At 45.7% G+C, this 53,681-nt stretch carries 69 protein-coding genes and 1 pseudogene (1 of these 70 running past the window's edge); 39 read left to right on the top strand and 31 right to left on the bottom strand.

The window, feature by feature from the left end; genetic code table 11:
• On the top strand, positions 1-339 hold the final stretch of the coding sequence (locus KNQ15_RS05705; protein ID WP_214728259.1) for a phenylacetate--CoA ligase family protein. 1,011 nt of this gene lie to the left of the window's left edge; 339 of the gene's 1,350 nt are visible here — the last part of the coding sequence; the start codon falls outside the window, past its left edge; its stop codon occupies positions 337-339.
• A 59-nt stretch (positions 340-398) separates the two neighbouring features.
• Here KNQ15_RS05705 and KNQ15_RS05700 read toward each other — a convergent pair whose 3' ends face one another.
• Entirely contained in the window at positions 399-1,253 is an 855-nt protein-coding gene (locus tag KNQ15_RS05700) for an AraC family transcriptional regulator (protein ID WP_214728257.1), read from the bottom strand.
• 172 nt (positions 1,254-1,425) lie between these two features.
• On the opposite strand from KNQ15_RS05700, the gene KNQ15_RS05695 reads away from it, so the two are divergent.
• Positions 1,426-2,778 carry a phenylacetate--CoA ligase family protein gene (locus tag KNQ15_RS05695; RefSeq protein ID WP_214728255.1) on the top strand — a complete coding sequence of 451 codons (1,353 nt, stop codon included), beginning with the start codon at positions 1,426-1,428 and terminating at the stop codon, positions 2,776-2,778.
• A gap of 346 nt (positions 2,779-3,124) precedes the next feature.
• Here the strand turns inward: KNQ15_RS05695 and KNQ15_RS05690 are convergent, their stop codons facing one another.
• Positions 3,125-3,394: a hypothetical protein gene (locus KNQ15_RS05690; protein WP_214728253.1), complete on the bottom strand. Its 270-nt coding sequence runs from the start codon at positions 3,392-3,394 to the stop codon at positions 3,125-3,127.
• Positions 3,395-3,597: 203 nt separating this feature from the next.
• Between KNQ15_RS05690 and KNQ15_RS05685 the strand changes: the two genes are divergently transcribed.
• Positions 3,598-4,314 carry a DUF5694 domain-containing protein gene (locus KNQ15_RS05685; RefSeq protein ID WP_214728251.1) on the top strand — a complete coding sequence of 239 codons (717 nt, stop codon included), beginning with the start codon at positions 3,598-3,600 and terminating at the stop codon, positions 4,312-4,314.
• Between the two features lie 15 nt (positions 4,315-4,329).
• Positions 4,330-4,926, top strand: coding sequence for a VOC family protein (locus tag KNQ15_RS05680; RefSeq protein WP_214728249.1), 597 nt, complete (start codon positions 4,330-4,332; stop codon positions 4,924-4,926).
• Here KNQ15_RS05680 and KNQ15_RS05675 read toward each other — a convergent pair.
• Positions 4,908-5,834, bottom strand: coding sequence for a zinc-dependent alcohol dehydrogenase (locus tag KNQ15_RS05675; RefSeq protein WP_214728247.1), 927 nt, complete (start codon positions 5,832-5,834; stop codon positions 4,908-4,910). The two genes, KNQ15_RS05680 and KNQ15_RS05675, sit on opposite strands and share 19 nt — an antisense overlap.
• 122 nt (positions 5,835-5,956) lie before the next feature.
• Here KNQ15_RS05675 and KNQ15_RS05670 point away from each other — a divergent pair, with 122 nt between their 5' ends.
• From KNQ15_RS05670 to KNQ15_RS05655, 4 genes are read left to right on the top strand one after another with little or no spacing between them, the layout of a single operon-like run.
• Entirely contained in the window at positions 5,957-6,124 is a 168-nt protein-coding gene (locus KNQ15_RS05670; protein ID WP_023468507.1) for a hypothetical protein, read from the top strand.
• Positions 6,125-6,136: 12 nt separating this feature from the next.
• Positions 6,137-6,550: an RDD family protein gene (locus tag KNQ15_RS05665; protein WP_214728245.1), complete on the top strand. Its 414-nt coding sequence runs from the start codon at positions 6,137-6,139 to the stop codon at positions 6,548-6,550.
• Positions 6,540-7,265, top strand: a complete 726-nt coding sequence (locus tag KNQ15_RS05660) for a dienelactone hydrolase family protein (protein WP_214728243.1) — start codon at positions 6,540-6,542, stop codon at positions 7,263-7,265. Before KNQ15_RS05665 ends, KNQ15_RS05660 begins: the two co-directional genes overlap by 11 nt.
• Positions 7,237-7,695 carry an NUDIX hydrolase gene (locus KNQ15_RS05655; protein ID WP_214728241.1) on the top strand — a complete coding sequence of 153 codons (459 nt, stop codon included), beginning with the start codon at positions 7,237-7,239 and terminating at the stop codon, positions 7,693-7,695. The genes KNQ15_RS05660 and KNQ15_RS05655 overlap by 29 nt, the downstream gene beginning before the upstream one ends.
• A 55-nt stretch (positions 7,696-7,750) precedes the next feature.
• Here the strand turns inward: KNQ15_RS05655 and KNQ15_RS05650 are convergent, their stop codons facing one another.
• Positions 7,751-8,494, bottom strand: a complete 744-nt coding sequence (locus KNQ15_RS05650) for an SDR family oxidoreductase (RefSeq protein WP_214728239.1) — start codon at positions 8,492-8,494, stop codon at positions 7,751-7,753.
• A 202-nt stretch (positions 8,495-8,696) separates the two neighbouring features.
• Here KNQ15_RS05650 and KNQ15_RS05645 point away from each other — a divergent pair, with 202 nt between their 5' ends.
• Positions 8,697-9,086, top strand: a complete 390-nt coding sequence (locus KNQ15_RS05645; protein ID WP_029341890.1) for a thiol-disulfide oxidoreductase DCC family protein — start codon at positions 8,697-8,699, stop codon at positions 9,084-9,086.
• Positions 9,087-9,128: 42 nt separating this feature from the next.
• On the opposite strand, the gene KNQ15_RS05640 is transcribed toward KNQ15_RS05645, so the two are convergent.
• The 9 genes from KNQ15_RS05640 to KNQ15_RS05600 all read right to left on the bottom strand — a co-directional run bounded on the left by KNQ15_RS05640 (position 9,129) and on the right by KNQ15_RS05600 (position 16,095).
• The gene (locus tag KNQ15_RS05640; RefSeq protein ID WP_214728237.1) at positions 9,129-10,244 is read right to left on the bottom strand and encodes a DUF3238 domain-containing protein; all 1,116 of its coding nucleotides are present in this window, start codon (positions 10,242-10,244) and stop codon (positions 9,129-9,131) included.
• Positions 10,245-10,318: 74 nt separating this feature from the next.
• Complete coding sequence (locus tag KNQ15_RS05635) at positions 10,319-10,612, bottom strand: spore coat protein (RefSeq protein WP_029341888.1); 294 nt, start codon at positions 10,610-10,612, stop codon at positions 10,319-10,321.
• Positions 10,605-10,823 (bottom strand): hypothetical protein, encoded by a 219-nt coding sequence (locus KNQ15_RS05630; protein WP_029341887.1) that lies wholly within the window; start codon positions 10,821-10,823, stop codon positions 10,605-10,607. Before KNQ15_RS05630 ends, KNQ15_RS05635 begins: the two co-directional genes overlap by 8 nt.
• 5 nt (positions 10,824-10,828) lie before the next feature.
• On the bottom strand, positions 10,829-11,710 hold the full coding sequence (locus KNQ15_RS05625) for a manganese catalase (RefSeq protein WP_029341886.1): 882 nt from the start codon (positions 11,708-11,710) through the stop codon (positions 10,829-10,831).
• A 39-nt stretch (positions 11,711-11,749) separates the two neighbouring features.
• A complete protein-coding gene (locus tag KNQ15_RS05620; protein WP_214728235.1) occupies positions 11,750-12,919 on the bottom strand; it encodes a M14 family metallopeptidase in 1,170 nt (389 codons plus the stop codon).
• Between the two features lie 2 nt (positions 12,920-12,921).
• A complete protein-coding gene (locus KNQ15_RS05615) occupies positions 12,922-13,473 on the bottom strand; it encodes a cysteine hydrolase family protein (protein WP_029341884.1) in 552 nt (183 codons plus the stop codon).
• 12 nt (positions 13,474-13,485) lie between these two features.
• Positions 13,486-13,791 (bottom strand): hypothetical protein, encoded by a 306-nt coding sequence (locus KNQ15_RS05610; protein WP_214728233.1) that lies wholly within the window; start codon positions 13,789-13,791, stop codon positions 13,486-13,488.
• Positions 13,781-14,146 carry a sensor histidine kinase gene (locus KNQ15_RS17020; protein WP_353048890.1) on the bottom strand — a complete coding sequence of 122 codons (366 nt, stop codon included), beginning with the start codon at positions 14,144-14,146 and terminating at the stop codon, positions 13,781-13,783. The genes KNQ15_RS05610 and KNQ15_RS17020 overlap by 11 nt, the downstream gene beginning before the upstream one ends.
• Positions 14,147-14,163: 17 nt before the next feature.
• A complete protein-coding gene (locus tag KNQ15_RS05600; RefSeq protein ID WP_214728231.1) occupies positions 14,164-16,095 on the bottom strand; it encodes a histidine kinase dimerization/phospho-acceptor domain-containing protein in 1,932 nt (643 codons plus the stop codon).
• Between the two features lie 291 nt (positions 16,096-16,386).
• Here KNQ15_RS05600 and KNQ15_RS05595 point away from each other — a divergent pair, with 291 nt between their 5' ends.
• Positions 16,387-16,788 carry an RrF2 family transcriptional regulator gene (locus tag KNQ15_RS05595; protein WP_214728229.1) on the top strand — a complete coding sequence of 134 codons (402 nt, stop codon included), beginning with the start codon at positions 16,387-16,389 and terminating at the stop codon, positions 16,786-16,788.
• A gap of 328 nt (positions 16,789-17,116) precedes the next feature.
• Positions 17,117-17,545 carry a hypothetical protein gene (locus KNQ15_RS05590; RefSeq protein ID WP_214728227.1) on the top strand — a complete coding sequence of 143 codons (429 nt, stop codon included), beginning with the start codon at positions 17,117-17,119 and terminating at the stop codon, positions 17,543-17,545.
• A 62-nt stretch (positions 17,546-17,607) separates the two neighbouring features.
• On the opposite strand, the gene KNQ15_RS05585 is transcribed toward KNQ15_RS05590, so the two are convergent.
• Positions 17,608-17,973 carry a VOC family protein gene (locus tag KNQ15_RS05585; RefSeq protein ID WP_251137605.1) on the bottom strand — a complete coding sequence of 122 codons (366 nt, stop codon included), beginning with the start codon at positions 17,971-17,973 and terminating at the stop codon, positions 17,608-17,610.
• Between the two features lie 129 nt (positions 17,974-18,102).
• On the opposite strand from KNQ15_RS05585, the gene KNQ15_RS05580 reads away from it, so the two are divergent.
• From KNQ15_RS05580 to KNQ15_RS05570, 3 genes are read left to right on the top strand one after another with little or no spacing between them, the layout of a single operon-like run.
• The gene (locus KNQ15_RS05580; protein WP_214728225.1) at positions 18,103-18,915 is read left to right on the top strand and encodes an MBL fold metallo-hydrolase; all 813 of its coding nucleotides are present in this window, start codon (positions 18,103-18,105) and stop codon (positions 18,913-18,915) included.
• On the top strand, positions 18,912-19,406 hold the full coding sequence (locus KNQ15_RS05575) for an AAA family ATPase (protein ID WP_214728223.1): 495 nt from the start codon (positions 18,912-18,914) through the stop codon (positions 19,404-19,406). The genes KNQ15_RS05580 and KNQ15_RS05575 overlap by 4 nt, the downstream gene beginning before the upstream one ends.
• Positions 19,403-20,035, top strand: a complete 633-nt coding sequence (locus KNQ15_RS05570; protein ID WP_214728221.1) for an HAD hydrolase-like protein — start codon at positions 19,403-19,405, stop codon at positions 20,033-20,035. Before KNQ15_RS05575 ends, KNQ15_RS05570 begins: the two co-directional genes overlap by 4 nt.
• A 42-nt stretch (positions 20,036-20,077) precedes the next feature.
• Here KNQ15_RS05570 and KNQ15_RS05565 read toward each other — a convergent pair whose 3' ends face one another.
• On the bottom strand, positions 20,078-21,463 hold the full coding sequence (locus tag KNQ15_RS05565) for an MFS transporter (RefSeq protein WP_214728219.1): 1,386 nt from the start codon (positions 21,461-21,463) through the stop codon (positions 20,078-20,080).
• Positions 21,464-21,785: 322 nt separating this feature from the next.
• Here KNQ15_RS05565 and KNQ15_RS05560 point away from each other — a divergent pair, with 322 nt between their 5' ends.
• Complete coding sequence (locus tag KNQ15_RS05560) at positions 21,786-22,127, top strand: hypothetical protein (protein WP_214728217.1); 342 nt, start codon at positions 21,786-21,788, stop codon at positions 22,125-22,127.
• A gap of 477 nt (positions 22,128-22,604) precedes the next feature.
• Here KNQ15_RS05560 and KNQ15_RS05555 read toward each other — a convergent pair whose 3' ends face one another.
• Entirely contained in the window at positions 22,605-23,315 is a 711-nt protein-coding gene (locus KNQ15_RS05555; RefSeq protein WP_214728215.1) for a GntR family transcriptional regulator, read from the bottom strand.
• A 164-nt stretch (positions 23,316-23,479) separates the two neighbouring features.
• Between KNQ15_RS05555 and KNQ15_RS05550 the strand changes: the two are divergent.
• The 3 genes and pseudogenes from KNQ15_RS05550 (at position 23,480) to KNQ15_RS05540 (ending at position 27,516) form a co-directional block, all read left to right on the top strand.
• Positions 23,480-25,371: pseudogene (locus tag KNQ15_RS05550) on the top strand (beta-glucoside-specific PTS transporter subunit IIABC).
• A gap of 24 nt (positions 25,372-25,395) precedes the next feature.
• Positions 25,396-26,853, top strand: a complete 1,458-nt coding sequence (gene bglA, locus KNQ15_RS05545) for a 6-phospho-beta-glucosidase BglA (RefSeq protein ID WP_214728213.1) — start codon at positions 25,396-25,398, stop codon at positions 26,851-26,853.
• A 105-nt stretch (positions 26,854-26,958) separates the two neighbouring features.
• Positions 26,959-27,516 (top strand): ribonuclease FAU-1 family protein, encoded by a 558-nt coding sequence (locus KNQ15_RS05540; RefSeq protein WP_214728212.1) that lies wholly within the window; start codon positions 26,959-26,961, stop codon positions 27,514-27,516.
• 16 nt (positions 27,517-27,532) lie between these two features.
• Here the strand turns inward: KNQ15_RS05540 and KNQ15_RS05535 are convergent, their stop codons facing one another.
• A complete protein-coding gene (locus tag KNQ15_RS05535; RefSeq protein WP_214728210.1) occupies positions 27,533-28,744 on the bottom strand; it encodes an MFS transporter in 1,212 nt (403 codons plus the stop codon).
• 130 nt (positions 28,745-28,874) lie between these two features.
• Between KNQ15_RS05535 and KNQ15_RS05530 the strand changes: the two genes are divergently transcribed.
• From KNQ15_RS05530 to KNQ15_RS05515, 4 genes are all read left to right on the top strand, one after another.
• Positions 28,875-29,444 carry a GNAT family N-acetyltransferase gene (locus KNQ15_RS05530; RefSeq protein ID WP_214728208.1) on the top strand — a complete coding sequence of 190 codons (570 nt, stop codon included), beginning with the start codon at positions 28,875-28,877 and terminating at the stop codon, positions 29,442-29,444.
• Between the two features lie 269 nt (positions 29,445-29,713).
• Entirely contained in the window at positions 29,714-29,932 is a 219-nt protein-coding gene (locus KNQ15_RS05525; protein WP_035407592.1) for an AbrB/MazE/SpoVT family DNA-binding domain-containing protein, read from the top strand.
• Positions 29,933-29,958: 26 nt separating this feature from the next.
• Positions 29,959-30,459 (top strand): cation:proton antiporter regulatory subunit, encoded by a 501-nt coding sequence (locus KNQ15_RS05520; protein ID WP_214728206.1) that lies wholly within the window; start codon positions 29,959-29,961, stop codon positions 30,457-30,459.
• A 3-nt stretch (positions 30,460-30,462) separates the two neighbouring features.
• Complete coding sequence (locus tag KNQ15_RS05515) at positions 30,463-31,683, top strand: cation:proton antiporter (protein WP_214728204.1); 1,221 nt, start codon at positions 30,463-30,465, stop codon at positions 31,681-31,683.
• A 53-nt stretch (positions 31,684-31,736) separates the two neighbouring features.
• On the opposite strand, the gene KNQ15_RS05510 is transcribed toward KNQ15_RS05515, so the two are convergent.
• Entirely contained in the window at positions 31,737-32,261 is a 525-nt protein-coding gene (locus KNQ15_RS05510; RefSeq protein ID WP_214728202.1) for a dihydrofolate reductase family protein, read from the bottom strand.
• An 82-nt stretch (positions 32,262-32,343) separates the two neighbouring features.
• Between KNQ15_RS05510 and KNQ15_RS05505 the strand changes: the two genes are divergently transcribed.
• Positions 32,344-33,252: a helix-turn-helix transcriptional regulator gene (locus KNQ15_RS05505; RefSeq protein WP_214728200.1), complete on the top strand. Its 909-nt coding sequence runs from the start codon at positions 32,344-32,346 to the stop codon at positions 33,250-33,252.
• Positions 33,253-33,308: 56 nt separating this feature from the next.
• Positions 33,309-35,324 carry a Na+/H+ antiporter gene (locus KNQ15_RS05500; RefSeq protein WP_214728198.1) on the top strand — a complete coding sequence of 672 codons (2,016 nt, stop codon included), beginning with the start codon at positions 33,309-33,311 and terminating at the stop codon, positions 35,322-35,324.
• A 51-nt stretch (positions 35,325-35,375) separates the two neighbouring features.
• On the opposite strand, the gene KNQ15_RS05495 is transcribed toward KNQ15_RS05500, so the two are convergent.
• Positions 35,376-35,807 (bottom strand): Lrp/AsnC family transcriptional regulator, encoded by a 432-nt coding sequence (locus KNQ15_RS05495; protein WP_035407606.1) that lies wholly within the window; start codon positions 35,805-35,807, stop codon positions 35,376-35,378.
• A gap of 119 nt (positions 35,808-35,926) precedes the next feature.
• On the opposite strand from KNQ15_RS05495, the gene KNQ15_RS05490 reads away from it, so the two are divergent.
• Positions 35,927-36,346 (top strand): carboxymuconolactone decarboxylase family protein, encoded by a 420-nt coding sequence (locus KNQ15_RS05490; RefSeq protein WP_214728196.1) that lies wholly within the window; start codon positions 35,927-35,929, stop codon positions 36,344-36,346.
• A 2-nt stretch (positions 36,347-36,348) separates the two neighbouring features.
• On the opposite strand, the gene KNQ15_RS05485 is transcribed toward KNQ15_RS05490, so the two are convergent.
• Positions 36,349-36,813, bottom strand: coding sequence for an NUDIX hydrolase (locus tag KNQ15_RS05485; protein WP_214728194.1), 465 nt, complete (start codon positions 36,811-36,813; stop codon positions 36,349-36,351).
• A gap of 156 nt (positions 36,814-36,969) precedes the next feature.
• Positions 36,970-38,385, bottom strand: a complete 1,416-nt coding sequence (locus KNQ15_RS05480; RefSeq protein ID WP_214728192.1) for an NAD-dependent succinate-semialdehyde dehydrogenase — start codon at positions 38,383-38,385, stop codon at positions 36,970-36,972.
• A 192-nt stretch (positions 38,386-38,577) separates the two neighbouring features.
• On the opposite strand from KNQ15_RS05480, the gene KNQ15_RS05475 reads away from it, so the two are divergent.
• Positions 38,578-39,825, top strand: coding sequence for a polysaccharide deacetylase family protein (locus tag KNQ15_RS05475; protein ID WP_251137604.1), 1,248 nt, complete (start codon positions 38,578-38,580; stop codon positions 39,823-39,825).
• Between the two features lie 37 nt (positions 39,826-39,862).
• Here the strand turns inward: KNQ15_RS05475 and KNQ15_RS05470 are convergent, their stop codons facing one another.
• Positions 39,863-40,660: an SDR family NAD(P)-dependent oxidoreductase gene (locus KNQ15_RS05470; RefSeq protein WP_214728190.1), complete on the bottom strand. Its 798-nt coding sequence runs from the start codon at positions 40,658-40,660 to the stop codon at positions 39,863-39,865.
• 62 nt (positions 40,661-40,722) lie between these two features.
• Positions 40,723-41,490 carry an SDR family NAD(P)-dependent oxidoreductase gene (locus tag KNQ15_RS05465; RefSeq protein WP_214728188.1) on the bottom strand — a complete coding sequence of 256 codons (768 nt, stop codon included), beginning with the start codon at positions 41,488-41,490 and terminating at the stop codon, positions 40,723-40,725.
• A gap of 118 nt (positions 41,491-41,608) precedes the next feature.
• Between KNQ15_RS05465 and KNQ15_RS05460 the strand changes: the two genes are divergently transcribed.
• Positions 41,609-42,232, top strand: coding sequence for a hypothetical protein (locus KNQ15_RS05460; RefSeq protein ID WP_214728186.1), 624 nt, complete (start codon positions 41,609-41,611; stop codon positions 42,230-42,232).
• On the opposite strand, the gene KNQ15_RS05455 is transcribed toward KNQ15_RS05460, so the two are convergent.
• The gene (locus tag KNQ15_RS05455) at positions 42,220-43,074 is read right to left on the bottom strand and encodes a LysR family transcriptional regulator (protein WP_214728184.1); all 855 of its coding nucleotides are present in this window, start codon (positions 43,072-43,074) and stop codon (positions 42,220-42,222) included. The genes KNQ15_RS05460 and KNQ15_RS05455 overlap by 13 nt on opposite strands.
• 136 nt (positions 43,075-43,210) lie before the next feature.
• Between KNQ15_RS05455 and KNQ15_RS05450 the strand changes: the two genes are divergently transcribed.
• The 3 genes from KNQ15_RS05450 to KNQ15_RS05440 are packed head-to-tail and all read left to right on the top strand — an operon-like array spanning position 43,211 to position 44,483.
• Complete coding sequence (locus tag KNQ15_RS05450; RefSeq protein WP_214728182.1) at positions 43,211-43,576, top strand: ArsR/SmtB family transcription factor; 366 nt, start codon at positions 43,211-43,213, stop codon at positions 43,574-43,576.
• Complete coding sequence (locus KNQ15_RS05445) at positions 43,548-44,054, top strand: SRPBCC family protein (RefSeq protein ID WP_214728180.1); 507 nt, start codon at positions 43,548-43,550, stop codon at positions 44,052-44,054. Before KNQ15_RS05450 ends, KNQ15_RS05445 begins: the two co-directional genes overlap by 29 nt.
• An 18-nt stretch (positions 44,055-44,072) precedes the next feature.
• The gene (locus tag KNQ15_RS05440) at positions 44,073-44,483 is read left to right on the top strand and encodes a DUF4362 domain-containing protein (protein WP_056061751.1); all 411 of its coding nucleotides are present in this window, start codon (positions 44,073-44,075) and stop codon (positions 44,481-44,483) included.
• Between the two features lie 48 nt (positions 44,484-44,531).
• On the opposite strand, the gene KNQ15_RS05435 is transcribed toward KNQ15_RS05440, so the two are convergent.
• Complete coding sequence (locus KNQ15_RS05435; protein ID WP_214728178.1) at positions 44,532-45,167, bottom strand: homing endonuclease associated repeat-containing protein; 636 nt, start codon at positions 45,165-45,167, stop codon at positions 44,532-44,534.
• A gap of 228 nt (positions 45,168-45,395) precedes the next feature.
• On the opposite strand from KNQ15_RS05435, the gene KNQ15_RS05430 reads away from it, so the two are divergent.
• On the top strand, positions 45,396-46,061 hold the full coding sequence (locus tag KNQ15_RS05430; RefSeq protein WP_483299351.1) for a class I SAM-dependent methyltransferase: 666 nt from the start codon (positions 45,396-45,398) through the stop codon (positions 46,059-46,061).
• Here KNQ15_RS05430 and KNQ15_RS05425 read toward each other — a convergent pair.
• Positions 46,050-46,817, bottom strand: coding sequence for a nucleotidyltransferase domain-containing protein (locus KNQ15_RS05425; protein WP_214728175.1), 768 nt, complete (start codon positions 46,815-46,817; stop codon positions 46,050-46,052). The genes KNQ15_RS05430 and KNQ15_RS05425 overlap by 12 nt on opposite strands.
• A 15-nt stretch (positions 46,818-46,832) precedes the next feature.
• Entirely contained in the window at positions 46,833-47,189 is a 357-nt protein-coding gene (locus KNQ15_RS05420; protein ID WP_214728173.1) for a hypothetical protein, read from the bottom strand.
• Between the two features lie 74 nt (positions 47,190-47,263).
• Here KNQ15_RS05420 and KNQ15_RS05415 point away from each other — a divergent pair, with 74 nt between their 5' ends.
• The 6 genes from KNQ15_RS05415 to KNQ15_RS05390 are packed head-to-tail and all read left to right on the top strand — an operon-like array spanning position 47,264 to position 49,087.
• Positions 47,264-47,668, top strand: coding sequence for a MarR family winged helix-turn-helix transcriptional regulator (locus tag KNQ15_RS05415; protein WP_214728171.1), 405 nt, complete (start codon positions 47,264-47,266; stop codon positions 47,666-47,668).
• The gene (locus KNQ15_RS05410; protein WP_251137603.1) at positions 47,649-47,993 is read left to right on the top strand and encodes a DUF3147 family protein; all 345 of its coding nucleotides are present in this window, start codon (positions 47,649-47,651) and stop codon (positions 47,991-47,993) included. Before KNQ15_RS05415 ends, KNQ15_RS05410 begins: the two co-directional genes overlap by 20 nt.
• A gap of 16 nt (positions 47,994-48,009) precedes the next feature.
• Entirely contained in the window at positions 48,010-48,189 is a 180-nt protein-coding gene (locus tag KNQ15_RS05405; protein ID WP_214728169.1) for a hypothetical protein, read from the top strand.
• A gap of 3 nt (positions 48,190-48,192) precedes the next feature.
• Positions 48,193-48,465, top strand: coding sequence for a GNAT family N-acetyltransferase (locus tag KNQ15_RS05400; RefSeq protein WP_214728335.1), 273 nt, complete (start codon positions 48,193-48,195; stop codon positions 48,463-48,465).
• Positions 48,466-48,521: 56 nt separating this feature from the next.
• Positions 48,522-48,737 carry a helix-turn-helix transcriptional regulator gene (locus KNQ15_RS05395; RefSeq protein ID WP_251055691.1) on the top strand — a complete coding sequence of 72 codons (216 nt, stop codon included), beginning with the start codon at positions 48,522-48,524 and terminating at the stop codon, positions 48,735-48,737.
• The gene (locus KNQ15_RS05390) at positions 48,734-49,087 is read left to right on the top strand and encodes a DUF2178 domain-containing protein (protein ID WP_214728167.1); all 354 of its coding nucleotides are present in this window, start codon (positions 48,734-48,736) and stop codon (positions 49,085-49,087) included. The genes KNQ15_RS05395 and KNQ15_RS05390 overlap by 4 nt, the downstream gene beginning before the upstream one ends.
• 115 nt (positions 49,088-49,202) lie before the next feature.
• Here KNQ15_RS05390 and KNQ15_RS05385 read toward each other — a convergent pair whose 3' ends face one another.
• Positions 49,203-49,604: a VOC family protein gene (locus KNQ15_RS05385; RefSeq protein WP_214728159.1), complete on the bottom strand. Its 402-nt coding sequence runs from the start codon at positions 49,602-49,604 to the stop codon at positions 49,203-49,205.
• Positions 49,605-49,750: 146 nt separating this feature from the next.
• Here KNQ15_RS05385 and KNQ15_RS05380 point away from each other — a divergent pair, with 146 nt between their 5' ends.
• Both KNQ15_RS05380 and KNQ15_RS05375 read left to right on the top strand, forming a co-directional pair.
• Positions 49,751-51,052 (top strand): APC family permease, encoded by a 1,302-nt coding sequence (locus KNQ15_RS05380; protein ID WP_214728157.1) that lies wholly within the window; start codon positions 49,751-49,753, stop codon positions 51,050-51,052.
• Between the two features lie 23 nt (positions 51,053-51,075).
• A complete protein-coding gene (locus KNQ15_RS05375) occupies positions 51,076-52,068 on the top strand; it encodes a phosphotransferase (RefSeq protein ID WP_214728155.1) in 993 nt (330 codons plus the stop codon).
• A 260-nt stretch (positions 52,069-52,328) separates the two neighbouring features.
• On the opposite strand, the gene KNQ15_RS05370 is transcribed toward KNQ15_RS05375, so the two are convergent.
• Genes KNQ15_RS05370 through KNQ15_RS05360 form a run of 3 tightly spaced genes read right to left on the bottom strand, consistent with a single transcriptional unit; the run spans position 52,329 to position 53,521 of the window.
• Complete coding sequence (locus KNQ15_RS05370; protein WP_195864935.1) at positions 52,329-52,460, bottom strand: NUDIX hydrolase; 132 nt, start codon at positions 52,458-52,460, stop codon at positions 52,329-52,331.
• Positions 52,457-53,332, bottom strand: a complete 876-nt coding sequence (locus KNQ15_RS05365; protein WP_214728153.1) for an NAD-dependent epimerase/dehydratase family protein — start codon at positions 53,330-53,332, stop codon at positions 52,457-52,459. Before KNQ15_RS05365 ends, KNQ15_RS05370 begins: the two co-directional genes overlap by 4 nt.
• 6 nt (positions 53,333-53,338) lie before the next feature.
• Complete coding sequence (locus KNQ15_RS05360) at positions 53,339-53,521, bottom strand: Fe3+ hydroxamate ABC transporter substrate-binding protein (protein WP_149427483.1); 183 nt, start codon at positions 53,519-53,521, stop codon at positions 53,339-53,341.
• Positions 53,522-53,681 lie beyond the last annotated feature (160 nt).

Below are 53,681 nucleotides of genomic sequence, written 5' to 3'. Positions count from 1 at the left end.
GGTCATCAAGGTCCAATCATCGCTTCGATTGATGGTCGAGGGAGAAGCTTCATTCAACTCAGAAACGGACATCGTGTTTTCGAAGGGGAGCTCGCGGGAATCGTTCGAGCGTTCCCGAACTGTATCGAACGCGTGCAATACATTCAAGAGACGCGGGACGAGATTGTATTATTGTATGTTCCGGATGAACGATGTTTTGAGAAAGAACATGAGAAAAAACTCTTTTTCGTTCTTGACCGACTGTTTGACGGACAATTGAATGTCGTCATGCGCGCGGTACCCGAAATACCGAAAGAAATCAGTGGCAAAACGTTACTGATTAAACAACAGTATGCATGACGTACAACGTAAAAGGCGAGACCACCGATGATTTCGCCTTTTCGTATGTCCTGAAATTATCAGTCGCGCGGACGCACTGGAATCCAGATGGCAGATTGATAATCGGCGGCAGACGGGTCGCCTGCCGAATACACTTCGAGTTCAGCGTGAGGCAGGGGATCATATCCATGCGATGGGAGCCACTCTTGATAGATACGCTGCCACATCTCTTGAATCGCATGCGGCATCGGACCAACGACCGGAAACGTCGCCCAAAGACTCGCCGGAATCGTCATCGTTTCTTGACCAGGTAGAATTTCCGTTGTTGTCGTCGCAATCCAATAATCCATTGATGCTTCGGTAAAATTGGAACAGACACCAATCACTCCTTCAATTTGACCATCATTTTGTTTGAACAAAATCGCGTCTTGACCAGAACGATTCACATCATTCCAAAACAACGGGATGAACTGTTTTTGAATACCATCTTGCGTTGAAAAATGTTTCCGCCAGCCGGAAATCTGTAAAGCCGGTCGTTCGATGAGTTGATAATTCATTTGCTCCAGTCCTTTCAAGGTCACCTGAATACTCAGGCGGTTATAGGCGTGAATCGGACGTCGCTCGTTTCGCATCAACGTCGGGGAACAACCATGCTGACGTTTGAACGCTTTCGTGAAAGCTTCCGGCGTCTCATAACCAAAACGTAAGGCGAGATCGATGATTTTTTCGTCCGTCTGTGTCAGTTGTTGGGCAGCGAGCGTCAGACGTCGCCCTCGGATGTATTCCGGTAAGGTCATCATCGCAAGTAACGAAAACGTCCGTTGTAAAGGATACGTTTGCATCTTCGCCACCCTTGTCAAAACGTTGAGATCGAGCGAGTCTTCTAAATGATCTTCGATATAGTCAATGACGCGTTGAATCGATTCGAGCCACATCTTGTCACCTCCTTGTCTTCCGTATAGTAGAGCGATGATCGTCGGACCTGTCCAAGGCGATAGTAATTTGTCAGGATGCGTTTCCCCTTATTTTTGTCATATTCCTGTCAGGTACATAGGCTATCGTAGAGACATCGAAACCGTTACTTCCCTTGCGAAAGGACGTGATGACATGGGTATCAAAGAGCAAATCTACAATCGCTCTCCTCTATTTCTCCAGCATCTCTTCACAACCCTCTATGGGTATCAATTGCATCGCGAACGTTATGGTCTGGTCTATCAAGAACGGTTCCGGATGCTCCTCGAACGAGAACATCTGACGATCGACGTCAAAGCAGAACAACTTGATCGTTTAAATGACTTCCTTCGCTTCTGTACGGAACATAGCCTCTATTACCATCAGCTCTTCACTTCACATGGCATTCGCCTACCGTTCAAAGACTTATCAGAACTAAAAAACATCCCTGTATTATCAAAAGAAACATTACGAACGAAGATGGCGGAAATTCAAACGGACATTCCTGCACCGATTGTTGGAAAAACCGGTGGAACGACGGGCACGTCACTTCAAGTGCGATATACCGTACCGGATATGCAAATTCGCATGGCGCATCTCGACTACTTTAAAGCGACGCATGGAGTGCGACGCGGGATGCGGCGTGCTAGTTTTACAGCGCAAGATTTAGTACCTGAGCGGCAACAGACAGATGTATATTGGCGGATGAACCGAGCTGCGAATCAACTCTTATTTACGGTGAAACGATTGTCTCCACGAACGATGGCAGCGTATCTCGAAGCCATTGAGCGTTTTCAACCAGAAACGATCGATGGGCTTCCGTCAGCGATGATTGAGCTCGCCCGGTTTGCGAAGCGAGAAGGGATCCGATTGACGTGTCGACCGATTGCGATTTTTCCGACGGCTGAACGAATCGATGCGGAGGAGCGCCAGGTCATCGAAGACGTGTTTCACGGACTAGTTTTTGATCAATATGCATCGTCTGAAGGGGCACCAATCGTCTCAGAGTGTCGATTTGGTCAAAAACATCTGCACCATGAGATGGGGATCATCGAACTCGATACAGATGGAGAGATTATCGTGACGAGTTTTGATACGCATGGGACGCCACTCATTCGCTACCGTGTCGGCGATCGGATGACGCTGAGTCAACGCACCTGTTCGTGCGGTCATCCAGGACCAATCATTGATTCAATTGACGGAAGAGGACGCGCCTTCATCCAAAAACCGGATGGGCAGAAGATTTTTGAGGCGCAACTGTCAAGTCTCGTCAAACACTTACCAAACAGTATCGAACGCATTCAATATGTTCAAATGACGACAGATAGCGTATCGATCTACTACGTTCCGGACGCGGAGCGGTTCAGTCAATCGGACGAACGACTTCTGATGGAACGGCTGTATCTCTTATTCGGTCGTGAGATCCATCTGGATGTGCAAGCTGTTTCATATATTGATGCTGAGGAAAGCGGAAAAATATTGCTCGTCAAATCAAGCTTAACAGGATGAAAGAAAGAGGCAGACTTAAAAAAAGAATGACGCGTCTTTTCACGCCTTTTCCTCAGGCGAGACACAAGCCATTTTTCCTGCTTCATTCAAGCAGTAAAGCGGGTCTTGTTTGTCTCTGACAGCGCAAAATTGCGCTTTTCCCTGTAGGAGTTGCGTGAAATCCGTCATTCTTTTTGTTATGAGATAAGGGTAGCAGATCATCATTCTGGCATCCTTATCTTTGCGGAAACTGACTTTTGAGTCAGCCCCTTTCTAATGTCTTCTCACTATACCTCGTGTAAAAGTACAAAACATCTCCGCTGATCGTATTTCTAAAGATGCACCACGTTAAAGGTGTTAAAGTGCCTCATTGATTTAGAGTGTTTTCGATATCCCTTACCTTTTGTAAAAGCCATTTTTTATTTTCTTTATCTTTTACAATGATAAAATCTTCTGTTCCTTTAACAGAATAGATGGTGGATCCGACTGAAAAGAGATTCGATTGACTGTTCGCTTGGGGCATTTCATATACTTTTGTTTTCTTTAGTATCGTGCTAATTTTTTCTCCTTGTTGCTTAGATGCATCCAATTCTGCTTCTGTTCCACTATATTCTTTGTTGTTCACAATGACGATCATGGCATAGCTACCATGTTCCTCTGCACTAGACTGACTGCATCCGAATAAACATCCAATGAACATCCAATGAACATAATGACGAATATCCCTTTCATCGGAACCTCCTTATATGACTATTTGTTAAATGGTAACGTAAATTCATGATAGGTAAAGGTCGCTTCCTTTACCGAGTATAAGGTAAAATCAGGAAAAGGAGGGGGGAGATGAAACCTCAGATTTTACTGATGGGCATGTTCCATCTTGACCGACCAGCAAATGGTGATCTGATTCGTCCGGTAATTTTTGATGTCGCGTCAGAAAGACGGCAACAAGAAATCCAAGAAGTCGTTGCTCGATTGAACGTATTTCGACCGACAGGCGTAGCTCTTGAGACATCACCTGAACGCATGAGTGACTTGCAACATACATATGAAAACTATCAATCTGAGAGCGACTTAACCGATAATGAACGGCAACAAATCGGCTTTCGCTTAGCCCAGATGGTAGGTTTAGCAGATCTCCATGGGGTCGATTGGAACGAAACCGTACCCGGCGTACCGGATTTAGGAATCGTCCGTTCACATCATCCGGAAGCCTTTGAGACGATCTTCGCGGCTGAGATGAAGCGGATTGAACAGTTAGAGCACGCGATGGAGCAGTTATCCTTCTCCGAATGGCTCGATCAATTGCACACTGAAGAGACGATTGCGGCGTCGGCTAGGATCTATGATCAAATCGAACGACTAGAGAGCGGGCGGATTTGGATCGAAGGCTACTGGCATGTTCGCAATCAAAAAATTGCCAATCATCTACTGCAACTCGCTCAGGCGAACGAGCGAATCGTCTGTTTGTATGGAGCTGCGCACCTCCCGTTATTACGACAATACTTGAATGATTCGAAGCAAGTCGACGTGATGACGTGGAACGATTGGAATAATTAAAAGGAGTGTATGTAAATGCTATTTCACTACCATATTTGGACACCACATTTGGAAGAAACAGAAGCCTGGTACACGGCACGCGGGTTTCACGTTTCCCAGCGCATCGGGAAGAAGGACGGAGAATTTTCGTCGTTTAATCCACCCCAGACGTGGGATGATTTTCGAACAGATCACATTTTATTTCGAATCATCGAAATGAAACGGGGAGCGGTCAACGTGACGATTGGATTCGGGAAAACGGTTCGCTTCGATCATATCGGATTTTTGATTCAATCAGATGACGTGCAAACGATTCTCGATCGTGCAGAAACGTTATCGTTCACGATCCAAGCGAACGAGCGGCGGACGTTCTTACAGACACCATACGGGGTACGGATTGAACTGCAAATTCATGAAGATGCGATTGCAGACGCTGACGGAACGATTCTTGAGCGTCTGATTCTAGCAACGCCACGCGAAGGATTAGAGGAAGATTTAGCGAAGCTGTTCGATCGACCGATGTCACAAATTCAAACCGTCCGCGGGGAGAAGACCGTCTTACAAGAAGCAGTCTTTTCCGACGCGTCGCTCGTAGGTAAGGATCCGAACGGCGTTCAGCTCGTCTTATCGTAATCGATGAACACTTTGATCGGGAAATCTGGTGTTTCCATCAAGGCTGCGAAGCAACTGGCGAGTTCCGAAAACGAAGTCTCTTGTTCGAACAAAGCGGGTAAAGTCACGTGACGATCGTTTGCAAAGAGCCAGTCTGCATGCTTGCGGTAGTCCCAGCCGTCACTCGATGCAATGATCCGAAGTTCTTTTGCGTGAAACGCGGGCGTCAACGTCAACGCTTCCCGGTTACCGTCCGATAAGACACAAATCGTACCATGAGGACGGATGGCAGACTGAAGCTCGGCAAAGGCCGCTTGGCGTCCGGAACATTCGATGGCGGCGTCATACATACTTGAGTCCGGTGTGACAATACGTGCACCTAATTGACGGGCTAACTCCGCTCGGGACGTAAGCGGCTCGATGATATCAATCTGACGAACATTAAAGTAATGCCGTAAGTAATGTACCGTCAGCAAACCGATCGTTCCCATTCCGGAAACTAAGACGCTAGAATCGGGCGTCAATGCCAGCTTTCGGACACCTTTTGCCGCGTCGCAAGACAGGATCAGAAGTAAAGCTTCACGCGGTGAAATGTGAGCAGGAACCGGGATGACCTTCGATTCAGGAACGATCGCTTGATCTTGATGTCCATAGAAGCTGACGATCCGATCACCCGGCTTGACGATTTGGACCGCGTCACCAACAGCAAGCACTTCGCCGTAACTTTCATATCCGGTCTCGAGAGGATAATCATAAACGGTTTCGGTCATATCCTGTTCTAGCCATTGGGGAAGTTCGGCACCGATACTGATGGCACCGGCTAGAGTGCGGACATGGACGTCATGGATGCCGAGCGGCGGCAGTTCCCGATTGAGATAACCGGGCGTTTTCGACTCAACAAGACAGCAAATCGTTGTAGTGTTCAACATGTAAACCTCATTTCATTGTTGGATTGATGATATATGGATCAAGCATATATCACTTTACTTGTAAAATATAACAATTCGAAACCAGAAATGATGTAGAATAAGAAAGAAAAGGGGAGAATCAAATGGAACCATTATTGATTTTGGCATTGCTCGTGTTCGCATTCTTGACGTATAGGTATAGTAAAATCCTCGTCCGAAAGGATATCTCTGCCGCAAACAAACGACTCGCGATCGTCTTTTATTTGATTGCGGTCAGTGGACTTGGCGCTGTCGTCTATTTTAACGTATAAGGAGGATCATTCATGCACTCAACGACAAAACGACGAATCGGTGCGTATATCATCAACCAAGCTGTTTATCTTGGACTTTCCGTCGTCATCGAAAAAAAGGTATTACGGCGTGTGAAGTCAGAAGTCGTGCACGCTGTCATCACACAACCGACGATCAGTTTTCTAGGAGAAGTCGCGCAATTAAAACTGTTGAACGGAAAATCGATTGGTGGTCAGATCTGTGGCATTCAGGTTGAAAGCGAGAACGGATTACCGTTGACGACAAAACAAGTCATTCGTCGAACAGTTTACCGCGATACGGTCTCGTTATTTAAGATCCGACCGTACTGGAAACCGTTTCTTGAGAACGGACAACGGTTACCGGAAGATGACTTCGCGAGAACGATTGTCCGCTTAAACCAGGAGAAGCTAAAAAATGAAGCTTGATTTTCATGTCCACATCGTCCGAGCCTCTCAACCAACAGGAGCCATCCTGCTCTATCATGGTTGGGGTGGGACAGCTGTTTCTTATCTAGCGTTTGCTGAGCAACTCGCTGACGAAGGATACGATGTCTTCATTCCGGAACTCGTTCGACATGATCAACGTGAACCGTTTGATGACCCTTACGATAAAGAAGTAATGACGACCTATTTTTGGTCCGTCGTCGAACAATCGATTAAGGAAGCGACCGATCTCATCGAACAATCAGGCTGGCATGCTTCAGACGTGATGGCGGTTGGTGTCTCGATGGGTGGGTTCATTGCCCACGGGATCATGGCGCGTCTGCCGATTAAAGCACTTGTTGCGATCAATGGGGGCGGTGCCTATCTTGAAGCAGAACGCTTATTCCGCGCGCGCGACGGGCGACCTGTTATCAAAGAGACGGATGTACCATGGAAGCTTGATCCTATCAGTGTGATGGATGAGCGTCCACGATTGCTCCTGCACGGGGATGCCGATGACATCATTCCATTATCGATCCAACAGTTCTATCACGCGTCAGCTGTTCGAGCGGGGATGGCGCAAACGATTGTATTAGACGTTTTCCCGGGTGTCAATCATACCGTGACCGATGCAATGATCAAGCAACTAATCGCCTGGCTGAAGCACGTCAAACTTCAAGGGGCGACAGATGGACTACATACGTTTTCTTCGCAGTAAGGTTGGTCAAGAAAAAGTGATGTTGAACTTTGCCGGTGGCATCGTCTTCGACGAGGAGGGGCGCATTCTTCTTCAAAAACGACGGGAGCAACAAGCATGGGGCTTTCCGGGCGGCGCACTGGAACTGGGAGAGTCAATCGTAGAAGCAGCACAGCGTGAGATTTTCGAAGAAACCGGTTTTCATGTAACGATTAAACGGTTAAGTGGTGTCTATTCGAAGTACGAAGAGATGTATCCAAACGGGGATGTCGCCCAACCGATCGTCCATTTTTTCGTTTGCCGAATCAATGGGGGACAATTGACGATTGACTCCGATGAATCAATCGATGTTGCTTTTTTTGAAAGAGATCAAATGCCACAACTCAATAGCGATCTGCATCAAAAAGCCTGGAACGATTTTTTGACGGAACCGGATCCAGTTTTTCGATAATGCAAAACATCCTTCTGATTTTAGCGTCAGAGGGATGTTTTTGCATGTGACATGTTCATCGTTCAAAACCACCTTCGGAATGAATGACTTGTCCGGTCACCCAGCCACCATCTGGACTCACGAGAAATTGAATCAAGCGTGTGATGTCTTCTGGCGCACCGATTCGTCCGAACGGAAAACTAGGTTTAAGCGCTGTTCGTGTTGCTTCATCCATCCAAGTCGAGTCAGTCGGACCTGGATTGACGGCGTTGACGGTAATGCCAAGCGGTGCTACGGCTGCTGCATAAGTTTTCGTAAACGTCGATAAGGCACCTTTTGTCGTAGCGTAAGCAATCTCGTCTGGCATCGGACCGAGGTCCTGTCCCGATGTCAGTTGAATGATACGACCGGACGTTAGATTCGATTCAGTGAATCGTTTCGTAAAACGTGTCGCAAGCAACAGCGGCGCCCGGAGATTGACGGCATAGTGTTGGTCGAGGTTTGCTGCATCGAGCGTTTGCCAATCCGTCATCGTCGAGTGGGCAGCATTGTTGATCAGGATGCTTGGTGTTCCAAAGTCTTCAATGCGTGCGAATAAATCGTCAGTAGCATCTGCTTGACCTAAATCTAGCTCGATCGCAAGGACGCGGGCACCTTGATTTTCGAGTTCGGTCGTAAAACTAGCCGCCCAATCCGCTGTTGCTTTAAAATAAGTAAAGACCAAGTCATGTCCGGACGAGGCAAGCTGGCGGCAAATGGCAGCTCCGATGTCGCGTGTCTGACTGGCACCGGTCACGATGGCAATCGGTCGTTTCGTCATATGTACGCTCCTTTACATAGATACATTCAAATAAATGAACGGTTCCAAATGTTTACAAAACCAGTATAACGTAAGAAAGACAATGAACAAAAGCGTTATCATGATTTAACATACTGATTAAATGCATGTTTTGACCTAAAGTGTGGTAAAGAAAAAGTGTACGAAATTATTCGTTAAACAGATAGGGAAGGATGAATCAATCATGAAAGCAATCGTCTTATTTGACGGGGAATGTAATCTCTGTGACGCGAGTGTCCAGTTCATCTTAAAGCGAGATCAAGGGTACCATGACTTTGCTTCATTGCAAGGGGAGACGGGGCAAGAACTCGTAAGGCGCCATCATCTCCCGGAAACGATCGACAGTGTCGTTGTGATTGACCGAGGTGTACCGTATATTAAATCCGATGCTGCGTTACGGATTGCCGGTCATTTAAGAGGTGGGTGGCATCTGTTAAGTATACTTCGGATTGTTCCACGTCGACTTCGGGATCGTGTCTATGACTTCGTTGCAAATAATCGCCATCGTTGGTTCGGGCAAAAACAGCAGTGTGCACTGCCGTCTCCGGAGACACGTGCTCGATTTCACGACTAAATATGAAAAGCCGCGACGAATCGGTCGCGGCTTTCTCTCTGTTCATTGATTCATCACATGTAACCAGTGACAACTCGGCAGCGGATCGCCGAGAAAACTTAAACCTAAATCATGGGCTTGGTGAATCGTCTCGAAACAATCGTCCCCTTCATCTAAGTACACTTCATGATGCGGTGATTGGAGATGTGTTCCTGCGATACGCCAAAGATTTGAACGATGTGTCACCTTGATCTCGTAGTCGATGTTAGGTGAGACGACGAGCGGATTACCGACAGAATGGTGGAGTGTATACCGAGTTGGTGATTGATTTGATAAATAGACCCGCTGTGTCGAGGCAACATCTTCTCGATATAACTGATGGCGAGCATCAAAAGAGCGGGTAGGATTTGCTTGTTTTGATAGTTGATGAGTAGTTTCACCACTACATGTCAGGACTTCTGTAAAGGTGCGATACTCTTTAGAAAAAGGCGAATATTGTCGCGCATCGCCTTCAAAATATCGATGCGGAGAAAACGGATTCGGATTCACGAGAATCGGAGGAGCAATGAACGTCAGTACACGTAATCGGTATGAAGAAACCTTCATATGTGAAGCGGATAGTGGGTACAAAGAAAAATAGAGCACGAACTGTTCAAATTCTCGTTCCCGGTCTTGTTCTTGTTTTATCTGATTCGTAACGCGGGCGAACTTCTCGATTGTCCGTGCGAACGGCATCGATTTTCTAGAAATGGGACGTAACACCCGGATTTCGAAACGTGTAAACCGTTCAGGGTCAATCGTTCCTTGCCACTCGGGTATCATAGTTTGACCTAACCGATGTCCATCTTGAAATACCGTATAATGCGATACTTCTGGAATTTCACCCCATAACAGTCGTACAGCATGATCTTGTTGGATCAGGACAGTCATTTTTCGGTTCCAGAACAAATCATCCGTACTTGAAACAAGCGCGGTGACGATGCGTGTCTTCGAATCTGAATCGATCAGTTCGAATGACAAAGGCTCAAATAAAGGAAGTGTCTCCGTTTGATAGCTATTCGAGTTTTGAATGAAACAGGGTCTACCATTTAATAAGAGACGGACGTTACTTGTCCCTTCCCAGGTGAGACAAACGGTTTCTCCACTTTGTTTGATTTGAATGTGATTGATGTCAATCATGAGACTGATCGCTCCTTACACGAATTCTGAAAGAAAACCCCTTCCACTTCAGGATCAGAAGGGAAGGGGGGACGTCATAATAATCCTTTAGCGACTTCTAGTTTTTCTTGATCGTGTTTTAATTGTTTTTTCAAGTCATGCGCGTGATACATATCGTGATCGATCATGTATCCGGCGATCGCAGCGTGAGTCTGAATGGCTTTGTTCAGTTGTTCGGTCAAGACTTTCCGCACATCAGGAGAAGCCGTTTCCGTAATCGCGACAGCATAAGCACGGACAAGTGATTTACTGCTGATCAAGAAGTCTGTCGCAATCAACTCGTCTCGTTTTTTACTGGGACGATTAATGGATTGAAGAGCTTCATTCATGAGAACCGCCTCCTTCATGATCTGCCAATAGCCTTTGTAAATCGTTTAATGCTTGTTCGCTATCTTTGATGTCTTGAGCAATCAATTTTTCAAGCGTCTCATCTTTAACAAAAGAACGAACAGCAACAGCTTTAACGAGACAAGCTTGTTTCATTGTCATGATTTCATGGATTTCGAGTGTTTCATGGATTGCAAGTGGTGATTTAGCCATCGGTCTCACTCCTTATCATGTAACATCCGTTTGACAGTATCTTTAACGTTTTGCATTCCTGTTTTTTCTGCTAGGTCGTGATGCAGTTTGTGTGCTGGTACCTTCATGTTCGGAATGTTTCCTTGCGGTGCAGGATTTTCTAGATGAACGAATTCACCAGTTCCATCTTGTGCTTCCCCTTGAGCCCAGCGACCTTCTTTTGAAGCTGTTCCTTCCGATAGGTCCCAGAACTCATAAGCATGCGGTTGCGCTTCCATTTCGTCTTCTGGTGCAAAAGTAGCCGGCACGACGATTCCGTTTTTCGTCTCAAGTTCTTCGATCGCAGCCATCCATTGATACTGGTGATATCGGTCGCGAGCGAGCATTTTACGGAAGGTAGCACGAACGCCTTCATCTGTCGTCATATGATAGAGGCGGGCGACCTGAAGGCGACCTTGTGATTCAGCATGTAAGTTCGAGCGCATGTCTGCCAATAAGTTACCACTGGCGACGATATAGGATCCGTTCCATGGAATGCCGTTTGCGTTCGATGGCAATCCACCGAGACCGCTGACAAGTAGGTGCTGAGGATTCATTCCCCCGAGAATTGCTGCTGTCGCCGGATCTTTGGCAGCTTCTGCCTGATCATCCGGTGACGCCCCGTCGAGCAATTGAGAAATAAGGGAACACAGCATCTCAACGTGTCCGATTTCTTCCGTCCCGATATCCATCAGCATATCCTTATACTTTTCTTCGCCTCGGCAATTGAAGCCTTGGAAGAGATATTGCATCATGACCGTCATTTCACCGAATTGTCCACCGAGTACCTCTTGCACGGCCCGAGCAAGTTTTGGATCGGGTCGATCTACCTTGACTTCGAATTGTAATTCCTTTTGATGACGAAACATGAAAAGACCCCCTTTTAAAAGTTACACATGTTATATACCTTAATCAGTTTCTTTCAAACCTGTTTTCACCTTATTTTCGTTATGCTGAAGTGATCGGTTAATTAAAGTGTTGTTTTTAGGTTCATTGACCCACTCGGTGATGTTATTGAAAATGAAGGATGTCTCATTCAAGATGGACTGTCGCCACTGTTTATTTTTAGGAATGTAAAGTGCATCGAACCGCTCCATGATTCGTCGAGGAGCGACCGCTTGATCGAAGAAGAGACGATTTTCATCAATCGTTGCTTTCAATGTTCGGAGTAGGGCGAAAGGATGTTTTCCAAGCGTCCCACACTCTATGGTTAAACCTAAAAAACCGATATCGCGCTTTTTTGTTTCTTGATACAGATAGTTTAACCATTCCCCTTCAATCGCATAAAACTGTTGATCTCGTGGTTGATTGACAATCGGGTAATGTGTGTATGCTTCTACTTCCTTTGCGTGTCTTGGATCATCCGATGACATGACGAGTTGGACTTGCCCCGCTGGTCCATAACCAGTATGACAGTCGAGCATTACGACGTGTCGGTAAGTAGATAGGGTATCGACGAGACGGCTTAATACGTCAGAGAAGTAAGCATCTTGCGTACGTCCGCCATAATAGAATCCGGTCGGATGTTTGAATTGTCCTAGTGTCGCAGCCTTTAAAAACGCATGTGGACCTAGACGAATCAAGTCGTATAAGACATGTAACGTAAACGGCACATAATCTAGACGACGCCCTGATCCTGACCGTTTTATGAACAAAGACTGTAAGTCATCAAAACCTGGATTACGTAAATCTGCCTTTGAAAAATCGTGAATCGCATTTCGATTTAAATTGAGGTTATGATGTGTTTCTTTACGATGATGTTTCATCCCGTACGCATTAATACCATGGATCAGCAAAACATCGACTTCTCCCGTATTTAGCTGTTTCATATGGTCTGATAAAAATTGAAGTTGCATGGCACTCCCAGCGTATCCTTCAATTCCGTGTAGCCCACTCGTTAGGATCAATAATGTTGAATTGTTACCGGATTGCCCATGCCACCAATCGGAACAAAGCGATCCTTGTTGTTTGAGTGATTCATGAATAAGTTTCGGATAATACCGAGAGAGCATTTCCTTCGAAGTCTCATTGAAACGTTGGCGTGCTGTTTCATACGTACCAGAAAAATAATGCAACATCGTTATTCCCCCTTCATCAAACTTAAACTTGAAGAGCAATCAAGAGATAATGTCGAACTGAGAATTTCTAAAGCATGATCTTTTGCAACGGCGGTTTCTGCTGCCGTACAGTCTTCAGGAACATGAATAGCATATTCACGCATGTAAGCGTCGTTTGCAGTAAATAAGATACACATATCTGTCGTTAGACCGGTGATGATAAGACGTGAGACTTCCAAATGCTTCAATAAAATATCAAGTTGGGTCCCGAAAAAGCCTGAATGTTTTGGCTTGATGATGAAGTAATCGTTCTCTTCTGGGTGCATTGTTTCGATGAGTACATCGCCAAGACCACCGCGGCACTCATCAATGATTTGGTTAACATTCTCTTGCCACAGACCAAAATTATCATTGACATAAATCACTGGGATGTTTTGACGTTTACAATGTTGTTTTAATTTTGAGAGTGGTTCGAGGACAGGGAGCGTCTGTTGCAATAACTGCTCAGCTCCTTCGAAATCCATCTTATTGATGACATCGATGATCAACAATGCTGTATTTTCTTGAACAGTCATGGCGGACTCCTCTCATAAAAAGGTGACTAAATAATGATACGGCGAATAAAGCTGGGCTTTAGAGATAAAAATCTCCGAAGGGGAGGCTGATTCACGGGCTCCCCGGACATCAATTAAACAACGATAAATGAGTGATTCCAACTCTGCGATGAAAGCAGGATATTGATACAAGGCATCCTCCATCCGTCTTTTACGGTGATCTTCCATCAAGACGATGCAGGGATTGGTCTCTTTTAAGGGTATTGCACTGAAGACAGTTTTTTGCTGTTTAAAATCTTGATTTAAACAGCGAACGATTTGATTTAAATCAGCTTCCACTTTCTTCACTTCCTAGTTGTAGATTATTCATACTGTTCTTATACATGTTATTGGTTGTGTTCCACTCTTCATCACGAGGTAAACGGATAAAAAAGTCGGATCCTTTTTCGATTTCTGAATGAACGGTGATCCGTCCGCCGTGCGCTTCAATGATTTCCTTACAAATCGGTAAACCGAGACCTGTTCCTTGAACTTGGAGATGATCTTCATGTTCGACGCGGTAATATGGATCAAACAGATGGGGAAGATCTTTTTTGGGAATACCATACCCGTCATCGCTAATGGTGATGACGATTTCAGCTTCACAGCACGCTAACGAGACCTGAATGTTCGAACCGGCTGAAGAGTACTTTATTGCATTATTCAGGAGGTTTAATAAGACTCTCCGGATTTTTCTGGATCAGCCGTGATCAGGCAAGGACCATCGCTTTCGATTTGTATATGATGCGTCGATGTCGTGACGTTCAACCATTCCGTTAACTCAATGAGCATATGTTCGATGCAAAATGATTCTAACTGATATAATTCTTTTTGATGACTGAGTCGCTGATAATCAAGGAATTCGGTTAACAGTTGACTAAGTCGCTGTGTCTCACTCCGCATCGTCTCTAGATATTTGCGCTGTTTTGAAGGAGACAACGTACGATGTAACATCAGTTCGCTAAACCCTTCAATGGACGCAAGCGGCGTTCGTAGCTCATGAGATAAAACCGAAATGAAATTTTGCTCCCTTTTGGCATAATTGACTTCAACCGTACGTTCACGAAAAACAAATAAAATCCCTTGTCGATCGGACAAAAATTCTGTATAAAGTCTTACATGACGATCGTCTGACATTGAAAAATCCTGAGCAGGAACGACTGTTGCGTACTCAAAGCCTGCTTTGATTTGTTCGACATAGGCATATAACGCATCTGTTTCGAGAATCAACGGTTCGAAAGTTTCGATGACGAATGCTAAGTTTTCGGATTGTTTTTCAGAAGGTGACCAGTTCGGGAACAATTGATGGAACATGTGATTCGTAAAGATATTTGTGTTCGTCACATCGACGAACAATATAGCTTCTCGAAGACCATTTAAGATACGTTGAATTAATTGATGATGATCTTTTATACGGATATCATCAAGCAACCGCATCAATCCGATATTTAATAAATGTGTCGTTTTCTGAAGTGCGATTGTCTCGGTGAAACGATGATGAAATTGTAACGTCAATGTACCAATGAATTTTGACGGACTGTGTAAAGGGAGAGCACACAACGTCGATTGTTCCTTCTCGATTAGATGGAGCGATGTATCTAACTCAGTCTTCGCTTCTAACTCTAGCCGCTCTTGGTCAAATGTCGGTTCGTCTGATAAGGCGATATGTACAGGTTCAAAACTTTCCGACTGTGGTGAAAAATGGATATGCGTCGCCCGAAAATGACTACCGATTGCTTGTAGCCAAGTGTGAAGACCTGACATTGATTGATGGCGTAAAATTTGAGTAGCTAACTGGTTTTGAAATTGAAGTTGTCGCTCAATTATTTTTTGTTGATAGAAAGACTCTTGAAGTTGTGAATTAACAGCTTGCGTTTGCTGATGTTCAAATGCGAGCAATGTCGTCATTTGTTGCATCGATCGCCCAAGTGAACCAATCTCATCGTGGCGGTTCTGGAAATCATGATGTTCCAATCGATCAGGTTGTTTCGTTTGATCGACGAGATCGAGTAAGTCCGTTCGAAAAGACCGCACAAGTCGTAAAATCAAGTAACTGAGAAGGCAAAAAGCGATGATCATCACACCAAAAGCATAACGTAAAACTTCAACGGTTCTTTGTTGTAGTGACTGTTGCGCTTTTCGCTCTTCATCATGAATCAATCGAAAATAGTCATTGATAGAGGAGTCAGATTGTTGAACCAGCTTTTGATTATCCGTGAGTACTTGCAACGTGAGTTCCAGTTCCAAAAATCTCGCAAATTGAACGAGTTGATGTATAAAGCGTTCGTCCGCTGGATTTGAGTAGCGTTGACTAAATGATTGAACCTGTCGTTGAAAACGTTCCAACCGCTGCTTGACCTGCTTGTGATCAGATTGATCATTAAAGTCAACTTGTTGAATTTGAAGATTTACTTGCTGTGCTTCATTCCAAAGCGTACGAGCTTTCGTTTTTTGTAGTGTTATTTCTTGAGATGAAGCACGGTGTTGCTCGAGTTCTTTTTGAGAAAAGTAAAAGGTTAGGGCGCCAATGCTTGCAAAAATCAAGAAATTTGAGAGTAACAAGATATAAAATCGATGAAACATACTTGATGAGAGCCACTTCATGACTAGACCTCTTTCTAAAAAGATATAGAAACAAACTCTAAAAATACATGTTTAAAGAAATCTTATCATAGACATTCAATAATCTGCATGATTTGATTCATCGATCCAAATATCATTTTGCCTCTTTCCGAAAAAATCCCTAGATTTTGACACTTCATATCCTTTAAGATAAACGATATACATATGTGCAAAATCACTCGAAGTGACACTTTAAACCATACTATTGATTGTGAAAATGAGTGAGCTTCTGTACTATGTTTATATAAAGGAAAGAAAAAGAAGGTGAAATGGATGAAGATGACTCGCTCTACGGACTATGCCATTCGTGTGCTTATTTTCGCAGCGTCGCATCCGATTCGGCTCGTACAAATTCAGGAAGTGGCAACCCATTATGATATTTCTAAAAATCATTTGATGAAGATTGTCCATTCATTGAGCAAGTTTGGTCTCATCATTTCCGTACAAGGTCGTAATGGTGGATTCAAATTAGCAAAATCCCCAGAGACGATTACGTTAGGAGAAATTGTTCATTTATTTGAAGAAGTCTCCTATCTTGAAAATGTGACAGTTCCAAATAAAAATGATAGTTTGCAAAACACACGACAAGCGTTCGATCAAGCATTCATGTCCTTTACGGATGCGTTGCAGGCATACACGTTACAAGATTTAATCGCGCCAACGATGATCGATTGAAGGAAGAGTCAGAGTGGGATCAACGAGCTCTGACTCTTTATCCGTGTACATAATGTAGTCATTCAGATTTTTATCACATGATGATGGTAATTATGATTAAAACTAGTATCTTTTATGTTACTATAAACAAGATTCGGACGCTATTCGAATCTTAATTTTGAAACAAAAACATGTACACTTTGTACTTGTTTTTGTGGTATAACTTTACAGGGAGGAGGGGATATTTCCAATTCACCTGATTGATTTTTATACAGGACTCTTACTGTCCATTCAGATAAAGGATTAAAGGCATTCGTTCATTGATCCACGTAAAAGGGAGGGTTTCGGTATGTCCGAAATGACCATCGAAATGTTCGTTCACTTCATTCAACACCTAGTGCATTCTCCACGATTCGTCGTCCAGCGTCAGCATGAACATGAGGACGCCTACACGTTCGAAATTCGTGAGATGAATCTATCACGTGTCTCAAAAGCCGTATTGCTTCATAAGACAGTTGATCTTCTTCATGAAAAGACGTCAGAAGATACACGCGAAACGTTGACGAACGAACTGGTCACTCTATCACAAAAGACGTTAATGAAGTCAGATACGATTGCGATGCTTGAAGTGCAATCCACGATACATGACTCACTGCATCTTACATTTTCACAGAACAAGAAGATCTGGTTTTCAGGTATTTTAGACACGGAAGAGGCAATCAATCGATTCACAGAACGTTTTCAAAGCGTCATAAATGACGATCGAACGTCTTATTAAACAAAGCAGGTCGAGCCCATATTAGTGGTTCGACCTGCTTTTGTCTTACCCTGTACAGAGCATCAAGACGTTACCGTCAGGACCGCAAACGTAAAGTAAGCAAAGTCATCGAAACGTTCGATGTCTCGAATGATGGGTGCGTGTAGTGACCGCACAAACTGATAGGATGCATCGATGTCCGTCGTATAAAAATTAAACAAGGCATGGGGAGAAGGGTGATGTCGGTACGTTGCGTCATTCGTATGATCATCGAGCGTCAAACTCGTTGGACCCTCAAGTGGAAGATTGTAGACAGGTGACGAGACGCGCGACGCATCAAACGGCAGCTGCAGTAACTGGTGATACCAAGCGGCGGCACGTTTCACATCCTGAACATGCAAAAAAACAGCGTTCAAGCGGGGCGTAATGAGGTGGGTCGAAATTGACATCAGAATCTCCTCCTTTGTTTTCATACATGTTCCTTTCGATAACCGCCTCTTAACCCCTCCAATCCCTATAAATGGAATATGGTATGATATATCAGGAAAATCATTTACGAATTGGAAAGGAATGATGAGATGGAAACCATCATCTGTACGACGTGTGGTGTTGAACAAATTAATCCAGAGCGCGAAACATGCCCGATTTGCTTAGAGGAACGACAGTATGTCAATCCAACCGGTCAAACGTGGACGACGCTCGATGCGATGCAACAATCAGGAACGTATCAAAATGTCATTAGTGACGACGGAGCAAGCGTCTATGCGATTCAGACGACACCGTCGTTCGGTATCGGTCAGACGGCATATCTTGTCCAAGGAAAATCGTTCAACCTGTTATGGGACTGCATTACATATCTTGATTCCGCAACGAAAGAGCAACTTGAAAAATTAGGCGGGATTCAGGCGATTGCTTTATCACATCCGCATTATTACGCGACACAAGTCGAATGGGCGGAGACTTTTGACGTACCAATCTATATACATGAAGATGATGCGTCGTTCGTGACACGACCAAGCGAGCGTATCGTCTTCTGGAGTGGTGAACGATTGAAGTTAGCAGAAGATGTGATGTTACATCGCGTCGGTGGTCACTTCAAAGGAGCAGTCATTTGTGAACGAAAAGACGCGTCAGCGGGGCTATTGTTGACAGGAGACATCATTCGGATCGTTGCCGATCGGGCATGGGTCAGTTTCATGTACAGCTATCCGAATGTGATTCCGCTTCCGGCAAAGACGGTCGCGCGAATGGCAGAAACGTTACGTCCGCTTCACTTTGAAAAATTATATGACGCCTTTCATCGGAAAATCGAAACCGGTGCGTCTGAAGCAGTAGCGCGCTCTGCAGAGCGGTACATTGCTGCCTTAAACGGGGACTGGTTCACGACATGAAGTCGCGCTTGATCGTCATCCGTGGGAATTCTGGTAGTGGAAAAACGACGCTTGCAAAAGCGTTACGATCGGTCTTACCGGATAGCATCTTATTCTCGCAAGATGTCATCCGCAGGGAGATGTTGAACGTAAAAGATGGACCAGGAAATCCGGCGATTCGCTGGATCGAAGAGTTGATCGGACTTGCTGACGGACGTCACGCGACGATTCTGCTGGAAGGAATTCTTGCACAGGACTGGTACGGTGAGATGATTGACCGATTGGAACGCCGCTTTACTTCACGGTACGCGGCGTATTATTTTGACGTCTCATTCGAAGAAACCGTCCGTCGCCATGCGATGCGGCAGCCGACGGAGTTTTCTGAGACGGATATGAAGCGCTGGTGGATTGAACGAGATTACCGCTCGACGGATCGTCTGATTGCTGAGGATAGATCGATAGAATCCGTGATTCAAACGATAAAACAAGAGCAAAGGGGGAAAATCGAATGACACATTACATTTTTGACATGGATGGAACGTTGTTTCAAACGAATGCTGTGCTTGCGCATGCGCTAGAAGATGTCTTTCATGAGTTGCGTCAGACGGGGCACTGGGAAGGAGAGACACCAGTCGCTCTCTATCAGCAAATCATGGGCGTCTCGTTACCGGAAGTCTGGCAGACGTTACTACCGGACTTTTCAGCCGCGGACCAACAGGCTGCAGATCAAAAGTTTCGACGTAGCATAGAGCAGGCAGTCAAGGCGGGACACGGGCGCTTATATCCAGGAACGGTCGAGTTGCTCGCTCGTTTGAAACAAGCGGGTCACTTCGTCTATATCGCTAGTAATGGGTGGCCGTCCTACTTGTCAGCAATCGTGACGACGTATGGACTCGAAGCCTATATTGATCATGTCTATAGTATCGAAGACATCCGTTCTGGTGATAAATCCGCACTCGTACGGGAGATTTGTAAGACGCACGACATCTTGTCAGGCTATGTTGTCGGTGACCGCTTATCTGATTTCAAAGCGGCGCATGCGAACGGACTCGCTGCGATCGGTTGTCAGTTCGATTTTGCGCAAGAGCAGGAACTCGCAGTCGCGAACCGCGTCGTAAAAGAGTTGAGTGCTGTCTACTAAAAAGAGCCGTCTTCTGCGGAAGACGGCTCTTACTTATAGGAATTATTCTGCCCACCAGAGAGCATCATCTGGTTTCTTTGCGATCGACACGACTTCTTTTTCACTTGATACAGTCGGATGCGACCCTTTCAGTGCCTTACCAGCTGTATTCTTAAAGAAGAAGAAGAACGTGACGAAGCCGATGACGCTGACTGCTGTTAGGTAGAAAGCAGGAGCGAGCGGGTTTTGTGTCGTATGGACGAGCCACGTTGAAACGAGTGGCGTCGTTCCACCAAAGATTGAGACCGAGACGTTGAACGTCACCGATAGTGTCCGGTAACGGACATCCGTATAGAAGATACTCGGTAGAAGACTTGGCATCGTTCCCTCAAAGATCGCCAAGAAGAAGCCGAGGATGAAGATTCCGATTCCGACGAACAAGAGCGGTTTAAGACCAATCAAGAAGAACGACAGAATCGAAAGCAACGATAGTCCGGCTAACGCGAAAAGGACGATATTGCGATTTCCTCGTTTATCACTGAGCTTCCCGAAGAAGTAAGCGAGCGGAATCATGATCACCATGACACCGGTGATAAGGATCGTACTTGTCGAACTTGACATACCGATGACTTCGTTAAGATACGATGGCATGTAGGACAATAGCATATAGTTCGTGATGTTGAAGAAGGCGACAGCGATGAAACAAACGATGATATCACGTTTGTGGTCACGTAGGATTTCACGGAACGTCGCAGGTTCTTCTGTATTTTCATTGATCTCATTTTCGAAGATTGGTGACTCATCCAAATGACGACGTAAATAAAGTCCGAATAATCCGAGTGGTGCTCCAAGTATGAACGGAATCCGCCATCCCCAAGATGCCATTTGATCATCCGATAAGGTGACGAAAAGTGTTGTGGCAAGTAATGAGGCGAGAATGTATCCACCAAGCGTTCCGATTTCAAGCCCACTTCCGAGAGCACTCCGTTTGTTATCGGGTGATGATTCAGCAATGTAGACCATGGCGCCGGCATATTCACCGCCAGTCGAGAACCCTTGTAAAATGCGGGCTAACAATAACAAGATCGGTGCCCAAATACCGATTTGATCGTAGGTCGGTAATAGACCAATGATGAGCGTCGAACCTGCCATCATGACGATCGTCGTCGTCAAAACGACCTTCCGTCCAAGTCGGTCTCCGATGCGTCCAAAGACGATTCCGCCGATTGGTCGCATTAAAAAAGCGATCGCAAACGTCGCAAACGTAAAGACGAGCTTCAGTTCATCATTTTCAACAGCACTAAAGAAGTTTTGACTGATGATGATTGCGAGATAGGAATAAAGACCAAAATCGAACCATTCCATCGCATTCCCAATTCCGGTCGCGTAGACACTCTTTTTGGTTTGCTGCATGTCAACGACATTGACTTTTTCTTTTCTGAATTTCATAAGTTCTGTTCACTCCCTTTGATAAGTTCGTATCGTACCATAGCAGGAAATGAAGTCAAGTTGCTAATGCGCTTAATCAATTGAAAACGACTGAAAACGGCTCTGTGCCGGGAGTTGTCAAACCGTTGCTACTCTAAGGACGAACAGGGGTGTGCATTTTTTATGAAAAAAATTGAAAATTTTTTGGACGTTTTCATAAATTCGAAACAATTTTCATATGTTTTCACAACTAAAAAATCAGTAATCCTCCTTTAGGATGAGGGAAGTTAAACTATTTTTTGGTAATTTTAAAATGAAGAAGGAAAGTAAAAGGAGAATACTTATGAAGAAGAAATGGATCGCCATTGTATGTCTTGGGCTCATTGTAGTCATCGGTAGTTGGTATGCTGGATTTCAAGAATCAAAAGTATCCGGTTTTCCGGTGCCGCGATTTGCTACGGCAGTTGAAAAACAAGGCGAGTGGAAAATCAAAACCCGTCTAGTCTCGGAAACTGACGGACCGGGTTTACTCTATGGGACTCGGATTCGCCAAGCCGATTGGAAAGAACTCGATCGTGAAGGCGCAACGGCGTGGTATGAAAAAGACGGGAAAGTGATTACCTTGACGACATTTGATGGGGAACTGTATATCGAAAATTCTAGTAAAGAAGAGATAGGTATTTAAAGGATGTGATTATTTATAAAATGGAACGGATGGAGTCTGTTTTTCGCCTTGATTCTCTTTCTTCCTGTTGAGATGACATTGAACATCGAACGTATTATCCGCATAACGGGAACATCATACCAATTTTTTTATCTAATCGATGGCCTGTTGATATTGGTGTGCACTATTTTATTCTTTACGCCTATTCGACTGATTCGGGGGATAACAATTCGAAACCGACTTATTTGGTCGACTTCTTTCAGTTGGATACCGTATTTCGTCTTCATGTCGTATGCTCTGAGTCAGTGGTTTCCAGTCACGTATCCTACTGATTTTCCGAGCCCAGTCCTTGGCTTATTATTGATTGGTGTTTTAGCGATTTATCCGTTTTGTATATTAATTTTAATTAGTTTCTTAAAAGAAAAAGCGAAATCCGATGGTACGTCTTCAGTAAAATGAAGACAATCATCAGACTTCGCTTTTTTACTTTTTCATTTGTTAAAGGTATAGCCCATTTGCCTGAACGACGAAATGTGAATGTTCATAGTGGTAAGTGATGACGGAATAGTCGAACGGACGACCGTTCGTCAAATGAAACACCGTCTCGATCGTCATGGCAGGATCGCCCTCGGTGAGATCCAGATGACGAGCCGACTCAGCGCTTAACTTCCCGACGTGCATGTACATATCCGAGAACCCAATATTCAATTGGAGTGCCGTCTCTAAGTATTCGAAGATCGACTGCTCGACGATTTCACGATTTAAGTACGGAACGATTGATTGGCGATAGTAAGACTCTTCGAGACAGAGGATCTTGCCGTCGATGTAGCGGATTCGCTTGACGTAATAAACCGTCTCACCTGCCTCGATCCCGAGATTCTTCGCGATGTTATCCGTTGCAGCGATTGGTTCGAGTGCAAGAACAGTCGACTCAATCGTATGACCGACGAGATTCTGCTTGAATCCTTGGGTCGAGAACAGACGAATGTAGCCGGTGCGATTCGTCTTCCGGACAAAAATCCCGCTTCCACGGACTTGAAAGATGATTCCTTTTCGTTCAAGTAACTCAAGTGATTTTGTCATCGTCGTCTTACTGACAGCGAACTGCCGGATCAACTCTTCGAGAATCGGGAGTTTGTCCCCTTGTTTCAACTGATGTTGTTCTATGTACCGTTCGATTTCATCGGCTGTCTGTTGGTATTTCAGCATAGGACACCTTCTTTTCTTGCGAACTTTTTTCTTTCTTCAGTATAGCATAAGCCATTTCTTGATTAATAACATGGTAAATTTAATTATTTATGTATTGATTAATTGTACGTGTACAATTAAAGTTAAAGGGTATTCAAGCGTCATATTCAGGGGAGGTACACGATATGGGCAAGGTTCGCGATTATCAACAATTGGCGCATTCGATTTTAGAAGCCGTCGGGGGAGAAGACAACGTCATCAGCGCCGTCCGATGTGCCACACGACTTCGTCTTGTATTGAAACGATCGGATTCGTCAGCTAAGGAAACTGTCAGTGCATTACTGGCGTCATTACGGTCGTTGAGTCTGGCGGGCAGTTTCAAGTCGTCATTGGTCAACACGTCGGAGAAGTTCATCAAGAATTTTTGAAGCTCGTCGATTTGGAATAATCGGAAGCGGAAGAGGCACCGAAAGGGACGGTCCTCAACCGAATCATTGCGACGATGTCAGCGGTCTTTGCACCGTTCGTCTACATCTTAGCTGCAGCGGGGATTCTGCAGGGAACTTTAATTTTGACGACGCTCGCTTTTCCAGCATTTGCGAAGACAGGTACTTATGAAGTCTTCAGCTTCATCTCATGGGCACCATTTACGTTCTTGCCGATTTTCATTGCCATAACGGCAGCGAATCATTTTAAGGTCAACGCCTTCATCGCGGTCGCCTGTATTGCGGCACTTGTCAGTCCAACATGGGCAGATATCGCAGCACGCATCACGGCTGGTGAATCCATCACGTTCCTAGGAATCGCTTTATCCGGTACAACGTATACGCCATCGGTCTTACCGCCATTATTCCTCGTCTGGATTTTGTCCTATGTCGAGCGATTCCTGAACAAGACGATTCATGAAGTCATTCGTCCGTTGTTCGTTCCATTCTTCAGTATGGTATTGATGGTGCCGCTTACGATTCTCTTGATCGGACCGATCACGACACTTGGTGCAGAAGGGATCGCAAACGGGTATAACTACTTAGCGGAGAATGCTCCTGCGGTAGCTGGTCTCATCATCGGTGGCTTCTGGCAAGTCATCGTTATCTTCGGTGTCCACTGGGGTGTCACGCCGATGGTGCTCGCAAACTTCGAGCAATATGGTCGCGACTCGTTCCAAGCCTATCAAACGATTGCCGTCATCGCCCAAATCGGTGCTGTCATCGGGGTCATCTTGAAAGCACGTAACAAAGAAACGAAAAAAGTCGGGGTCTCAGCCGGACTGACGGGCATCTTCGGTATCACGGAACCAGCCATCTATGGGGTGACGCTCCGTTTTAAAAAACCGTTTATCTATGGCTGTATCTCGGGAGCAATCGGCGCTGTCACGGCAAGTTTCTTTAAACCGTATTACTTTGCCTACGCCGGATTACCGGGACCATTGACGCTCGTCAACGGCATCGATTCCGACTATCCATCGTCGATCATCGGCTTATTGATTGGAACGGCGATTGCCTTGATTCTACCGATCGTTTTGATTCAAGTGTTCGGTTTCGGGGAGCAGGCTGCTCCGGTCGTAGCACCTGAAAGTACAGCGACACCAGTTGCAAAACAGGAAGTCAGCGCAACTCTGACAAATGAAGAGACGCTTCGCGCACCACTTGAAGGAACGATTGTTGCTTTATTAGATGTACCGGATCCTGTATTTGCTTCCGGTGCGATGGGACAAGGGGTAGCGATTCGTCCGACGAACAACCGGGTCACGGCTCCGTTTGACGGTACTGTCGTCATGGTCGCCCCATCAGGTCACGCGATCGGATTACGCTCGACGAGTGGTGTCGAAGTTTTGATCCATATCGGTCTTGAGACCGTGACGCTCGACGGTAAACCGTTTACGCTTCACGTCAAAGAAGGCGAATCCGTGACGACAGGCGATCTCCTCGTAACGTTTGATGCGACAGCGATTGAAGCGAATGGACTCGAGACGATCACGCCAATCATTATCACGAACACGCAGAGTTATGCACAAATCCTACCGACGGACGAGACGGTCACGACGGCAAACACACAGATCTTGACGATCATCAAGTAAGAGAAATAGAAGGAGGACATGAAGATGAAGACATTACCAAATGATTTCCTATGGGGCGGTGCGTTAGCAGCGCATCAATTCGAAGGCGGCTGGAATGCTGGCGGAAAAGGACCGAGCGTCGTTGATGTATTGACGGCAGGAGCACACGGTGTTGCACGGCGCATCACGGATCAGGTAGAGGAGAATGAATTCTATCCGAATCACGAGGCGATTGATTTTTATCACCGTTATAAAGAGGACATCGCCCTGTTCGCTGAGATGGGACTGAAATGTCTCCGGACGTCAATCGGGTGGAGTCGGATTTTCCCGAACGGAGACGAGGCAGAACCGAACGAAGAAGGACTGAAGTTTTATGATGACGTTTTCGACGAATTACTGAAATACGGCATCGAACCGATCATCACGCTGTCGCACTTTGAGATGCCGCTCCACCTCGCACGTGAATACGGTGGATTCCGCAACCGGAAAGTAGCGCTGTTCTTCGAAAAATTTGCGGAAGTCTGTTTCACGCGTTACAAAGACAAGGTCAAGTACTGGATGACGTTCAATGAAATTAACAACAAGATGGACGTCAGCAATCCACTGTTCCTCTGGACGAATTCAGGTGTCCTCCTCGACCCGAATGAGAACGCGATGGAAGTCATGTATCAAACGGGACACCATGAGTTACTCGCGAGTGCACTAGCTGTCGCGAAAGGGAAAGCGATCAACCCGGACTTCGAGATCGGAGCGATGGTCTCACACGTACCGATCTATCCTTACTCATCGCATCCGGAAGACATTTTGCTCGCTGAGACATCGATGCGTCAGCGCTATTTCTTCCCAGACGTCCAAGTCCGCGGCTACTACCCGTCTTACGCGTTGAATGAGTTCAAACGGGAAGGGTATGATATTCCGATTCTAGACGGTGACGCAGAAATCTTGCGAAACGGAACAGTCGACTATCTCGGATTCAGTTACTACATGTCGACGACCGTTAAACATGATGCTGTCGTCAATAACACGGGAAATATCGTCAACGGTGGTCTCGCAAACGGCGTTGAGAACCCATACATCCAGTCGAGTGATTGGGGTTGGGCGATTGATCCGGTTGGTCTCCGATATGCGATGAATCGTCTATACGATCGTTACCAGATTCCATTGTTCATCGTCGAAAACGGCTTTGGTGCAATCGATACGATCGAGGATGGTCAGATTCATGACACGGCGCGAATTGATTACTTGCGTGCGCATATCGAAGCATTCAAAGCCGCCGTACTCGAAGATGGCATCGAATTGATTGGTTACACGCCGTGGGGTGTCATCGACATCGTCTCCTTTACGACAGGGGAGATGAAAAAGCGCTATGGCATGATTTACGTCGATCGGGATAACGAAGGCAACGGATCAATGGAACGGATGAAAAAAGACTCGTTCGATTGGTACCGTCACGTCATCGAGACGAATGGTGCTGCGTTACACGGTTCAGAGACGGCCAAATGATGAAGTAAGGGGCAACGGAAAAAATCCGTTGCCCCTTTTTTTAAAGAATTAGAACGAAAAAGAAGTGGGGTATGGCACACTTAGGAAAAAACGGGGGACCGGTAAATGATCAAAAAACGCTATGCCGATCGACGTGACTGGCGTCGCATCACACAACGACACTATGTTCATGAACAGGTAGAAAACGAGGTGTTCAACGGACATGTGACACTTCTTCAACTGATTGAAGTCACTTCACCGTTAGATGTCCGTTATGGTGACGAAACGATTCGAATCGCTGACGCTGGTTACGTCTGGGTACAACAATTCCCAAGTGATGCCCATCATGCCGTGACCTCGATGTTTGACGCCGCAGGTCAGTTAGTACAAACCTATATCGATATCTGTCTTCGTACCGGAGTGGAGGACGGACGAGTCTACTGGGAGGATCTGTTTCTCGATCTGATCACCTTGCCATCGGGACAAGTTTTGTTAATCGACACGGACGAACTAGAAGCAGCACGAGATCAAGGGGAGGTCTCACAAGCGGAATATGCGCTCGCTTGGGCAGAAGCGAAGCGACTGCAAAAACAACTACAAGATGGATCTTTTCCGCTAGTCGCGCATGCAGAAGTGATGAAAAGGCAGTTAGAGCAGCAACTCAAGCAGGGAACCCCGCGCTGACGGGATTCCCTGCTTTTTAGGCATGTTGTTCTTCTTTCACTTCGTCCGTTGTAAAATACTGTTGCTTGTGCGGGAGGAAAACCATTCCAAGAAAACAGATTGTCACCAACACGAGCAAACCAGCGAACAGGATCGTACTGAAGCGAATCGACCAAATATCGCCGAGTAGACCAATGCTGACGATCGCTAGAATCTGGAGCAGACTGACGCCGACACCGTAAAGACTCGTAAAGCGTCCCATCAAATGAAGCGGAATATTCGTCTGTTGGAACGTCAGAAAACCGGTTCCTGCAAATGCGTGGAAACATCCGAGCAACAAGAAACCAGTACAGACGATTGAAAACGAATTCGCACTTGCGTACAGCATATAACCGATAGCGACAAACGTATAGCCAATCGTCAGCATCGTCCGAACAGAAAGGGTTTTAGCGTAGCGAGCGACGATCCAGCTACCGGCAACAGAACCAATCCCCGTTAGGCTCATGAGTAAGCCGTAGTCGGTTTCTGATAAGCCGATGCTTCGCTGTAAAAAGACGACTTCTTGCGTATCGAGTGCAAGCGTCGCAATCATCATCAGCATCGCGAAGACATACAATCCAGTCACATAATGCGCGTCTTTACTGAACTGATAGACAAGCCGCCAATCGGACAGGATGTCTTGTAGCTGCATCCCTCGATCGACCGAAGCGGAAAAACGCGGCAACCGCATCAACAGAACCGCTGATCCGAGGAATGAGACGGCATTGAGCCAAATCGCAACGTCAGCAGAAGCGACATATAAGAGTCCACCAGCGAGAGTCGGACCAATTAAAAAAGCACCAGACGTGATCAGACTACGATAGGCATTAAATGATGTCCGGTCGTCTTTCGGTACAAGCGTCGTGATATAGGTTAAGGTCGCTGGTTCGACGATAGATTTAATGACGGCTAAGGCAAGCAAGTTGATATAGAGCATGGATAGTGGTAGAAATGGCAAAATGCCAATCAAGATTGCACGGAGTAGATCGGTCTGAATCAATAAGCGACGTAAGTCGGATCGGTCGACCCAACTACCTGCAAACGACTTGATGACGAGTGAGACGACCGGGCTGATGATCCAAAGCGCAGCAACAGCGGACGCGGAGCCGGTTAAGCGATAAATATAAACGTTAATCGCAACAAGATAAATGAAGTCGCCGAACTGTGAGATACCGAGAGCGCTTAGGAGCGTCCGTTCACGAGAAGACATGACATCATCCTTCCTTACATCATTTCCCAATAGTGTACCAGAAAATTCTGATAACGTTTTCGTATATCTCTATACTTTTTACTGATGAGTGGGTATACTTGGAAAAAATCAAAGAAAGAAGGACTTGTTTATGATATCAACCCTCGGCTTATATCGAGCATTACCTGTACTTGAAACAGAGCGACTCCGTTTGCGTCCAGTTCGCATAGAAGATGCAGCAGATATCTATGCCTATACGAAAGACGAAGAGACGGCACGATATGTCAGCTGGTATGCCCATGAGACGCTCGCGGATTCGGAGAAATTCGTCGAATATATCCTCCGACAATACGAACAAGGTAATCCTGCACCTTGGGCGATTGAAGACAAAGCAAGCGGTCGAGTTATCGGCACGATTGATTTCATCAAAGTGTCGTTTGAGCAACACCAAGCAGAACTCGGTTATGCGCTGTCGCGCGACTACTGGGGAAAGGGTTTGATACCGGAAGCAGCAGCGCGTCTTGTGCAGTACGGTTTCGAGACGCTCGGTCTTGAACGTATTCAAGCACGCTGTTTTGTTGCGAATGACGGATCAGCTCGTGTCATGGAAAAGATCGGCATGACATTTGAAGGCGTCTCTCGGAGTGCTTTGTACGTTAAAGAGCGTTTCTGGGATTTAAAGATTTATGCGATCACACGTAGTGATTATGAAGGAAGGTAAGAGATGGGTTCACGGCTAATGCATGCCTATATCGGACAACGATTGATTATGTTACTACCGGAAATAGAGCCTGCTCGATTCCTTCTAATAGAACGATATGAAGAACGAACGCATCCACTCGGCTTAGGATGTGTTTTTTCTTTATTCATTTTTTAAGTTTTAATTCAAAGCAAAAAACTCGGAATAAGTTTAATTTTATGATATATTGGAAATAAGAAAAGTAAGGAAGTAAGGAATACAAGAAAAACACAGGAAGAAGGAAGTTCGTAATGGAGCTATCAAAGTTAACGTCAAAAGGACAGATCACCATTCCTAAAAAAATTAGGCAAGCCTTGCAAGTGGAGGAAGGAGATCGCGTGGCATTCATTGAGGAGGACGGATTTGTCATCATGGCGAAAGCGGATTTGAAACAGCTGCATGATCTTCAAGATATATTGAGTGATGAGACGTTCAAGGCGCTCATCCACAAAGCGAATCACCATTTGTAAAATTTAAAAATAGGAGGAAATATAACATGGATATGCGAGAAGTAGATTTACCAGGAATCGGGCGGAAGTTCGAAGGCATCACGACACGAGGAGATAAGGTGGTCGTCATCGTTCACGACGACGGACGTCGAGAGGTCCATCATTATGATGACGATGATTTTGATGAGAGCATCTCGAGTGTGACGTTTAATGACGCAGAAGCTCGTCAAATGGCAGGAATTCTCGGAGGACTGTCTTATAAGCCGAAAGATCTCGAGAAAATCGAATTAGCATTTGATGATCTTGTGATCGAATGGTTTAAAGTCGGTCAGGATTCAAAAGTCAACAATCGAACGATCGGAGAACTCGATGTCCGCAACCAGTATGATATCTCGATTATTGCCGTGCTCAAGCATGACCGTTCAAAATCGCTGAATCCTGGACCAGAAACGCGTCTTGAAGTGGGAGATACGATCGTCTTATCAGGTGAGCGTCAAAACGTCCGTCACATCACGAAAGCATTATTCTCAATCGAAGGAGGCGGATAATATATGGATCATCTCATATTTGAAGTCGGTACCGCGCTTATCTTAGTGGCGATCGCGGCATTGCTCGCGAATAAACTTAACTTCTCGATCATTCCGTTTTTAATTATTTTAGGAATGATTGTTGGACCGCACGCTCCGACAATCGGGATACTAGACTTCAAGTTCATCGAAAGTGCGGAGTTCATCAGTTTTCTCGGACGAATCGGCGTCCTGTTCCTTTTATTCTATCTCGGACTCGAGTTCTCGATTGGTAAATTGATCCGATCTGGGAAATCAATCGTTACGAGTGGAACGATTTATTTATCCATTAACTTTACGGGTGGCCTACTCTATGGATTCATCGCTGGGTTCCCACTTTACGAAGTGTTGATCATCGCTGGAATCATCACGATTTCCTCGAGTGCGATCGTCGCAAAAGTCTTAGTCGACTTACGTCGGACTGGTAATACGGAGACAGAATTGATCCTTGGAATCATTATGTTCGAGGATATTTTCCTAGCAGTTTACTTGTCTGTTTTATCTGGACTCTTGCTTGGTGACGGAACAACCTTAATGTCTTCTGTCACATCGATTTTGATTGCTCTTGGGTATATGTTGTTGTTCTTCATCATTGCTCGAAAAGCGACGCCACTCTTGAACAAAATGCTAAAAATCGCTTCGGATGAAGTCTTCATCATCGTCGTCTTTGCTGCCCTGTTCTTCGTTGCTGGTTTTTCGGAAACGATTCATGTCGCAGAAGCAATTGGTGCCTTGTTACTCGGTCTCGTTTTCTCGGAAACCGATCAAGGAGAGCGGATTGAACATCTTGTCGTACCGTTCCGTGACTTCTTCGGCGCCATCTTCTTCTTTAGTTTCGGATTGAGTATCGATCCGACGATGCTCTTAGATGCTGTCTGGCTCGCACTTGGTGCTGTCGTCATCACGATTGTCGGAAACTATGTCGCGGGAATGATTGCAGGACGCAAAGCAGGACTTTCGCATAAAGCTTCATCGAACATCGGCTTGACGATCGTCTCGCGGGGAGAATTCTCGATCATCGTCGCGAATCTCGGAATCGCTGGTGGATTGATGGACATCTTGTCACCATTTTCGGCTCTATACGTCTTGATTCTCGCGATTCTCGGACCACTGATGACGAAGGAATCGAAACGCATTTACAACGTCATGAATAAAATCTTCAAATGGACGGAACCGAAAGAGAAAAAGACAAAGAAAAATGCGTAATACGATGTAAACGAACAGCCAGTTCGGATTTCTCGAACTGGCTGTTGTTTTGTTTAAGTCAAGACATCATATGTCGCCATCAGGAATTGTCCCGATTGACGACTGCCCTTCAAGTGAAGTTTCGTTTCAACGGTTCCTTCTGGGAATAACGGGATACCCGTTCCGAGAATGACAGGGGCCATCGCGAGTTCGATTGAACTGACGCACTGTAACCGTAGCGCTTCTTGAATCAATTCGCCGCCACCAACAAGCCAGACCTTGCCATCAATTGTCGGTGTGATCCGCTCAAGTAATTGATCGAGCGGTTCATCCGTATAGGTGACCGTCTCTGACGTTCGTTGCGTCCGGCTGTAAATATAACTTGGAATATCCGCGTATGGATACGTCTCGCTGAGTTGAAGGACTTCCTCATACGTTTTTCGACCCATGATAACGGCACCAATCTGTTCATAAAAAGCTTGATAGCCATTATCACCGTCTCCAGCAACAGCAAATAACCAGTCGAGGGAACCATCGTGTCTAGCAATTTTTCCATCAAGACTACAAGCGATATACAGTACGGTCGTAGATTGCGACATTAAAATTCCTCCTTGAGATTTGTCTGACTTCATCTTAGCGTATAATGACGACAAAAGATGTCGTCATTTGAGGAGGAACTTTATGAATACGAGACAATGGCGTTTGGTCCGTTTATTAAACCGGGGGGAACACTTTTCTGCACGTATGCTAGCGGAAGAATGTAAGGTATCGATCCGGACGATTCAACGAGACATGACCGTTCTTGAAGCAAATGGTTATCCGATTTACAGTGAACCTGGCATAGCCGGAGGCTACCGGATGCTGCCGCACCGGAATATGCCGCCACTCGTTTTGACAAATGAAGAGACGATTGTCTTGTTCATGCTACTCGAATGGGTCGGTCAGATTCCAGATTTTCCGTTCGGGACGATCCGCCAGGAAGTCGCTGAACGCTATGCGAACGAGTTACCGAAGATGACGGAGCAACAGATTGTAAAATGGAAAGACCGCTTTCGCTTTCAAGCGGTCGATACACCACCGTCGCCGCAAAATCCTGCGTTACTTGACTTGTTAGAGAGCAAACGGATGGGGAATATTCTCTATGAGACGACAAAAGGTCAAAAGTCGATCGTAGTGGATCCGATCGGCTTATCGTTCGAACACAATCGTTGGTATTTTTATGGACGGACTGACCGTGGATTTCGGCAGTTCCGTGTCGACCGAGTTCTAGGTGTATCGCTTCATGAGTTGCCAGCAACTGATTTGACCTTTTCTGATTTAGAAAAGAACATGACACATGTACCGATGACGACGGTGAAACTAGAATTAACTTCTTTAGGTGAACGAATGCTCGAAGGCATTTTACCTCTTCGTCGTGACCGAACATGGCAAATTCCAGTTAGTGAGCTCGCTTTTTTAGGACGCCAATTGATGCGACTTGGTCCGGAAGTTCGAGTCATAGAACCGCAGGATCTCCGCGAACAATTGATTCGTCAAGCAGAAAAAATGATCGCTGTGCAACAGTCCGATAAGCCGTTCGGACAGAATTGATCAAAAAACTATGTTACGATATAGCCAGAAAGAAACAATAGAGGAAGGGGTCTTCCATGGAAACACTATCACTGATTTTATTGATGCTTGCGCTCATCTTACTGACGCAAGTCGTCGGACATTACATCCGTTTCATCCCAACGGCTTTGATCCAAATCATTGCCGGAACCGTCGCCGCTCTCCTGATGAGTGGCTTGACGATTGAGGTCGAATCCGAATGGTTCCTCCTGTTATTTATTGCTCCGTTACTTTATAACGATAGCTCTCACTTTCCGCGCGAAGATTTGTGGCGGATGCGCACAGCGATCTTCGGTAATGCAATCATCCTCGTCTTATTGACGACGATCGTCGGAGGATACTTCATCAATTGGTTGATTCCGGTCATTCCAGTCGCTGCTGCGTTTGCCTTAGCAGCAATCTTATCGCCAACGGATCCAATTGCCGTCAACGGAATTGCAAAACGTGTCCAGATTCCAGAACAAATCTTGACACTCGTTCGCGGAGAATCGCTGATCAATGATGCATCGGGATTAGTCGCGTTCAGTTATGCTGTTGCCGCTGTTGTCACGGGTTACTTCTCGATTCAGAGTGCGACAACAGAGTTCTTTTACATGTTCTTCGTTGGAGCCTTGATCGGATTGTTGATTTCGCTCACGATGAACTTTCTCAAGGTACGCTTGCGTCGAGCGGGTATTGAAGATGTCGTCTTCTACGCTTTACTGCAAATCCTGACACCATTTATCATCTTCTTCGTTGCTGAAGAAGGATTTCATGCATCAGGCGTCATCGCCGTCGTCACAGGTGGTATCTTGCATGCCTTGATCAAAGAACGAACAGAAACGTTCTTTGCGCAAGAGCAGACGTTGACGGATAACATCTGGACGATGATTGCGTATACGCTAAACGGGATCATTTTCTTATTGCTCGGTTTGACATTGCCAGAAGCGACACGCGAGATTTTTGCGGATGACGCGATCAACAACTGGCGTCTCATGTTATATGTCATCGAAATCGGTTCATTCATTCTTGCGATCCGTCTCGTCTGGACGATGTTCTTCAATTGGTTCGATCATCGGTTCTTCAAAAAAGAGGACCGCGATCATCGTCGACCGTCCTTCAAACAAGATTTAATCACGACACTGGTCGGGGTTCGCGGAACGATCACGATGGTCGGGGTCTTGTCATTACCGTTCTTGACGGAGTCCGGCGAAGCCTTCCCGGAACGCTCATTGATCATCTTCCTTGCAGCGGGTGTCATTATCTATACGCTCGTTCTCGCGACGATTCTTTTACCGGTGTTGAACCGTGGTGAGGCGGCAACGCCGATCGCACTCGACCTGAATGCCCAAAAACAACGGATGATTCGCCGGGCGATCTCAGAGATCAAACAAGTGACGGACGAAGACAATGCGGTCGTTGCGTTTGATTTACTCAATGAGTATCATGTGATGCTCCGGTTGTTGCGCGCGCAGGAAAAAAGTCAAGAAGAGCTCGATCAATTCAATGATCAGTTGAAGGCACTTCGTTTTGAAGCCGTCCAGTGGGAAAAGGAAGAATCAAAACGTTTCGTCGCTGAGAACAAGGTGCCGGATCTGCTGAAAAAGGATGTTTTCCGTTCGATTGAAAATCGTCGCAAGGCGATCGGTAAGGATTCGCGTTTCCAGATCGTCCAGCCGATTCGTAAATTATGGTGGAAACGGAAACGATCGAACATGTCGTCGGATGCGTTAATTCAAATGACGCAAGTCGAGCATGATCTGTATGAAAAGGTCATGGGCACAGTCATCGAACGTCTCGAGAATTGCCGCACGTCTTATCCACCAGACGTCGTTCAAAGTGTGCTTGAGTTCTATAAACGACTTCGTTTCAAACATACGCGTTGGTCATCACCAATCGGTGGCAAGGACGTCGATCAGCAGAAGGAAGAGCTCTGCTTGAAAGCCATCGAAGTCCAGCGTCTTGAAATCGCCAATATGTCAAAAGAAGGGGATCTCTCGAACGAAGAGGAGAAGGAGTTACGCCGCTTCATTCACTATATCGAGAGTGTCGTTCTCTACGAATACGTTGAATAATATTTAAAAAAAGACAAGAAGAGCAAACTTTTAATGCTCTTCTTGTCTTTTTTATATCACGACTTGAGTGCCAACTTCTGAAAAAATAAAACGAGTAACTGTATGCGCATATGGATGGATTTGTTCTATAAAAAATTCTGCCTCTTGAAACGTTTGGAAATGTAATTTTAGCATGAAGCAAGAATCACCAGATATTCGATAACAAAAGTCAACGTTAGTAAGTTGCTGAATATGATTTTTAAATGAATCGTACCGTCCTTCTTTAATGGTTGCTTCTACTAAACATTCAATAGGAGAACCTAGCTTTTCGTAATCGATTTTTAAACTGTATTCTTTAATGAGTCCAAAAGATTCCATTTGTCGGACACGCTCTGTTACGGAAGGAGCTGATAAATTAATTCGTTTAGCTAATGAACGCATCGACAGTCGACTATCTTGAGCCAGTTCATTTAATATTTGTCGATCAATCATATCGATTTTCAAATGTAAATCCTCCTTCAAAATAAGTTGTTGGATATAAAGTATTAGTTCAATATTTGTTTTAAATGAAATGTGATAATTTTTAATCATTATATAAAATTATTGTAGAAGGAGTGAATAAAATGACAAAAATACCTTTATCCCAAATAGGAGAAACACCATTTCAAAAATTACTAGGTCATAATCCTAAAATCTTATCCAGTTGGACAAGGCTAGAAAAAGATTTGATTGAAGAGGGAGCCTTAAGTTCGGATGTGAAAGAACAAGTTAGAAGAACATTAGCGCAATCAAATGGATGTGCATATTGCAAGGCAAAAGGAAAGCCAAAGAAAAAAATGATGGATGAAAAAATGATTTTAGCAACTGGATTTGCAGATCTTTTTTTAAAGGTGAAAGGAAATATCCCTGATTCAATATTTTTACTCATGAATGAAACATATACTATTCCAGAAATCAGTGAATTATGTGCATTCATTACGTTTTGTACAGCATCTCAATACTACGGTGCAATCATGAATTTACAGCCAATTGATAGTCCCTGATTTTACTTTTTTTGCACACTTTTATATTTTTTCTTTAGTGCATTCTGAACAGTCCATCTTTGATGTTCATGAAATAGATGATCGATTGCATCAGCCGGATCGATCCATTGTAAGACATGATCATCCTCGATTGGACTTTGTACTTCCTCTCCAGCATCACAACGATAGAACTGCCCTTCGTTCAAATAATATGTCGTTTCATTTTGTGAATAGAAATATTGATTGGCTCGTCCGATGAAATCACCGATATTGACGTCCATTCCCGTTTCTTCAAGTACCTCTCTTTTTAAACATTCTTCTGGCGTCTCATTGGCCTCAATACCGCCACCCGGAAGAAACAACTTGCCGTCCTTTTTTTGAATGACGGCGATTTTATCTGTTTGAGGATCGCACATGACCGCATAAACAGCAGATCTCGTGATGTAGTGTTGATTCTGTTCTTTCTGCCCGAAAGTGATGACATCCATTTTTCCGTAGCTCCTTTCCCCTAAAATTGTTCGATGTCAATCATACCTTAAATGTCGTATGCAAGCATCAGCCGTACAAAAACCCTCATTTCGATATAGAAATGAGGGGTGACCTATGAGCAAAGATCGTTTGTTTCAAGCGAAATTTTTAATCGATTAACCGAGTGACAAGTATTTGACCTCGAGATAATCTTCGATGCCGTAGACGCCACCTTCGCGGCCAAGACCACTCTCTTTATAGCCACCAAATGGAGCTTGTGCAGCAGATGGTGCGCCATCGTTCAGACCAACGATTCCGTATTCGAGTCGTTTTCCGAGTAGCAACGCTTCATCGATGCGTTCTGAGAACGCGTAAGCTGCAAGTCCGTATGGTGTGTTGTTCGCCCGTTCGATGACTTCATCGAGTGTCTCAAAAACAGAGATCGGTGCGAGCGGACCAAACGTTTCTTCCTGCATGCAGAGCATGTCTTCCGTGACATTGGCAAGTACCGTTGGTGTAACGAAATAGCCGACTGTTTCGTCAATCGTACCACCTGTCAAAATTGTTGCCCCTTTTGCGACAGCGTCATCGATGTGTGCTTTGACTTTCGCGACGGCTTTCGCATTAATCAATGGACCGACTGTCGAATCAGCGTCCATGCCGTTACCGACTTGTAATTGTTTGACGGCAGCTGTGAACTTTTCTGTGAATGCGTCAAGAACCGATGCTTGCACGTAGAAACGATTCGTTGCGACACACGCTTGACCACCGTTGCGGAATTTCGAGCGCATCGCACCTTCGACGGCTTTGTCGAGATCTGCGTTTTCAGTGACGATGAATGGCGCATGACCACCGAGTTCAAGTGACAATTTTTTCATCGTATCGGCTGCTTGGCGCATGATCAATTTCCCGACGGCTGTTGAACCTGTGAACGTGATTTTGCGAACACGGGAATCTGCTTGCCAGACGCCACTAATGGTTGCTGCATCACCTGTTAGCACGTTGATGACACCTTTGGGGATACCTGCTTCTTCTGCTAGTTCAACGAGGCGAAGTGCCGTAAACGGTGTCTCTTCCGATGGTTTAAGGACGATCGTACAACCCGCTGCAAGAGCCGGTGCGAGTTTACGTGTGATCATCGCTGCCGGGAAGTTCCACGGTGTGATTGCTGCAACGACACCAACCGGTTCTTTTTCGACGAACAGTCGCTTTCCTGGAACGGAAGCCGGAATCGTTTCACCGTAAATCCGACGTGCTTCTTCAGCGTACCAACGGACATATTGATTGCCGTAATCGACTTCACCGAGCGCTTCGACATACGGTTTCCCTTGTTCCGTCGTCATGATTCGGGCGAGTTCCTCGCGGTGTTCATTGATCAAGCGATACCAGGCGTCGACTAAATTCGCACGTATGTCTGCGGTTTCGTTTGACCACTTCACGAATGCTTCGCTCGCTGCATCAACGGAACGTTGTGCGTCTTCCGCTGAACTGGCCGGAACATGTCCGAGTAACGCTTTCGTTGCTGGGTCATAGACCGGAATCGTTTCTGACTTACCGTACCATTCCCCATTAATTAAGTTCTTTTCAATCATCTTGTTGCACCTCCGTGAATTTCGTTACGTTCTTTATTAAACACCTCAAGACGAGTGAACGGAAGTTCCGCTTTGGATGGACAGTCATAACGAAACGGAATGACTCAAAAAATAGTTAATCTACTGAACAATCGGGAACAGTTAAAATAATAGAGAATGAAAATGTCAAAATTAATGAAGGGGTCGAAAGACATGAAACGGAACTGGATCATTAGCGGTGTGGTGCTAAGTTTACTACTAAGTGGATGTGGGGGAAGCGAAGTCGCCGAGAAAAAGTCTGAAAAACCACGAGAAACTGAACAAAAAAGGCAAGCTACTCAGCAAGCATACATAGAAAAGACGATACAGCGTGCCGAGCGTTACGCTGCCCAGTACGATTATGAGCGAGCAATCAAGGTATTAAAACCTGTACGCACAAAAGATACGACACAAAGAACGAAAGAATACGAACAGAAAAAGCAGGCACTCCTGCCTGTGACGAAACCTGTGCCGCATCTCTTTTTCCATTCATTGATTGCCGATCCAAAACGAGCATTTGACGGCGACCGGAAGGAAGCAGGATACGATGATTACATGGTGACGCAACAGGAGTTCGAACGAATCTTGGATGCGTTATACAAAAACGATTACGTACTCGTTCGACCGACGGATTTAGCAAAAGAGATGAACGGTAAGATCGTCGAGACACCCGTCCGTTTACCAAAAGGAAAACAACCGCTCGTTCTTTCTCAGGACGACGTCAATTATTATGAATACATGGAAGGGGATGGATTTGCGAAGAATTTGAAAGTGAAGGATGGTAAAATCGTCAACGAGATGGTCGGAAAGCCGGATGGTGCTTATGATCTCGTACCGCTCGTTGATGCGTTCATCCAGTCTCATCCTGACTTTTCCTATAAAGGAGCAAAAGGGTTGCTCGGCATCACAGGTTACAACGGGGTGCTCGGTTATCGTTCCTCCTACAATCAATACGGACACAATGAAAAGGTTGAAACGGCACGAAATCAAGCGAAGCAGACCGCTGTCGCATTAAAACAGGACGGCTGGCAGTTCGCGAGTCATACGTACGGACATATTTGGGTCGGGAAAGAATCAGTCACGACGATCCGCGCTGATCTTAAACGCTACAAACAGGACGTAGCACCGCTGATCGGAAAAACGCCGCAATTGATTTATCCGTACGGCAGTGATGTCGGAGATTGGCACGATTATTCTGGTGAGAAATATCGTTTGCTCATCGATAGCGGTTTCCGCTATTTCTTTAATGTGGATGCGAGTCAACATGCGTGGAAACAAGTTGGTCCCGACTATTTCCGTCAAGCCCGAATCAACGTTGACGGGATTCGTCTACGTCAAGCCGTTGCTGGAAAGATGAACGTACTCAATCCGTTCTTTGATGCGAGAGAAATCTTTGATCCAGCACGACCTGAGCGGAAATGAATGATTTAAAACTAGTTGAATCCATCGAGTAAAGCAATTAAAACGATAGTGGCGGAGTCCCGTCCTGATCTGTAAATTGATACGTCTTCGCGAGATCGGCAACGAAGACGGCTTGCCCAGAATAACGGCTAACATCGTCATCTGCCATTAGCGCTGTGACTGCCCGTCCGATATAGGTCGTCGATTCTGTCGCGGCGCTCGCGAAACCGGCATCGACGACCCGTTCGGTCCGCATGAAACCGGGGCAGAGCGCGATGACAGAGATAGTTGTTTGAGCTAACTCTTGCGCTATGACGTGCGTCATCCGATTAATCGTTTGCATCGCCAAATCATAATAAAGATTTCCGGCCACCTGATCTGGTGTGAATGACGTCAAATTGATGACGAGCGCGGCTGGACTCTGTTGCAGTAATGGCATCGCAGCCCGAATCGTCCACAAATACGCTTTTGGTCCGGCGGACATCATCGCGTCCCAATGTTCCGGTGGTCGCTCCCAAAACCGTCGTCCGGTTCCGGATGGCAAGTGGCTTTCCGAACCACCGAATACACAATTGATGAGGAGATCGATTCGACCATGTTGATGTTGGATCTGCTGAATCAGACGATTGATGTCCGTTTGATTCGTATGGTCACAAACGACCGGGATGCCAAGTCCGTCGCGTGCCGTGACACCAGCAGCCGTCTCTTCGATCGTCTCGCTACGATTGTCCGTCGTCTGTTCATTCGTACTTCGTCCCGTGACGTAAACAATCATTCCGGCGCCACCTAAAGCATAAGCGATGCCACGTCCGGCGCCACGAGAGGCACCAGCGACGAGTGCAATACGTTTTGGCATGATGAAACTCCTTTAAGATATGAGAAGACGGATGGGCAGATGCGCATCCGTCTTCTTCTGTTTTAAAAACCTTTAATCGTCATCCCGCCATCAACATAAAGTGTTTGTCCCGTCACGTAACGGGCAGCGGCAGATGATAAGAAGACAACTGGACCAACGAGCTCTTCTAATTCACCCACCCGACCGAGTGGTGTCACGTCAACGATCTCCTGCAGATATGTAGGATCTTTTAGTAAGGGTTCCGTCAGCGGTGTTTTAAAATACCACGGACCGATCGCATTGACACGAATGTTTTGTGGTCCCCATTCAAGGGCTAATACCTTCGTCATCTGAATCATCGCCGCCTTCGTCGTCGCATACACGACACCGGTCCGTAAGGCGACGTGACCCGCGACGGAGGCGATATTCAGAATACTTCCACCTGTCTCTTGCATCCGTTTCCCGATTTCTTGAGCAAAGAAGAAGGCGGATTTCAGATTCGTCTGTTGGATCGTTTCCCATTCTTCTTCCGTCACATCGAGTGCCTTCGAGCGAATGTTCATTCCGGCATTGTTGACGAGTCCATCAATCTGCGGTACTTGTTCGTAGGCACGAGCTACCGTCTCGACGACTTGTTTCCGGTCAGTGATGTCGCACGGGAATATGTAAGCCGTTCGACCGAGTCGTTCGATTTCTTGTGCCGTCTCCTTCAAATCCCGTTCCGTCCGGGCGACGAGAATGATGTTAGCACCGGCTTCTGCCATCCCGATGGCGAGCGCGCGTCCGATACCTCGTCCAGCTCCAGTGATAAGAAATGTCTGATCGATTAACGAAAAACTTGGAAGATACATGATGTCACGTCCTTTTATTGAGAGTCACCACTTACTCTAATGAAAAATTGACTGAAAAGAAAGAAAAATCAATGCATTCCGAAATGATAATGGTAAAATATTGAAAAGGAGTGATGGGATGAAACGTGGTTTAATCGTGACATTATGTGTAGCACTCGTGAGTCTTTTAGCTATTCAATTGGTCGGAACGGAAGCCTATCGCTATTTCTTTTATGATCCAGCAACTTCTCAAACCCAAATTATAGTTAATGGAGGAGAAGAAGGTAAACCGACCAAACAAAAGATAGATGTACGAAGCGAGGGATTTGCGGATAAGGATGCATTAGGAGTGACTACCTTTTATGGCGTCGTCGGTCTTGTCATACTACTGATTGTCCTCTTCAGTCTACGCTACTTCTTGAAGCGTTTACGAAAACGGCGCAAACAGGAGAGTGTAGTCGACGATCTCATGGATCCGCCTCCAGTGTTTACACAGAATCGTTCGACACGACAAACATTTGTCGGTGAAGAATCAGAGTCAGAGATTCGCCGGCTTTTACAAACATTCGATCGGCAGCTGACACGACAAAAACGCCGCCGCTCTGAAGAGACGGTCGGCGAATGGTTACAACGGATTGATGTCACGCTCGATCCGTCGATCTATCATCTCGTCCGTTACGGCGAGACGCCGGATTCAGAGATTTCGCAAGATCAGGTCGATGATCTAAGGAATGAACTACAAGTGCATCTTCAACGTGACTGACCGAGTAAATCAAGCAGGATGGCATGATGGGAGGCGTCTCGTGAGACGAGTGACAATTTGCGGACGACATCAAACCCATCAACCGGTAACGTCTTGATTTCAGGGGATAGTCCGTCTTGAAAAATCTCCGGTAACAGGGCGATGCCGAGCCCGGCGCGAATGAAACCGAGGACGCTTGATCCGAATTCCATCTCGTTTTCTGCCTGATAGACGGCACCTCGTTCGATGAACGCGTCTTTTAGGATGTTCGTCGAATCGCAATCAATCGGGAGCGATAAAAAAGAGGCATTTCGAATTTGATCAAACGCAACTGACGTGCAGCCCGCGAATCGTTCATCGTCTTGATGCACGTAAAGCAAAAAAATCTCCGTATATAAATGCGTCGTATGATACGGATGGATATGATGACGATCGTCGAGTAAAACAGCATCGTATCGGCGTTCTTCAAGCCCTTGCATCAAATCAATTGTCGTATGCGCTGTCTTCAACTTGAGGTCTGGTACTGTCGCGTGACGTGAGACATGACGCGGTAAATACGTCATCGCGACGCTCGGCCATGATCCGAGCGTCAGTGTCGTCCGTTCATCGATCGTACCAATCCGCCGTTTCATTTGATCAATTCGGTCAAGGAGTTCACGGCTCTCTTCAAAGACGATTTCGCCTGCAGGCGTCAACGTGACACCATGTGCTGATCGATGCAACAGCGAGACTTCGAGCGCACTCTCAAGACTCTTGATTTGTTTACTTAATGCCGGTTGCGTCATGTGCAGTACTTCGCTTGCTTTCGTCAGGCTTCCGGTTTCTGCAGTGACGAGAAATGCTTCCATCCATTCGGTCTTCATTGGTTCACGCTCTTTTCATACAGGTTGTCTAGAACGTACGTTATTTGAACGCGTCTGACAATCATTTTGCACTTTTTATATTCTTGGTTTGGAATATTCCGAGTTGGGAATATATAAAATAAAGAGGTGAACGGATATGAACGAGCAGATGTCCGCACGATTTTCAGCACTCGGCGACCCAATACGATTACAACTCATCGAAGCATTACGAAAAGGTCCTCGCTCCGTCAATGAGTTAGCCGATCAACTACACTTACGCCAACCGCAAACCTCGAAGCACTTAAAGCTGTTGCTTGACGCAGAACTAATCACTGTCGAGCGGCAGGCGAATCGTCGCTTGTATAGCCTTCGTCCAGAAGCTTTTCGAGAACTTGTCACGTGGAGTAACACAATGGCTCAGATGGAAGCACGCATGTATCGTCTAGATGAACATTTGCAGCAGATGCAATCATCCGCGAAGGGAGACGAGACGAATGAAAAAGGAACTGAAGACATCGATTGATGGTAAGGTGCTACGAATGGAATGGGTTTGTGAGGCTCCTCGAGATAATGTCTTTGCTGCATTCACAGAAAAAGAGCAACTCGAAGCGTGGTGGGGACCGGAAGGCTGGGAGACGATGATCAAGACGTTTGAGTTTCAACCAGGTGGTGTATGGCATTATTGCATGCGGTGTGTCGATCCAACACAAGGTGATTTTTATGGCATGGAGTCGTGGGGGAAAGCAATTTTTAGACATATCGATGCCCCGAACACCTATAGTCATGCCGATTACTTCTCCGACGCGTCAGGAGCTATCTCTGAAAATTTACCAGGTAGTGAAAATGTCACGACATTCATTGACCATGGAGAAACGACCTTGATTGTCTTTGAATCGACCTACGAAACGGAAGCAGCTGTGCAAGAAGTGCTGGGGATGGGAATGAAGGAAGGTTTCACGTCGCAACTGTATCGCCTAGATCACCTATTGACGAAACAGTAAGAAGGAGTCGATGTTTTGGTGCGGAAGATCGGTTTGGCTTTATGTATCCTATTCTTAGTAGGTTGCGGAAAATACACGATGGAAGAGGCAAAGGAGAACGGCGACATCATCGTCCAGAAAGGTGTTGAGAACAGCGACCGATTCGAGTCTTTTTTGAATAAGTCGAAGCAAGGAAAATCAGATCAGATTCGCATCACAGCCTACACGACCGAGGGAGATCCGATTGTGTATGACGTCGAGTATGACGGCAAGACGTATCAGTATTCGTCTGATGCATCACGTGATCAGTTCGGTTCAACAGACGACGATCGAAAGAATGAAGTCTGTCAGCAACTCGATAAAACGATCGTGAAGCAAGAGGCAATCTATACGTTAAGTAAATGCGCTGAAGGAACGGATCATGAATTGCTACGATTACCAAAACAATAATCAAAAAGGATCGTGTCCCGTCGAAATGATCAGCGGGCACGATCCTTTTCATTCGCTATCAAGACGACGCAAAGCTTCACGCCAACTTGAAAAACGTTCAATCAATAAAGTCAGTGAAGGTGCTTGGTGCGCACGTGCCCACTTAGCATACTGTTGACTCGTCAGTAGCGGTCCATGAGTGGCTGCCGCTTGTTTAAGTGCTTCTAGGCAGTCTTGGTCAGTGAAGAAACCGTTCGAGGTGAGGTCGAAGTGTGCTAAAGCATTTTTCCACGTACCGAACCGACGAATGATCGTATTCGCACTTAACATCTCTGAATGTAAATCCCGTAATTCCGTGTAGGCGCGAATCGTCATGTTCGTTCCTTTTTGTGCGACATAAAAGGCGACGCTTTCTTCGATCGACCACCGTTTCGTTCGTTTGACCGCAGCCGGGCGATTCAACGTCATCCGGTCTTTGGTCGATAAGTGAGAAGCCTTGACGATGCCAGCTGTCTCTAAAAGGTGTGCCCACGAGCCGAATCGTGCATTGATTTCTTCAAGTGATGGGTAAGGAAGTTGAGCCGCTAACTTTTGATAATGGGTAGCTTTCATAGGTGAATGGTGCATTTGATGAAGACCTTGAATCAAGCGGATGATCTTCTCATCCGTTGCTAAGGTAGAAGTGGAAGTCGGATGTTGACGCATGCAAGATATCTCCCTTTTGAATGGTTGTTTCAATTAAAGGCTAGTGTAGCATGGGCGATTGCGAGAACATACTAACAATATCGTAAGGTAAGAAAAATAGCGCATTTTCATCCGAGAAATACAGGAAAATAAGAGGTTGAACACGAATACAATATTATAGAAGAAAAGAGGGGGAACTGATCAATGACAGAAATTTAGACGATTGATACGATGGAGGATATTTTAAAGATGCTTGATGCGCGATTGCGTGAACCAGAACCGTTTTGGGACAAGTTTTATGAAGATCGGACGAAACCGATCCCGTTTTTTAAAAACATTCCTGACGAGAACTTAGTTCGCTACGTCGAACAGGGCTGGATCTCGCCAGGTGACGCGTTAGATCTCGGAACAGGACAGGGGCGAAATGCGATCTATCTCGCAGCACACGGTTTCTCGATGACAGGACTGGATCTCTCATCAACCGCGTTAGAATGGGCAACGGAACAAGCACAACAGACTGGAGCGCACGTTGCGTTTCGAAAGCAAGATTTTCTAGAGACGACAGAACAGAATACATATGATTTCATTTACGATTCAGGCTGTTTTCACCATATGGCGCCACATCGACGTTTGACCTACGTGACGCGAATGAAGGAGATGTTGCGACCAGGAGGATATTTCGGATTAACGTGTTTTGTTGCGGGCGGTCCGCTTGGCGGGGCGACGTTGACAGACTGGGAAGTCTATCAAGAAAATAGTCTCCAAGGCGGACTCGGCTATACGAAAGAGCGATTACTCTCCATATTCGATGCATTCGACGTCATCGAACTAACGGAAATGAAACCCGTCGACAATCCAGAGGCATTATTTGGTCATGCTGGACTGTGGACTGGTCTGTTTCGATTAAAGAATTGATTCGTCCGGCATTCGAGACGCGAACCAGTCCACAAAGTAGTGGACATCTTCTAGCGAAACGATTTGGTCTGTATCGTATGCGGCGAACAGTGACAAAAAGCGCGGTTCGTCAGGGAAATAATGAAGCAGGATCGGGCGGAGTGTCTCGAGGTCATGCACGAAGCTTTGATCTTCCTCTAAGATGAGGTGATAGGCGCTCCGAACAATCCGTTTCACGATCGAATCCGAATCAAGCAAGGTGACTTGCCCTTTCTCTAGACGTGATAGATCAGACCTCAACTGCTCGGATAGCCCACTGTTTAATGCGAAGCCAAGAGCGCGTGTCGGACGAAGGGACGGAAATCGACTTTGGAGATTTTCGCCTGTCAGAAACAAGTTGACGGATTTCAACCAGACGCCCCAACGAAGTGCTTCGTCATCCCGTATGACGTCGCCAAGCAGACCGATGTCATAATCGATTTTGGTGACGAATGGATAGTCCTTCAACCAGTCTTCTGTCCGTTCATCTAACTGCATGTGTTCTTCTTCCGTCAACGGCTCTGTCAAAATCAGTGTAAAATCGAGGTCGGATTCAAAGGAACGCGCCGTTCCTTTGGCGACGCTGCCATACAAGTACACGCCATGAAACGCGGATAAGGTTTGTACATAGGCGACGACGTCCTGAATCACGGCACGATAACGGACAGGAATCGCTTCAGCGGAAGTTGGATTGTGGATGTAGCCATTTTTCGTGCCCAATGTCGTTGGATACTTCATCTGTCTTCCTCCTCATCATCCTTCAGGGATGGATTGATAGCGATACCACTTCTTGTTTCGCTGCACATATAAAAACATCGTATCATCTTTTTCTTGATAGATGACCGTACCGCTCTTAAGACGAGTTGCCATGCCTTCCTTGAGCGTCTTTTCGGATGCTATTTTTTGGACACGTGGACCAGGAGTCAAAGAAAGACTCGAGACGGTTACTACCTGATCTAGTCGGTACACGCGATCGTTCAAGCGGATGACGTCTTGATCTTGTTCAATGGCTTCCGCCGCGATGAGGTCCGTCGTTGTCATCGTCGTCTCCGCTAAGCATCCACTGAGAAAAAGAATGACCAATACGATAGTAGCTAACACTTTTTTCATGAAAATACCTCTTTCTCTGGTTATATATCGTAATTTACGATATATTCGGATTATACGATATAAGGGGGAGCATTATGATTTCAGCTGATTTTGCAAAAATTTATTATCAATTACATCCACGGTTCGAAGAAAACCTGTCTCACCAAAGTGTGCGTATTTTGCAATACATCCAATTTGCGATGAATCCGACGATCAAGCAGATTGCCGAGGCATTTCGCCTCTCACATAATACGACGTCTGAGCACGTCAAAAAGTTGGAGGGATTAGGCTATATCGAAAAAAAACGGAATCCAGAAGACCAGCGCCAAGTGACAATTGGTTTGACAGACTTGGGGGATACAATCGTTCGTCGTCATACGGAACTCGATCCTGAACGGTTGAATCAAGTCCTTGCTACGATGTCAAAAACAGACCAACAGGCGATTGAACAGGCGTTTCGATTGTTGCGGGAGGCGGCAGATGACTGCTTTTCTCGTTAAAGTGCTGTCGAGCGCACTGGTCATCTGTCTCGTCACGGAAGTCGCTCGGCGTTCACCGTCACTGGGTGGTGTGTTGTCTGCATTGCCCGTCGTCAGTCTGATCAGTTTTGCCTGGCTCGTTAAACAGGGAAGTGAACGGGCAGAACTGAGTACATTCTTAAAGAGTGTGTTACTCGGATTACCAGCGACGTTCTTATTGCTTGCCGTCTTATATGGATTGATCCGCTTAGGTATTCCTGTTTTTTACAGTGTACTCGGTGCAACAAGTCTTTTTATCGTTTGTTGGTATATCCAACGTTACCTACAACAGTGGTGGCAAACCTAAAAAAGGAGACAAAGTAATGATAACCCTTCAAACAAAGCGATTGACGATTCATCCGTGTACAGCGAATGACGTGACACATTTACAACAACAGCACTACGATAACGGACCGGAAGTTCAGCAGCATTTGATGTCAATAGCGTCAGATTCCTCGCTATTATACTGGTGCAGCTGGCTCGTCATGACAAAGGATGGTTAAGTAATCGGGGATATCGGATTCAAGGGGAAGCCGGACATACGACAAGCGGTCGAAATCGGTTATGGTCTGTTACCAGCGTATCTCAATCAAGGGTTTGCGACGGAAGCAGTTCAAGCATTGATTGAATGGGCGTTTGAACAAACGGAAGTGACAGGGGTACTTGCGAAGACGGAGTCGACGAATCAAGCATCAATCCGAGTACTCGAAAAAGCGGGATTGATTCAGGTCGGGAGAGACAATCGGTATATCATGTGGGAGCGTATGAAGAGGGTGTAAAGGAAACTTGACAAGTAGTGTGTTATTTACATATAGTGGGACTACGAGGTGAAATCATGAAAAATAAGGTCAAGGAGATGCGCGAAGAACGAGGTTGGTCGCAAGGCGAACTGGCAAAACGATTGAACGTGTCGCGTCAGACGGTCATTTCCATCGAAAAAGAGCGGTATAATCCGTCACTCGACCTCGCGTTTACACTAGCTGATCTGTTTGAACGGCGAATCGAAGACATCTTTACACCGAATCGAATGAGCGAGGAGGGAACAGCATGAAGCGATTAAATATATTGTTGGATCTTGCTTTAATTGGAATAGGGATATACATGACGATGGAGATTTCAGAAATGAAAACACTAGGTATCGTCCTGGTTTTAGCAGGTATTGCCTCACGCATCACAGCGGTGAGTTTCTCACCGAACGAACCGTATGATGAGCGGCAAAACGAAGTCAAAATACGTAGTGGACATATCGCCTATTTAATTAGTATCGGTTATCTTTACTTGATTTTGGTACTCGTCAATCTGTCGATCATTCAAGACATTCAATTTGCTCTGTTGTTAGCATTAGGAGGACACGTTTTACTCTTCCCTATTACATTGCTATACGTGAATCGAAAGATGTGAGGAGTGTCGATTCATGTAAGCTACATAGAGAGAAAAGAGGAATGGATTGATTCAATCATTCCTCTTTTAGTTCATTTTTGGAACCATTAAAATCACAATTACAAGTGCAAGTGCTTCAACCCTCTATTGCAAACGTATCTCGTAACTCGATGATTGTTCCTTCTGGTGCTTTTAATTTGCTGAGATGGCCATCGACGACGAAATAGATGTTACCACCGTCCTTTGGTAAAAAGGGCATACCGAGTCGTTCTAGGCGTGTTACGTCCTCTTGCAAGTCGTCAACGTAGAGGGCGAAATGGACGGGACCAGCCGCTTGTTTCGTATAATCGGTGAACGATTGACCTGATTTCGGTGTTTGCAACTCGATATAGAAGTCACCAAGACGCAACCAGCTGTTAAAGGCACGGTCGTGAAAACCAGGTGACTCTTGGACGAGCGAGAACCCGAGCTGTTCATAAAAGTTTTTAGACGCAGCGTAGTCCGTCGTCTGAATGCAGATGTGATGAATTTGTTTCATAATAAACCTCTTCTCTTTCATTCTTCATAGTAGAAATCGACCCTTATCAGTATAAAGGAGCAGGTCTGAAATTGAAAAATGATTAATTCAGGACCGGTAAGGGAAACTGTATCTAACTTACTGAAGTATCAAGAGGAGGAACGATAGTGGCAGAGTATAAAAAAGACAGTATTAGTTTAAAAGGAGCCGTTGGTCTTGGAACTGGTGTTATGATCAGTGCCGGGATATTTGCCTTGCTCGGACAGGTCGCAGAACTCTCGGGTTCCTGGTTGCCGTATATTTTCATTATTGGCGGTATCGTGACTGGATTTAGTTCTTATTCTTATATCAAATTGAGCAATGCTTTTCCATCAGCTGGAGGAATCGGCATGTTTCTTGTCAAAGCATACGGTAAGGGAACGATTGCTGCCGCTGCAGCCCTGCTGATGGCAATCTCGATGATCATCAATCAGAGTCTCGTGGCGCGCACGTTCGGTACCTACTTGTTACAACTCGTACCAGGAGAACAGGCTAGTTACTGGATTCCAACACTCGGTGTCGTCTTATTGATTGGTGCATTCATCGTCAACATCTCTGGGAATTCGTTTATCCAAACATTTTCGTTAATCACTTCAGCGCTTAAGATCGGAGCTCTCGTTCTGTTCGGCATTTTGATTTTATCAATTGGTGGATTTGAGCTGGATAGTCCGAACACTACGTCGGATGGGTCGATTACGAATTATGTCGCGGCTGTCGCACTAACGATTCTCTCGTTTAAAGGGTTTACGACCATCACGAACAGCGGCTCGGAAATTAAACACCCGAAACGAAACGTCGGCGTAGCCATCATGTTGTCCATCCTGATTAGTTTGATCGTCTATCTCTTGTTAGCCTTTTCCGTCTTATCGACATTGTCGCTTGATCAAATCATTCAAGCGAAAGACTATGTGTTAGCTGAAGCAGCCCGCCCGTTACTTGGAAATAAAGGCGTCTGGTTCACGGTATCCATCGCGCTCCTTGCGACGATTTCTGGCATCATTGCGAGCGTCTTTGCCGTCTCAAGGATGCTTGCGATGTTGACGGACATGCATATGATTCCGCATCGTCATTTCGGTATGCCGGGATCCGTGCAAAAACATACGTTAGTCTATACGATCGTCCTAGCAATGTTGCTAACTGTCTTTTTCGATCTATCTCGGATTGCGTCGATGGGAGCAATTCTGTACTTGGTCATGGATATCATCATTCATGTCGGCGTCTTAAAACATCTTCGTAAGCAGTTGCATGTTCGCGTTTGGGTGGTCACATTGGCGATTTTGTTTGACGCCATCGTGTTACTGGCATTTCTGTATCTCAAGGGAAAGACGGATCCGCTCGTACTGATCGTCTCCCTCGTCAGTATCATCTTGATTTTCATCGGTGAATATTATTTTATTCGTCATACGAAACAAACGGATCAATCCGCGTAAGCGTTAAGTAAAAGGAGTTTTCAATGAATGACGAACAAATGAAAAAATTATGCCTAGACTTTCGAATTGGTATGTATCAGCAGGATCTTTCACCACTCTCAGGAGGACTGATGCACGAGATGTTCCGTTTTTCGACGGATACAGGACACTTCGTCGTAAAACGTCTAAATCAACAAATTATGAAGCGGAAGACGGCTCGAGCTAACTTCATTCAATCCGAGGATGTAGCGTTTGCCGCTGCAAAGTTGCTATCTGCGTTGCCGGCACTTCGTCTAGATGGACCGTTGTATGCAGTGGGAGAATCATGCTGTCTCTTGTTCCCGTGGATCGACGGACAAACTTTAAAAACGCAGGACTTATGTCCGATGCATGCAGAAGCCATTGGTAACGTACTAGGTACGTTACATCGAGCGGCGATCGAAACGACGCCGTCGATTCCTTCCGTTTCATCTGAGTATGTTCCGATTGATTGGAATGGTTTTCTTCAACAAGGACAAATGCAAAATAAGCGTTGGGCGAGACAGTTGGGGGAACTGGTGCAGCAACTACGAGCGATCGAAGCGGATGTATGCCGCTCGATGAAGACGTTAGGGAATGACTGTGTCATCAGTCATCGTGACCTCGATCCGAAGAATGTCATTTGGACAACAACCGGACCGGTCGTTATCGACTGGGAGTCTGCCGGACCGATTCATCCGATACTCGATCTTTTCGAGACCGCTTGTTATTGGTCAAGCCGGGTGGATGGCACACACGATGCAGAACGTTTTTCTTCGTTCTTAAACGGATATGCAACGACGAATCAAGTACTCGATGTCGATTGGTACAGTGTCATCGACCGCAGTGTCCACAGCAAGCTTGATTGGTTAGTCTTCAATCTCGATCGTTCACTGGACAAGACGAATTCGTCCGAAGCAGAACAGAGACTTGGAACAGAGCAAGTCATTCAGACGCTTGCGGAGTTAAGACGGCATGATCGGGAAAAATGGTACGACTGGCTTCAAACGATAGTATGAAAAAGAGGCTGACTCAAAAAAAGAATGACGCGTCTTTTCACGCACTTTCCTCAGGCGAGACACAAGCCCGTTTTCCTGCTTTATTTAAGCAGGAAAACGGGCTTGTTTGTCTCTGACAGCGCATAAATGCGCTTTTTCCTGTAGGAGTGGCGTGTGACGCGTCATTCTTTTTTACGAGATAAGGGTGGCAGATCATGAATCTGCCACCCTTATCTTTGGAGAGACTGACTTTTGAGTCAGCCCCTTTTTCTTGGAGCACATCACGCTTGTTGGGGTGAATTACCAGGCTCGATTTGTCCGCCAGGAAAATTCCAAACGTTTTCTCCTCGCGCTACATACTGTCGTACCAGCAATACGTGTCCGTTTACTAATATAATTGCTTGCGAAATCATGATTTTACTGTAAAGGATTGAATCAACTGTTCAATCGTCTCTTGCGGTGTTCGGAGTGGAACGTATCCGAGTTGTTTGATTCGTTCGTTCGAGAAAGTAGCGCGTTCCGCCGAACGCTTCGGTGTTCGGTATGGCGTGCCGCTCGCATGGATCAACTTCAACCGAAAATCCGTCTCAGGTAGATTCGCATCGATCGCATTGAAGATATCCCCATTATGCGCATTCGTTGCGGCAAGGACGATCATTTCGACTAGATTATCCGTATGGACCCACGGGACGACATCGTCCGGGTGCACCCAGGTAATCACATCCGCCTCCTTAATCCGCTCGACTTGACGATCCCCCCAGTAGGACTGCTCCTCGGCACAAATTGATCCTGGACGTAAGATGATTAAATCGGAATCGGGTGTATATTCCTGTAACAGGCGTTCGGATTCCTGCTTTGTATGGATGTAAACATGTTCGGACGGTAGGAGCGGTGACGTTTCCGTAAAATGTCCACTCACGACTTCGCCGTACACGGAAGTCGTCGAGATGTGAATGATGCGCTTGACACGAGCTTTTGTCGCAGCATCTGCGAGATATTGTACACCTGTAACATTTGCTTCCTGTGCTAAATCGGGATCATCTCCGAGATAGGCAGCACAGTGAATCAACAGATCGACGCCTTGAAGTGCTGTAAGAAGCGAATTCGGATCACCGAGTTCACCGATGACTGCGTGGACACCTTTGAAAGCGTATTGATCCGCTTGTTCCTGAGAGCGATACAAACCGCGCACTTCACGCGCTTCTTTTAGAAAACGTCGCGCAACACGAGAGCCAAGCGTTCCGGTCATTCCTGTAACTAAAATCGTACTCTCTTTCAGGTTCATAAGTGCTTACCCCTTTGACTCTGTCTTTTCAGCGAAACATTTTTCGCAGATGAAACGACCTTCGCTTTTTAAGTAAGCTTTGACTTCCGTCATCCCGCGATGTTTTGGATAACGCATTTGAATGTAGACTTTTTCGTTTCCTTCGATCGTTTTGCCACAATGCATACATGTCGGTTCTTTACCAAACATCCTATCGCCCCCTATATATTTGAATCTTCTATCTTATCGTAAAGGAAAAACCAGGGTGTTGGAAGAATAAAGGCTCATCACCATAACACGTGGTTGCTATTTTAACCACCAAGCTCGAGGCGCAATCTCAAAAAGAATCGTTCGAGGTTTCGGTAGCCAT

It is taken from the genome of Exiguobacterium sp. s168 (assembly GCF_018619035.1).
GTDB classification, from domain to species: domain Bacteria; phylum Bacillota; class Bacilli; order Exiguobacteriales; family Exiguobacteriaceae; genus Exiguobacterium_A; species Exiguobacterium_A acetylicum.
Note: the sequence above shows the minus strand (reverse complement) of the source record. Positions and strands in the feature narration are given on the sequence as shown.

Excerpts from the sequence above, each read along its gene's own strand:
- KNQ15_RS05375 (WP_214728155.1), top strand. The coding sequence starts at position 51,076 with ATGAATGACGAACAAATGAAAAAATTATGCCTAGACTTTCGAATTGGT.
- KNQ15_RS05410 (WP_251137603.1), top strand. The coding sequence starts at position 47,649 with ATGACTGCTTTTCTCGTTAAAGTGCTGTCGAGCGCACTGGTCATCTGT.
- KNQ15_RS05515 (WP_214728204.1), top strand. The coding sequence starts at position 30,463 with ATGGATCATCTCATATTTGAAGTCGGTACCGCGCTTATCTTAGTGGCG.
- KNQ15_RS05590 (WP_214728227.1), top strand. The coding sequence starts at position 17,117 with ATGTCCGAAATGACCATCGAAATGTTCGTTCACTTCATTCAACACCTA.
- KNQ15_RS05415 (WP_214728171.1), top strand. The coding sequence starts at position 47,264 with ATGATTTCAGCTGATTTTGCAAAAATTTATTATCAATTACATCCACGG.
- KNQ15_RS05530 (WP_214728208.1), top strand. The coding sequence starts at position 28,875 with ATGATATCAACCCTCGGCTTATATCGAGCATTACCTGTACTTGAAACA.
- KNQ15_RS05405 (WP_214728169.1), top strand. The coding sequence starts at position 48,010 with ATGATAACCCTTCAAACAAAGCGATTGACGATTCATCCGTGTACAGCG.
- KNQ15_RS05615 (WP_029341884.1), bottom strand. The coding sequence starts at position 13,473 with ATGACTGTTCAAGAAAATACAGCATTGTTGATCATCGATGTCATCAAT.
- KNQ15_RS05630 (WP_029341887.1), bottom strand. The coding sequence starts at position 10,823 with ATGGCTAAATCACCACTTGCAATCCATGAAACACTCGAAATCCATGAA.
- KNQ15_RS05490 (WP_214728196.1), top strand. The coding sequence starts at position 35,927 with ATGACAAAAATACCTTTATCCCAAATAGGAGAAACACCATTTCAAAAA.
- KNQ15_RS05685 (WP_214728251.1), top strand. The coding sequence starts at position 3,598 with ATGAAACCTCAGATTTTACTGATGGGCATGTTCCATCTTGACCGACCA.
- KNQ15_RS05455 (WP_214728184.1), bottom strand. The coding sequence starts at position 43,074 with ATGAAGACCGAATGGATGGAAGCATTTCTCGTCACTGCAGAAACCGGA.
- KNQ15_RS05360 (WP_149427483.1), bottom strand. The coding sequence starts at position 53,521 with ATGTTTGGTAAAGAACCGACATGTATGCATTGTGGCAAAACGATCGAA.
- KNQ15_RS05460 (WP_214728186.1), top strand. The coding sequence starts at position 41,609 with ATGAAACGTGGTTTAATCGTGACATTATGTGTAGCACTCGTGAGTCTT.
- KNQ15_RS05655 (WP_214728241.1), top strand. The coding sequence starts at position 7,237 with ATGGACTACATACGTTTTCTTCGCAGTAAGGTTGGTCAAGAAAAAGTG.
- KNQ15_RS05625 (WP_029341886.1), bottom strand. The coding sequence starts at position 11,710 with ATGTTTCGTCATCAAAAGGAATTACAATTCGAAGTCAAGGTAGATCGA.
- KNQ15_RS05540 (WP_214728212.1), top strand. The coding sequence starts at position 26,959 with ATGATCAAAAAACGCTATGCCGATCGACGTGACTGGCGTCGCATCACA.
- KNQ15_RS05585 (WP_251137605.1), bottom strand. The coding sequence starts at position 17,973 with ATGTCAATTTCGACCCACCTCATTACGCCCCGCTTGAACGCTGTTTTT.
- KNQ15_RS05695 (WP_214728255.1), top strand. The coding sequence starts at position 1,426 with ATGGGTATCAAAGAGCAAATCTACAATCGCTCTCCTCTATTTCTCCAG.
- KNQ15_RS05430 (WP_483299351.1), top strand. The coding sequence starts at position 45,396 with ATGCTTGATGCGCGATTGCGTGAACCAGAACCGTTTTGGGACAAGTTT.
- KNQ15_RS05675 (WP_214728247.1), bottom strand. The coding sequence starts at position 5,834 with ATGTTGAACACTACAACGATTTGCTGTCTTGTTGAGTCGAAAACGCCC.
- KNQ15_RS05420 (WP_214728173.1), bottom strand. The coding sequence starts at position 47,189 with ATGAAAAAAGTGTTAGCTACTATCGTATTGGTCATTCTTTTTCTCAGT.
- bglA (WP_214728213.1), top strand. The coding sequence starts at position 25,396 with ATGAAGACATTACCAAATGATTTCCTATGGGGCGGTGCGTTAGCAGCG.
- KNQ15_RS05485 (WP_214728194.1), bottom strand. The coding sequence starts at position 36,813 with ATGGATGTCATCACTTTCGGGCAGAAAGAACAGAATCAACACTACATC.
- KNQ15_RS05570 (WP_214728221.1), top strand. The coding sequence starts at position 19,403 with ATGACACATTACATTTTTGACATGGATGGAACGTTGTTTCAAACGAAT.
- KNQ15_RS05560 (WP_214728217.1), top strand. The coding sequence starts at position 21,786 with ATGAAGAAGAAATGGATCGCCATTGTATGTCTTGGGCTCATTGTAGTC.
- KNQ15_RS05435 (WP_214728178.1), bottom strand. The coding sequence starts at position 45,167 with ATGCGTCAACATCCGACTTCCACTTCTACCTTAGCAACGGATGAGAAG.
- KNQ15_RS05555 (WP_214728215.1), bottom strand. The coding sequence starts at position 23,315 with ATGCTGAAATACCAACAGACAGCCGATGAAATCGAACGGTACATAGAA.
- KNQ15_RS05385 (WP_214728159.1), bottom strand. The coding sequence starts at position 49,604 with ATGAAACAAATTCATCACATCTGCATTCAGACGACGGACTACGCTGCG.
- KNQ15_RS05505 (WP_214728200.1), top strand. The coding sequence starts at position 32,344 with ATGAATACGAGACAATGGCGTTTGGTCCGTTTATTAAACCGGGGGGAA.
- KNQ15_RS05475 (WP_251137604.1), top strand. The coding sequence starts at position 38,578 with ATGAAACGGAACTGGATCATTAGCGGTGTGGTGCTAAGTTTACTACTA.
- KNQ15_RS05450 (WP_214728182.1), top strand. The coding sequence starts at position 43,211 with ATGAACGAGCAGATGTCCGCACGATTTTCAGCACTCGGCGACCCAATA.
- KNQ15_RS05635 (WP_029341888.1), bottom strand. The coding sequence starts at position 10,612 with ATGAATGAAGCTCTTCAATCCATTAATCGTCCCAGTAAAAAACGAGAC.
- KNQ15_RS05470 (WP_214728190.1), bottom strand. The coding sequence starts at position 40,660 with ATGCCAAAACGTATTGCACTCGTCGCTGGTGCCTCTCGTGGCGCCGGA.
- KNQ15_RS05700 (WP_214728257.1), bottom strand. The coding sequence starts at position 1,253 with ATGTGGCTCGAATCGATTCAACGCGTCATTGACTATATCGAAGATCAT.
- KNQ15_RS05665 (WP_214728245.1), top strand. The coding sequence starts at position 6,137 with ATGCACTCAACGACAAAACGACGAATCGGTGCGTATATCATCAACCAA.
- KNQ15_RS05670 (WP_023468507.1), top strand. The coding sequence starts at position 5,957 with ATGGAACCATTATTGATTTTGGCATTGCTCGTGTTCGCATTCTTGACG.
- KNQ15_RS05395 (WP_251055691.1), top strand. The coding sequence starts at position 48,522 with ATGAAAAATAAGGTCAAGGAGATGCGCGAAGAACGAGGTTGGTCGCAA.
- KNQ15_RS05640 (WP_214728237.1), bottom strand. The coding sequence starts at position 10,244 with ATGATTGACATCAATCACATTCAAATCAAACAAAGTGGAGAAACCGTT.
- KNQ15_RS05365 (WP_214728153.1), bottom strand. The coding sequence starts at position 53,332 with ATGAACCTGAAAGAGAGTACGATTTTAGTTACAGGAATGACCGGAACG.
- KNQ15_RS05525 (WP_035407592.1), top strand. The coding sequence starts at position 29,714 with ATGGAGCTATCAAAGTTAACGTCAAAAGGACAGATCACCATTCCTAAA.
- KNQ15_RS05390 (WP_214728167.1), top strand. The coding sequence starts at position 48,734 with ATGAAGCGATTAAATATATTGTTGGATCTTGCTTTAATTGGAATAGGG.
- KNQ15_RS05480 (WP_214728192.1), bottom strand. The coding sequence starts at position 38,385 with ATGATTGAAAAGAACTTAATTAATGGGGAATGGTACGGTAAGTCAGAA.
- KNQ15_RS05620 (WP_214728235.1), bottom strand. The coding sequence starts at position 12,919 with ATGTTGCATTATTTTTCTGGTACGTATGAAACAGCACGCCAACGTTTC.
- KNQ15_RS05370 (WP_195864935.1), bottom strand. The coding sequence starts at position 52,460 with ATGATTTCGCAAGCAATTATATTAGTAAACGGACACGTATTGCTGGTA.
- KNQ15_RS05425 (WP_214728175.1), bottom strand. The coding sequence starts at position 46,817 with ATGAAGTATCCAACGACATTGGGCACGAAAAATGGCTACATCCACAAT.
- KNQ15_RS05565 (WP_214728219.1), bottom strand. The coding sequence starts at position 21,463 with ATGAAATTCAGAAAAGAAAAAGTCAATGTCGTTGACATGCAGCAAACC.
- KNQ15_RS05520 (WP_214728206.1), top strand. The coding sequence starts at position 29,959 with ATGGATATGCGAGAAGTAGATTTACCAGGAATCGGGCGGAAGTTCGAA.
- KNQ15_RS05660 (WP_214728243.1), top strand. The coding sequence starts at position 6,540 with ATGAAGCTTGATTTTCATGTCCACATCGTCCGAGCCTCTCAACCAACA.
- KNQ15_RS05510 (WP_214728202.1), bottom strand. The coding sequence starts at position 32,261 with ATGTCGCAATCTACGACCGTACTGTATATCGCTTGTAGTCTTGATGGA.
- KNQ15_RS05445 (WP_214728180.1), top strand. The coding sequence starts at position 43,548 with ATGAAAAAGGAACTGAAGACATCGATTGATGGTAAGGTGCTACGAATG.
- KNQ15_RS05645 (WP_029341890.1), top strand. The coding sequence starts at position 8,697 with ATGAAAGCAATCGTCTTATTTGACGGGGAATGTAATCTCTGTGACGCG.
- KNQ15_RS05600 (WP_214728231.1), bottom strand. The coding sequence starts at position 16,095 with ATGAAGTGGCTCTCATCAAGTATGTTTCATCGATTTTATATCTTGTTA.
- KNQ15_RS05500 (WP_214728198.1), top strand. The coding sequence starts at position 33,309 with ATGGAAACACTATCACTGATTTTATTGATGCTTGCGCTCATCTTACTG.
- KNQ15_RS05575 (WP_214728223.1), top strand. The coding sequence starts at position 18,912 with ATGAAGTCGCGCTTGATCGTCATCCGTGGGAATTCTGGTAGTGGAAAA.
- KNQ15_RS05595 (WP_214728229.1), top strand. The coding sequence starts at position 16,387 with ATGAAGATGACTCGCTCTACGGACTATGCCATTCGTGTGCTTATTTTC.
- KNQ15_RS05580 (WP_214728225.1), top strand. The coding sequence starts at position 18,103 with ATGGAAACCATCATCTGTACGACGTGTGGTGTTGAACAAATTAATCCA.
- KNQ15_RS05535 (WP_214728210.1), bottom strand. The coding sequence starts at position 28,744 with ATGTCTTCTCGTGAACGGACGCTCCTAAGCGCTCTCGGTATCTCACAG.
- KNQ15_RS05680 (WP_214728249.1), top strand. The coding sequence starts at position 4,330 with ATGCTATTTCACTACCATATTTGGACACCACATTTGGAAGAAACAGAA.
- KNQ15_RS05465 (WP_214728188.1), bottom strand. The coding sequence starts at position 41,490 with ATGTATCTTCCAAGTTTTTCGTTAATCGATCAGACATTTCTTATCACT.
- KNQ15_RS05690 (WP_214728253.1), bottom strand. The coding sequence starts at position 3,394 with ATGATCGTCATTGTGAACAACAAAGAATATAGTGGAACAGAAGCAGAA.
- KNQ15_RS05650 (WP_214728239.1), bottom strand. The coding sequence starts at position 8,494 with ATGACGAAACGACCGATTGCCATCGTGACCGGTGCCAGTCAGACACGC.